This is a genomic window from Pseudomonas rosaeacicularis (assembly GCF_057128745.1).
Genome location: NZ_JBSKHT010000017.1, coordinates 1 through 48,020, shown reverse-complemented (window position 1 = coordinate 48,020; position 48,020 = coordinate 1). Strand labels below are relative to the sequence as shown.

The following is a 48,020-nucleotide window of genomic DNA, read 5'->3' as shown; positions in this document are numbered from 1 at the left end:
GACGATAGAGATGTGGCGGATGTACCAGCCTATTCGCGGACAGGTCCGCTCCCACGGATGTTGCGTCAGACCAGAATCCAGCGGCGTGTGACATCCAGTGTGGGAGCGAACCTGTTCGCGAACGCGGTGATTCAGACGATAGAGATGTGGCGGATGTACCGGCCTATTCGCGGACAGGCTCGCTCCTGCGGGTCCGTATGAGTGATGGGGTTTTCGTCAGCGCCGCCGATCATAGGGTCCATTTGGCCATTAGGTCGGTGTATTCAAGCCATCTGCGTCAACAGATCGCGCAACCGGTCCAGCGCGGGGTCGATGTCGAGGGTTTCGATGGCGCCGAAGCCCATGATCAACCCTGGCCGTACGGGCTGCTGGTCGAAAAACCCTTCCAGCGAATACAGACCGATGTCTACCTTCCTCGCCATTTCGATCAGGAACCTCATGTCTACCGGGACCTTGCACACCAGCGCCATGTGAAATCCGGCGATACAGGGAATCGCCTCCAGCCACGGCGACAGGTCGGAAGCAACCCGCGCCAGAATTCGCTCTCGACGCCCGGCATAAATCCCGTGGCAGCGACGAATGTGCTTGTTCAAGGTGCCTTCGCTGATGAATTTGGCCAGCGCCCATTGCGCCAGGGAACTGGTGTGCCAGTCGGTCAGTTGCTTGGCTTTGATCACCGCACTCAACAACGCCTGGGGCAGGACCACGTAACCCAGGCGCAACTCGGGCAGCAGGGTTTTCGAGAACGTCCCGACATACGCCACCACCCCATGCTGATCCATGCTTTGCAGCGAATCGGTGGGCCGGCCTTCGTAGCGAAACTCACCGTCGTAATCGTCCTCGATGATGATCGCGCCGATGGACCGGGCCTTTTCCAGCAACGCCTCGCGCCGTGCCATGCTCATGGGCATGCCCAGCGGAAACTGGTGGGATGGTGTGACATAAATAAAGCGCACACCGTCGGGGATCGAATCGACACGGATACCTTCTTCGTCCACCGGAATGCCGATCACCTGGGCCCCTTGCGCGGCAAACAGCAAGCGCGCGGGCGAATAGCCGGGGTCTTCCATCGCCACGCTGCACCCGGGCTCGATCATCACCCGTGCCAGCAGATCAAGCGCCTGCTGCGCACCGTTGCATACCACCACATCGTTGGGCCCGCATTTGACTCCGCGAGAAAACGCCACATGCCCGGCAATCGCTGAACGCAGCGCCGCCACGCCCTCCGGTTGGCTGTAGAAACCGCGCTCCTTGGCCATCTGCCGCAGCGCGTAGTGGGTGCAGCGGCGCCAGTCTTCGTGGGGGAAGGTGGCTCTATGAGTGGCGCCGCCAATGAAATCGCTGCGCAAGGTGCCCGCGAGGCTCGGATGGCGCAACGGCAGCTCAATCGCCTCCCACTTTTTCAACACCTGGCGGCTGGTCAGTTCGACGTCAGCCTGACGCGGGGTCGAGTGCGTGCGCAGGGTATTGACGAAGGTGCCGCTGCCGATCTTGCCGATCAGGTAATTTTCGTAGGTCAGGCGGGCGTAGGTGTCGGAGATGGTCTTGCGTGACAGGCCAAGCTGCTCCGCCAGCAGACGGCTGGGCGGCAACTGGGTGCCGGCGGCCAGGCGTCCGGATTCGATGCCTTCGCGCAGTTGATCGTAAAGTTGCTGCGCCAGGTCTTTGCGGCCCTGAATGACGATGTGAAGTTCCAACGCATGATTCTCGGCTGGGTAAATCACCCATTTTAGCCGCTGCCCGCACCTGTAGGAGCGAACTTGTTCGCGAGGCGATGTGCCTGACACGCCGGCGGCGCTGGTCTCGCCAACAAGTTGGCTCCTACAGGTTTTGGGTCGGAAGGCTAAATCACTTCGTCATGCAACGTTTCCGGTCCACTGCGCTCATACCCTTAAGCACTCGAGCGCACAGGACGACTGAAATCTATGACGACCCCGGACAAGCAGTACGTGGACTGGCTGGTTGAGCAATCGATGCTCAACGCCGCACAACAGCGCGCAAAACTCTATGGCGGCCAGGGCCGTCTGTGGCAGAGACCCTACGCTCAAGCCCGCCCTCGCGACGCTTCGGCCATCGCCTCGGTGTGGTTCACCGCTTACCCTGCATCGATCATCACCCGCGAAGGCGGTTCGGTGCTCGAAGCCCTTGGAGACGAAACCCTGTGGCACGCCTTGTCCGATATCGGTATCCAGGGCATCCACAACGGTCCGCTGAAAACTTCCGGCGGCCTCAAAGGCAAGCAACGCACCCCAAGTATCGACGGCAATTTCGACCGCATCAGCTTCGAAGTTGACCCGGAACTGGGCACCGACGCGCAGTTCCTGGGCCTTAGCCGCATCGCTGCCGCGCACAACGCGATCATTGTCGATGACGTGATCCCGTCCCACACCGGCAAGGGTGCGGACTTTCGACTGGCCGAAATGGCTTACGAGGAATACCCCGGCCTTTACCACATGGTAGAAATCCGAGAAGAAGACTGGTCGCTGTTGCCCGACGTCGCTCACGGTCGCGACGCCGTCAACCTGCCGCCAGCCACCGTGGACATTCTGCGGGACAAGCACTACATCGTCGGCCAGTTGCAACGGGTGATTTTCTTCGAACCTGGCGTCAAGGAAACCGACTGGAGCGCAACGCCGGTGGTGGTGGGTGTCGACGGCAAGCCGCGGCGCTGGGTCTATTTGCACTACTTCAAGGAAGGCCAGCCGTCGTTGAACTGGCTGGACCCAAGTTTCGCTGCACAACAGATGATCATTGGCGATGCTCTGCACGCTATTGACGTGATGGGCGCGCGGGTGTTGCGCCTGGATGCCAACGGCTTCCTCGGCGTCGAGCGCAAGGCCGATGGCACGGCGTGGTCCGAGAGCCATCCGCTGTCGATCACCGGCAACCAGTTGTTGGCCGGTGCCATCCGCAAGGCCGGTGGTTTCAGCTTTCAGGAACTGAACCTGACCATCGACGACATCGCCGCGATGTCCCACGGCGGCGCGGATTTGTCCTACGACTTCATCACCCGTCCGGCCTACCAGCACGCGCTGCTGACCGGGCGCACCGAGTTTCTGCGCCTGATGCTGCGTCAGGTGCATGAGTTCGGCATCGATCCAGCGTCGTTGATCCACGCGCTGCAAAACCACGATGAGCTGACCCTGGAGCTGGTGCATTTCTGGACGCTGCACGCCCACGATCAATACCTGTACATGGGCCAGACCTTCCCCGGCAACATTCTGCGCGAGCACATCCGCGAAGAGATGTACGAGCATCTGGCGGGTGAGCACGCGCCCTATAACCTCAAGTTCGTGACCAACGGCGTGTCCTGCACCACGGCGAGCATCATCACTGCCGCGCTGGGCATTCGTGATCTGGACACCATCACTGCCGAAGACGTGCTGAAAATTCAGCACATCCATTTGCTGCTGGTGATGTTCAACGCCATGCAGCCGGGTGTGTTTGCGTTGTCCGGTTGGGACTTGGTGGGCGCCTTGCCGCTGCCGGCCGAACAGGTGGCGCACCTGATGGAAGACGGCGACACCCGCTGGATCCATCGCGGCGCTTACGATCTGGTGGGGATTGACCCGGATGCAGAGTTCTCGGCCGGTGGCATGCCGCGTCCGAAGACCCTGTACGGGAGCTTGCCGGAGCAGTTGCAGCGCCCGGATTCGTTCGCCTCGCAGCTGAAGAAAATCCTTTCGGTACGCCGCGCCTACGACATCGCCGCCAGCCGCCAGATTCTGATTCCGGACGTCGAACATCCGGGCCTGCTGATCATGGTCCACGAGCTGCCAGCCGGCAAAGGCATCCAGATCACGGCGCTTAATTTCAGCTCCGAATCCATCGTCGAGACCCTGCACTTGCCAGGCATCGCGCCGGGCCCGGTGGTGGACATCATCAACGAGCGGGTGGAAGGCGATCTGACCGAAGAGGGCGAGTTCACCATTACGCTGGATGCTTACGAAGGCCTGGCCTTGCGCGTGGTGAGCATGGTCTCGCCGATGATGTAGGCCATCAGTGGTCGCGGGCTACTATCGCTGTGCTCGATAACGACCATTGATAATCGGAAATTCTGCTTTGCGCCGCGAAGGCTCAGGATGACGCCACGTCAACCCGAGCCTCTGCGGAGCACCCCGATGAATTTTCGAATCCTAGCCCTCATTACCCTTGTCGCCACGTTGGCAGGCTGTTCCGTGCCTGGCGCTCCGCAGTATTCCGGTGCGCAGATGGGCACCTTTCACGCCTCGGCCGCAACTTCCAGTGTCGCCCTGAAACACACCCAGACCGTTGGCGTGATCTTTACCGAGAACACCGTTGCCAACCTCAAGTACATGGAAAGCTACAACGCCAGCGCACAAACCGGCCTGGCTGCGAAGCTGACGGACAGCCGCATCACCGAAGCCTACGTGAATAGCTCCGATCCGGAGCTGGCGATCAACTGGTTTGCCGCCTCATTGGAAAAGCAGTTCGCGACCGTGAATTTTTACGAAAACCTGGATTCGGTATTGGCCGCGCGGCCTGACGTGATCGTGCTGCTCGACACCCGCAGCAAACTGGTGACCGAGCGCAGTTCGGACATGCAGGCAAGCATCACCGCCGAATTCTTCGACGGCGATTTCAACTACATCGGCAAGGCCCAAGGCAGAGATGCCAAATCCCTGTCGCCAATGTGGGCCCACACCAAACGTGCCCCAGAGATCGCAGCCGACATCGACCAGCAACGCGCCGTGCAGATCAACGCGTTGCAGCAGTTCGATGCTTCGCTGGAGTCGTTGATCAAGTCGGAGTCGTGATTCACCAGATGTCTCGGTGGTTCGCCCTACACAAACCCGTGGGAGCGGACCTGTCCGCGAAAGGGCCGCCTGATCCGACACACGTGTTGCGCCTGATACATCGTCTTCGCGGACAGGTTCGCTCCCTCATGGCTACCTGCTCTGTCCCGCAATCTGGGCCGAACAGAAAACCTGTAGGAGCGAACTTGTTCGCGAGAAGGTTTGCCTGACACACCGCATCGCCGGTCTCGCCAACAAGTTGGCTCCTACAGACATACTTCACCCAAATCGCACATGCTCTCGGCTCTGTTAGACTTCTGCGCCTTGATACTCAGGGGCTCCCTATGAACGATCCGGTTCGTCTTACCCAGTACAGTCACGGCGCCGGTTGTGGCTGCAAGATTTCTCCAAAAACCCTCGAAACTATCCTCGCCGGCAGCGGCGCGCAGAATCTGGACCCGCGTCTGTGGGTCGGCAATGCCTCCCGCGACGACGCTGCGGTCTACGCCATTGACGAAGAGCGCGGCGTGGTCTCTACCACCGATTTCTTCATGCCCATCGTCGACGACCCATTCGACTTCGGTCGCATCGCCGCCACCAACGCCATCAGTGACATCTACGCCATGGGCGGCGACCCGCTTATGGCCATCGCCATTCTCGGCTGGCCGGTCAACGTACTGGCCCCGGAAATCGCTCGTGAAGTGATTCGCGGCGGGCGTTCGGTGTGCGACGAAGCCGGCATCCCGCTGGCCGGTGGGCACTCCATCGACGCGCCCGAGCCAATCTTTGGGCTCGCGGTCACGGGCCTGGTGGAAAAACGCTTCATGAAGCGCAACGACACCGCCACCGTTGGCTGCAAGCTGTACCTGACCAAACCGCTGGGCATCGGCATCCTCACCACCGCCGAGAAAAAGGGCCTGTTGCGCGACGAAGACGTCGGCCTGGCTCGTGATGTGATGTGCCAGCTGAATAAGCCCGGCAGCAAGTTTTCCAGACTGGCCGGCGTCACCGCCATGACCGACGTCACCGGTTTCGGGCTGTTGGGGCATCTGGTGGAAATGGCCGATGGCAGCGGGCTTAGCGCGCGCCTGAATGCTGCGGCGGTTCCGCGGCTGGGCAGCGTTGATTTCTACATCGAGCAGGACTGCATTCCCGGCGGCACTCATCGCAATTACGACAGCTACGGCGAGCGCATCGGTGCGCTGACCGAAACGCAAAAACTGCTGCTGTGCGACCCGCAGACCAGCGGTGGTTTGCTGATCGCCGTCGAGCCCGCCGAGGACGGCGCGTTCCTGGCGATGGCTGCTGATTTGGGCTTGAACCTCTCGCCCATCGGCGAATTGATCGAGCGACAGCGACACGCGGTCGAGGTGTTCTGATGCGCGATAACAGCGCTCACTTTCGCGAGATGTTCCTTCACGACGTCCCAATGATGGACGTGCGCGCCCCGGTTGAATTCGACAAGGGCGCCTTTCCTGGCGTAGTCAATCTGCCACTGATGAACGACAGTGAGCGGCAGAAGGTCGGCACCAGCTACAAGCAGGAAGGCCAGCAGGCGGCCATCGAGCTGGGTCATCGTCTTGTGTCCGGCGAGGTCAAGCAGGCGCGCATCGAAGCTTGGGCGGATTTTGCACGTCAGCACCCGGAGGGCTTTCTGTACTGCTTCCGCGGCGGCCTGCGCTCGCAGATCACCCAGCAGTGGCTGCAGAGCGAGGCGGGCATTCAATATCCCCGCGTGATCGGCGGCTACAAGGCGCTGCGTACCTACCTGTTGGGCGTTACCGAGCAGGCGATCGCCGAGTGCGATCTGGTGCTGGTGGGCGGCATGACCGGCACCGGCAAGACCGAGGTGCTGGCGCAGCTGAACAACGCGCTGGACCTGGAAGGCCACGCCAATCATCGCGGTTCGAGCTTCGGCAAACACGCGACGCCGCAGCCGAGCCAGATCGATTTCGAAAACCGTCTGGCGGTCGACATTCTCAAAAAGCGCGCCGCGCATGTGCAGCAGTTCGTGATCGAGGACGAAGGGCGCATCGTCGGCAGTCGCGCCGTGCCCGTCGAGTTTTACCGGGCCATGCAGGAAGCGCCATTGGTGTGGCTGGAGGACAGCTTCGACAGTCGCGTCGAGCGGATTCTCAAGGATTACGTGATCGATCTGTGCGCCGAATTTATTGCCGTGCAGGGTCTGGAAACCGGCTTCAACGGTTTTGCCGAGCGCTTGCGGCAGAGTCTGTCGAGCATCGTCCGGCGTCTGGGTGGCGAGCGCTATCAACGGCTGTCGGCGATCATGGATGCCGCGCTGCAAGACCAGGAACGCAGCGGCGATGTCGATCTGCATCGCGGCTGGATCAGCGGCATGCTCAGCGAATATTACGACCCGATGTACGTGTATCAGCGCGACAGCAAGGATCCGCGTATCGAGTATTCCGGGGATCAGGCCGAGGTCGTCGAGTACTTGAAGCAACGAAGCCGCCGGGAGGTTTAGCCCGCGGCGGCTTCGTTGTGTTGGGGTGAAGGGGACTGATTTATTTATCGCGCTGTTCGATAAATAAATCTGTCCCCTTTATTTTACCTTTATTGCCGACGGTCAGAGCAGAGCAGCCCCCACGAGCCCGCTGACGATGCCGATCAGCATGGTCAGCACGCCGACCGTTACCAGCACTTTGGCGTCGAAGGATTTACGCAGCATCAGCAGTGACGGCAGGCTCACGCTCGGCAAAGTCATCAACAGCGCGATGGCGGGCGCGGTGCCTAAGCCCAAGGCCATCAGCGTCTGCACGATGGGGATTTCTGCAGCAGTGGGGATCACGAACAGCGTGCCGACGATGGCCAGCGGAATCAGCCACAACAGGCTGTTGCCCATGGCGCCGTCGACGTGGGGGAACAGCCAGACGCGAGCAGCGCCGAGGATCAACACCGCGACGATGTAAATCGGGATGGTGGTCCAGAACAGGCTCCACAGGGTCTTGCCCCAGCGAGTCAGCAGATTGCCTTCTTGCGGTGTTTCCGCATTGACCACCGCCTCAATGGCGCCCTCGGGCAACGGTTCGGCTTTGGAGATACGTTGCGCGATCAACGACACGCCGATCACCAGCACCAACCCTGCCACCAGACGCAAAGCGGTGAAGCCCCAGCCCAGCACGAAGCCCATGAACACCAGCGTCGCGGGGTTCAGCACCGGGTTGGCGATCCAGAATGCCAGCGCGGCGCCGACCGAAACGTTTTGCTTGCGCAGACCCGCGGCGACCGGCGCGGCGCAGCAGCTGCACATCATCCCGGGCAAGGCGAACAGCCCGCCGCGTACGGTTGAGCCAAGTCCTGCGCGACCGAACATGCGCAGCAGCCAGTCGCGGGGGATCAAGACCTGCAACAGCGAACCGAGGATCACCGCCAGCACGGCTGCTTTCCAAATCGCCAGGAAATACACCTGGGCGTAAGCCAGGGCGGCGGCCCATGGGTTGGCCGGATTGTCGTTGATGATCGAGGCGCCGATGCTGTGCGTATCAGCGGCGATGAACGACTTGAGGTAGTAAGGGGACCATTTGACGTAATACAGACCGATGGCGGCGATCAGCAGAAATACGACAGGTTTCCACCAGAACGACAAGCCACGGGACGGCGTGGCAAGTGGGAGACTGGACATGAGAGCGTTTCCGGGTAAGAGGCGTTAAAGCGCAATCATAGCTGCCACGAGACATGGATGCTTACAAATCAGCGGGTGCCACTCACAGCGTATTGCTGGGGCAGGCGCAAAACCCGTGGGAGCGGACCTGTCCGCGAAGGGGCCGGTGCGGGCAATGAATCTCCAGCGCCTGACGCTCAGTCTTCGCGGACAGGTCCGCTCCCACGGGTTCATATGTCACCGTTTGATGCCGCTCTTGATTCTGGCCGACGTCATCTTTTGATCGATCAGTGAAGGTCCGCCTTTGATTTCTGGCCGAAGGCCGGAGGAGTCCGGCTTGCCGACGATCTGCCGGGCACCGGCAGCAAACGCTGCGCACTCTGTGCATCAGGTATGACGGCGGCGCCTGGTTTCAGGACGGCTACGGTCGGACGCGACCCCGGACCAATCGCCTGCAAGCAAGGCTCCTACGCCTTCGGCAGAAGCGGGCCTCATCCACCCTTTGATCGTCGCCCCAGCGTGGAAGGGCTACCCCGCGCAGTGAGCGATCATATTCCTGAGATCAGGCGCAAAACCCGTGGGAGCGGACCTGTCCGCGAAGGGGCCGGTGCGGGCAATGAATCTCCAGCGCCTGACGCTCAGTCTTCGCGGACAGGTCCGCTCCCACGGGTTCATATGTCACCGTTTGATGCCGCTCTTGATTCTGGCCGACGTCATCTTTTGATCGATCAGTGAAGGTCCGCCTTTGATTTCTGGCCGAAGGCCGGAGGAGTCCGGCTTGCCGACGATCTGCCGGGCACCGGCAGCAAACGCTGCGCACTCTGTGCATCAGGTATGACGGCGGCGCCTGGTTTCAGGACGGCTACGGTCGGACGCGACCCCGGACCAATCGCCTGCAAGCAAGGCTCCTACGCCTTCGGCAGAAGCGGGCCTCATCCACCCTTTGATCGTCGCCCCAGCGTGGAAGGGCTACCCCGCGCAGTGAGCGATCATATTCCTGAGATCAGGCGCAAAACCCGTGGGAGCGGACCTGTCCGCGAAGGGGCCGGTGCAGGCAATGAATCTCCAGCGCCTGACGCTCAGTCTTCGCGGACAGGTCCGCTCTCACGGGTTACATACGTCTTCAGCTGATCGATTGATCGTCCCCACGCTCTGCGTGGGGATGCATCGTTTGACGCTCCGCGTCAGCTTTGCGCGACGCGGAGCGTCCGGGGCGGCATTACCACGCGGAGCGTGGGAACGATCAACACCCCATCATTCGATCGTAAACGATCAATGAAACGCCAACCCCGAGGACTTCAACAATTCCTGGGTGTACGCCTGCTGCGGGTTGGCGAAGATGTCGCGGGAGGCGCCTTGCTCGACCACTTTGCCGTCCTTGATCACGATCAGGTCGTGGGCCAGGGCGTGCACCACCGCCAGGTCATGGCTGATGAACAGATAGGTCAATCCATGGCGGATTTGCAGGTCACGCAGCAACGCGACGATCTGTTTCTGCACCGTGCGGTCCAGGGCCGAGGTGGGTTCGTCGAGCAGGATCAGTTCCGGCTCCAGCACCAACGCACGGGCGATGGAGATGCGTTGGCGCTGCCCGCCGGAAAACTCATGGGGATACCGATGCCGCCACTCCGGATCAAGCCCCACTTCCCCCATTACCCGAATCACCATCTGCTCACGCTCTTTCGGCGTACCAACGCGGTGAGTGAGCAAACCCTCGGCGATGATCTGCTCCACGGTCATCCTCGGGCTCAAACTGCCAAACGGGTCCTGAAACACGATCTGCATCTGCCGGCGCAGCGGGCGCATCAAATTCTGGCTGCGCAGACTCAATTCCTTGTTGCCGAAGCGGATACTGCCCTCGGAATCGATCAGCCGCAAAATGGCCTGGCCCAGGGTCGATTTTCCCGAGCCCGACTCTCCGACAATCCCCAGCGTCTTGCCCTTCATCAGCTCGAAGCTGACGCCATCCACCGCTTTCACATAGCGCTTCTCACGACTGAAGAGAGCCTTGGGCAGGGGAAACCAGACCTTGAGCGCATCCACCGACAGCAGCGTTTGCGGGTGCAGACTCGGCACCGGTTCGCCATCGGGTTCGGCGTTGATCAGCAGCCGGCTGTATTCATGCTGCGGGTTGGCGAACAGCGCTTGGCACTCCGCCTGTTCGACGATTTCCCCGGCGCGCATCACGCACACCCGCTGGGCAATTCGCCGCACCAGATTCAGGTCGTGGCTGATCAACAGCAAGGACATGCCCAGCCGTGCTTGCAACGATTTGAGCAGCTCAAGAATCTTCACCTGCACGGTCACGTCCAGCGCTGTGGTGGGTTCGTCGGCGATCAGCAAATCCGGCTCGTTGGCCAGCGCCATGGCGATCATCACCCGTTGCCTTTGACCGCCCGACAGCTGATGCGGGTAGGCATTCAAGCGCAGCAGCGGGTTGTGAATTCCCACCAGCTCCAGCAGCTCAAGCGTTCGGGCCCGTGCGGCGCGGCCCTTCAGGCCCTTGTGCATGGCGAGGATTTCGCTGATCTGCTTTTCCACGGTGTGCAGCGGATTGAGCGAGGTCATCGGTTCCTGAAAGATCATCGCGATGCGGTTGCCGCGCAAGCTGCGCAATTGCTTGTCGCTGGCATGCACCAGGTCCAGGCCGTTGTAGCAAATGCTGCCGGTGGTGCTCACCGATTTGCCGGGCAGCAGGCGCAGGATCGAATGCGCAGTCACCGATTTGCCAGAGCCGGACTCGCCCACCAGCGCCAGGCATTCGCCGCGTTGAATGTTCAGGTTGATGCCGTGCACCACTTCCGCGCCGTTGAACGCGACGCGCAGGTCGCGAATTTCGATGAGGGTGTCAGTCTTGTCAGCATGTGGCATGTCAGCTCCTTGGATCGAACGCGTCGCGGCAGGCTTCGCCGATGAACACCAGCAGCGAGAGAATCAACGCCAGCGCAAAGAACGCCGTCAACCCCAGCCACGGCGCCTGCAGATTGCGTTTGGCCTGGCCGATCAATTCGCCCAGGGACGCGCTGCCCGCCGGCATGCCGAAGCCAAGAAAATCCAGCGCGGTCAGGGTCGAAATCGCCCCGGTGACAATGAACGGCAGGTAGGTGAGGGTGCTGGTCATGGCGTTGGGCAGAATGTGCCGGATCATCAGCGCGCCATCGGTCAGGCCCAAAGCGCGGGCGGCTTTGACGTACTCCAGATTGCGCCCCCGCAGAAACTCCGCGCGCACCACGTCCACCAGGGCCAGCCACGAGAACAGCGCCATGATCCCCAGCAACCACCAGAAACTTGGTGCGACAAACCCCGACAGAATGATCAGCAGATACAGCACCGGCAGCCCGGACCAGATTTCCAGCACGCGCTGCCCGATCAAGTCCGCCATACCTCCATAAAAGCCCTGAATCGCCCCGGCGAATACGCCGATCACCGTGCTGATAACGGTCAGCAACAGCGCGAACAGAATCGATATCCGTGCACCGAACAACACCCGCGCCGTCACGTCACGCGCCTGATCGTCGGTGCCCAGCCAATTCTGGGCGCTGGGCGGGCTGGGGGAGGGCTGCTTGAGTTCGTAGTTGATGGTCTCGGCCGAAAAAGGGATCGGCGGGAACAGCATCCAGCCGCCCTTGTCGGCGATCAGCTTGCGCACGTAATCGCTGGAATAGTCCGGCTCGAACGGCAGTTCGCCGCCGAAATCAGTCTCCAGGTATTGATGCAGCGTCGGGTAATACAACTTGCCGTCCAGACGGATGAGCAGAGGTTTGTCGTTGGCGATCAGCTCGCCGCATAGGCACACCGCAAGCAGCGCAATGAACAGCCACAAGGACCACCAGCCACGTCGATTAGCCTTGAAGCGCGCCAGACGTTGTCTGCTTTGGGGAGAGAACTCAAACATCAGGCGCTCCTCGCCGAAAAGTCGATGCGCGGGTCGATCAGCGTGTAGGTCAGATCGCCCACCAGCTTGATCAGCAAGCCGAACAGGGTGAACAGGAAGAGGGCGCCGAACACAACCGGGTAATCCCGAGATACAGCGGCTTCGTAGCTCATGCGCCCGAGGCCATCGAGGCCGAAGATGGTTTCGATCAACAGCGAGCCGGCGAAGAACACATCGATCAGCGCCTGGGGGATGCCCGCGACCACCAGCAGCATGGCGTTGCGAAACACGTGGCCGTACAACACGCGGGTTTCGCTCAAGCCCTTGGCCCGCGCGGTGACCACGTACTGGCGGCTGATCTCGTTGAGAAAGCTGTTTTTGGTGAGGATGGTCAGGGTGGCGAAACCGCCGATCACCAACGCGCTGACCGGCAGCACCAGATGCCATAGATAGTCACGCACCTTGCCGAACGCGGAGAGGGTTTCGTAGTTATCCGACACCAGTCCCTGGGCCGGGAACCAGCTCAGGTAGCTGCCGCCGGAGAACACCACGATCAGCAAAATCGCGAACAAAAACGCCGGCGTGGCGTAGCCGATGATCACCAGCGTGCTGGTCCACACATCGAACGCGCTGCCGTGGCGAATGGCTTTGCGAATGCCCAGCGGGATCGAGATCAGGTAAGTGATCAGCGTCGCCCACAGGCCCAATGACAACGAGGTGGGCAGCTTTTGCAGGATCAGGTCAGTGACCGAAGCGCCGCGAAAGAAGCTGTTGCCGAAGTCCAGCTGCGCATAGTTTTTCAGCATCAGCCAAAGACGTTCATGCAGCGGTTTGTCGAAGCCGTAGTGCTTTTTGATTTCTTCGACCAGCGCCGGGTCCAGGCCACGGCTGCTGCGGCTGCTGGTTCCGGTAGACGCGACTTCGCCGCCACCACCGCCCACGCCGGTAGGGCTGAAGCCTTGAATGCGGGCGATGGCTTGCTCCACCGGACCGCCGGGCGCGGCCTGCACGATGAGGAAGTTGACCACCAGAATGCACAGCAGCGTCGGAATGATCAGCAACAAACGACGGATCAGATAGGCCAGCATTCAGTGAGCCTCCGACGCGGGTTTGGGGTTTTTCTGTTGCGCGGCCAGCAGCGCGGCCATTTGCTCGTTGGTCAGCGCGGTCGGGCTGACTTCCCACCAGCTTTCCAGACCCACGTCGTAGGTCGGGCCGACTGTCGGCATGCCGAAGCGGTTGGCGTACACCAGCGGTGTGCCTTGGGAGAAGTAGTGCGGAATCATGTAGAAATTCCACAGCAGCACCCGGTCCAGAGCGCGGGCATAGCGGACCATTTCATCGCGGCTGTTGGTGGCCACCAAGCCGTCGATCAACCGATCCACCACCGGATTGCGCAGAACCAGGGTGTTGGAGCTGCCGATCTGGGTGGCGCTTTGCGAGCCATACAGGTTGTACAGTTCGCGGCCCGGAGAAATGATCGGGTTACCGTTGTTGGGGAACTGGGTGACGATCATGTCGTAGTCCCGGGCGTTGAGCCGGTTCTGGTATTGCGCCGAATCCACACGCCGGTAATCCAGGGTGATGCCGATCTGTGCCAGCACCCGTTTGTAGGGCAATACCAGCCGATCAAAACCGCCCTGACCGTCGAGAAACGAGAATTCCATCGGTTCGCCTGCAGCGTTCACCAGCCGGTTGTTTTTCGGGTGCCAGCCGGCTTCGGCGAACAGCTTCAGCGCCTGTTTCTGCTTGTCACGGATGTAACCACTGCCATCGGTTGTCGGCGCTTTCCATACCTGAGTGAACACCTCGTCCGGCACCTGTCCGCGCAGGGGCTCGAGGATTTTCAGTTCTTCAGCGTCAGGCGGCTCAGTGGCAGCCATGTCGCTTTTTGGCCAGTAGCTTTGCTCGCGCACGTAGAAGTTGCGCATGATCTGGTTATTGATCCATTCGAAATCCCAGAGCATCGCCAGCGCTTCGCGCACCTTACGGTCCTTGAACACCGGTTTGTCGAGATTGAATCCAAAGCCCTGAGCAGCTACCGGACGGTTCTTCGCCACGATGTGCTTTTGCAAACGCCCGTCGTCGATGGCCGGGCCCGAATAGCCCACCACATAACCGGACGACGAGAACTCGCGGTTGTAATCGAATGAACCGGACTGGATCAGCTGCCGTGCCACTTCAACATCGCCATAGAAGTTCACGGTCAGTGTGTCGAAGTTATAAAGCCCGCGACTGACCGGCAGATCCTTGGCCCACCAGTCCTTGACCCGCTCGAAAGACACGCTGCGTCCGGCATCGACTTTCGACACGCGATAAGGCCCGCTGCCAAGGGGTGGCTCGAAACCGCCGCCGTTGGACAGGTCGCGGGTCTTCCACCAGTGCTCTGGCAGGATGCGCATGCTGGCGATGTCCAGTGCCAGCGTGCGGTTGAGGTTGTTCTTGAAGTTGAAGCGAATCTGCCCCGGCCCCTCGACCACCACGTCTTGCACGTCGGCATACAGCGGTCGGTAGCTGAAGCTGGCTTTGGTGGTCATCAGCTCGAAGGTGTAACGCACGTCTTCGGCGGTGATGGGGCTGCCGTCATCGAAACGCGCCTTGGGGTTCAGATAAAAACGCACCCACAGATTGTCGGGGTCGCGCTCGATCTTTTCCGCCACCAGGCCGTAGACCGTATACGGCTCGTCCAGCGAGCGGTAGGCCAGTGGCGAGTAAACCCAAGTGTCGATCTGGGACACATTGATGCCCTGATCCGCGTAGGGCATCAGGTAATTGAACTGGCCGATTTCCTCGGAGGAACGGCTCAACGACCCGCCCTTGGGCGCGTCGGGATTGACGTAGTCAAAATGCTTGAAGCCATCGGGATACTTCGGTGCTTCGCCATAAACGGTCAACGCATGACCGGGCGCCGCAAGACAAAACTGAGAGACACACGCCACCACAGTGCCCAGCAACAGGCGCCGCAGTGATAGGGAAAAACGACACATGATCGGACCATCCTCGGTTTGCAGTTCGACACACTTGAAGCCTTCAAAACCCTGCGATGAAAAAAGCCCCCCGGCCGGGGAAAGGTGGACGAGACCTTGTGCCGGGGGCGCGAATTCGCAGAAAGACCGAGGCGCGCCGGAGTGGTGCGCGCCTCGGGTACGGCTTAGAAGTGGTAAGTGGCGCGTGCGAACAACGTGCGACCCATGGCTTCGGCGTAACGCGGGTCATAACCGGTCTGGAAGTTGTCGGTCTGGATGCTGAACGGTGGGTTGCGGTCGAACATGTTTTTCACGCCCGCATCCAGGTCCAGGGTCTTGTCGAAGGTGTAGCCCGCCGACATGTCCCACAGTGCATAGGACGCGACGCGACGAGTGCTGCCGTCGTCATAGGAGGTGTCGTTGTAACCGGTGGTGAACCGGTTGGTCAGCGACGCACGATAAGCCCCCAGGTTCCAGGTGCCGACCAGGTTGTGCTTCCAGCGCGCGGCAACCCCAAGGCTGCTTTGCAGGTCGCCGACCTTGTCGATGTACACGCCATCGATGGCTTCCTGATAGTCATAACGATCGGTGTAAGTGCCCTGCAGGTTCAGACCGAACTGGCCGATCGGCGTGTTCGGGAAGCGATAGTCCAGCGTGACGTCGACACCGTTGGTTTTGACTTTGCCCAGGTTGGCAAGGCCGGTGTTGATGTGGTCGATGGAGCCGTCTGCGCCACGCACGATGCGGTCGGCGTACAGATCCGGGTTAGCGAAGATAGAGGCTTCCGGGAATTCGGCGATCTGATCGGAGATCTTGATCCACCAGAAATCCAGACCTACCGACAAATCACGGATGGGCTGAAACACGAAACCAATCGTCTTGTTGCGTGCCTGCTCCGGCGACAGATCATGGTTGCCGCCCGTGCGGTTGTTGAACTGCAGACCGCAGTCGCGCGCAGCGTTGCCGCCCGGTTGAGCAGTGCCGCCAGTACACAGAGTTGGGTCGTTGTAGCTGCCGGTGGTGAACGTGGTGTAGTTGGGGTTGTTCAGCTCATACAAGGACGGTGCACGGAACCCTTCGCTGTAAGAACCACGCACCACCAACTCTTTGATGGGCTGGTAGCGGAACGAGTATTTCGGGTTGGTGGTACTGCCGAAGTCGCTGAATTTGTCGTGACGCACAGCGGCCGACAGCTCCAGGTTGTCCAGTACCGGCACGGTCAATTCGGCGTATTCGGCGCGAATGCTGCGATCACCGGCCACGGTTGCACTCGGGTCGACGCCCAGGCTTTGCAGGTCGCCGGCGAAGTCTTCGATGGTCTGGTGGAATTTCTCCTTACGGTACTCGCCGCCGATGGCCAGGCCCGATTGACCGCCGCCGAACCAGTCGCCGATTTCCCGGCTGACACGACCGTCCAGTGCAGTGACGCGACCCACGGCGGTGGAGTAGATGCCGTGGTAGAGGTTGTCGTTGATGTACTGCTGGCCGGCGGCGCTTTGCGGGCCGAACGGGTTGAGCAGTCCACTGGCAATGCCCGCGCCCAATGCACGGTCACTGGCATAACCGCCGGTGGCGGCGTTGGTGACTTTGCTCTGGTTATAGGATGCGCCAACGTCGTAATCCCAGCCCACTGCAGTGCCGGTGAAATTCAGCAACAGACGTTGCGCGGTGTTGGCGTCCTTGGAAGAACGGTCGCCCGCGGCGGTTTCACGCCAGCTGGTGTCCACCGGTTGGTTCGGGTCCAGGGTGAAGTTTTCCGGCAGCGGGGTGATGCCGTTGCCCGGGAAGTAAGGCGAATCGGGATTGACTTGAATACCGGTGTAAGGCGCCGGTGCCACGGTGGTGGCGTTGTTGTTGCGGGCCCAGAAGTATTCGAGGCTGACGTTATGGTCCTCGGCGATCTTGCCGGTGGCCTTGCCGAAGAATGAGGTCTTTTCGGTCTGCGGGATCAGGTCGATGGAGTTGCGGGTATCGTACCGGCAGTTGGCCTGTCCAGCGGAGTTAGGGTGCAGGTTGGCGCCGGCGCAGGCAGCGCCCAGCGGGTTGGTGCTGGGGCTGTCGCCCTGGGTGTAGTTGGATGGGAAAGCCGTACCCGAAGTGGCATCCAGCCCGCGGTTGGGTTGGTAGCTCTTGGCGAAGGTGCGGTCGTTGGCATCCAGGTTTTGCTGTTTGGCGTAGTTGAAAACGCCCATGACATTGAAGCGGTCTTCTTCCAGGTCACCGAAGCCCCAGCTGCCGCTCATGTCTTTGCTGCCGCCACCGCCGCTGGCGTCGGGCATTTCGCCGCCCAGGGACAACGAGCCGTCGGTGAGGGATTTTTTGGTGATGAAGTTGATCACGCCGCCGATCGCGTCAGTACCGTACAGGGCCGAGGCGCCGTCGCGCAGGATTTCCACGCGGTCAATGGCCGCGAACGGGATGGTGTTCAGATCGACCGCGCCGCCCTGCGAGTGGGTGCCCGACATCGAGTTGTTGGCCAGTCGACGGCCGTTGAGCAGGATCAGCGTCTTGTTGGCGCCGATGCCGCGCAAGTCGGCGAACGAGGCACCACCGGTGGCGCTGCCGACCGAGCCCGACGCGTTATCCAGCGAGTTACTGGCGGTGATCCGCGAAATGATTTCTGCGGTGGTGCTCACACCCTGTTTGCGCAGGTCATCGGCGCGCAGCACGGTGATAGGCACGGCAGTTTCCGCATCGACCCGGCGAATCGCCGAACCGGTCACTTCCACCCGTTTGAGTTGGGTAGTGGCCGGGGCCGCAGCGGCAGCTGGCACAGCGACTTCATTGGCGGGTGCCGCATCACTGCCCGAGCTATCGGTGCTTTCGGCGGCGTGGGCGGAGCTCATGCCCACAGCCAGCGCACAGATCAATGCGCGTGGATGACGGGCTACGGCCAGAACGAGTGGCTTGAGGGTAGATCCAGGAAAACTCATCAGCATGGTAATTTCCGACTTATTCCAGATGTTATTGAAATGGCCTTGTGAGCCGTCGTTGCTCCGACGCGGGTGTGGCGGTCGGGAAATCCACATTTTTCAAGCAAGCCGCTCCCCTCCGAGGTAAAAACCACGGTCGGCTGGTACATCAGGAGTTGCGTATCAGGGCCGACGAAAGTGCGGCCCTTATTTCAAGGCGGCGACATCACTTGGAGGTCATCACTGAAATTTTGGTAATGCCCGAGCGCTCGATGGACGCCATGGCCTTGGCCACCTGGCCATAGTTCACGTTGGTGTCGGCCTGCAGTTGCACGCGCACCTCCGGGTCCTTGGCCTTGACGTCCTTGAGGCTGATCTCCAGCGACTCGGGTGCGACTTCGCTTTTGGCCAGATAGAACTTGCCGTCCTGATCAACGCTGACCACTACCGGGTCTTTCTTGTCGGCAGCAGCGACGGCGTCGGTCTTGGGCAGGTTGACCTTGATCGCGTTGGTCATCAGCGGCGCGGTGACGATGAACACCACCAGCAGCACGAGCATCACGTCTACCAGCGGCGTGACGTTCATTTCACTCATCACCTCATCGCTGTCTTGTGTGGAAAAGGACATTAGCTGGCCTCCCGCACGGCCTGGGCGTGCTTGCTGGCAATCGGCTGGCGATTGACTGAGAAGGCGCTGCGCTGGGCGAGGGCGTCGAAGTCGTGGGCGAAATCATCCATGTCGGCCACGGCCAGTTTCAGACGGCGCAGGAAGAAGTTGTAAATCAGCACCGCAGGCACTGCGACGGCGATGCCGACACCGGTGGCGATCAGCGCGTGACCGATAGGCCCTGCGACAGTTTCAAGGCTGGCTGAACCGCTCTCGCCGATGCTGCGCAATGCTTCCATGATCCCCCAGACGGTCCCGAACAACCCAATGAACGGCGCGGTGCTGCCGATACTGGCGAGGATGGCTTGGCCGGCTTCCAACGAGCGACGCTCTTTCTGGATCTGCTGGCGCAAGTTGCGCTCTAGGCGGTCGGAGCGGTTGATGGTGTGGGCCAGTTGCTGGGTGGTGCGCGGGCTGTCATCGACGGTCATGGCTTCAAAGCCGCTGTTGGCGATGCGTGCCAGGGAACCTGGATATTGCGTGGAGTGCTCGGCAGCAGTGAGCAAGTCCGGCGCGGCCCAGAAGGCTTTGGTGAACTGCCGGTTCTGGGTTTTGAGTTTCAGGTATTGCGCGGACTTGATCAGCAACAGGCCCCAGCTCAACACTGAGAACAGCACCAGTGCCCACAGCACGCCAGGGACAATCATGGAAGAGAGCGATTCGTTCATGGTTTACACCTCACCAGCTATATAAAGGTTGTCGTTTGCTTGCTGCCGTTATTCCGGCAACTTGAAATCAATGGTTTGTGTCGCGAAGCCTTCAATCGGGGTGTCGCCACGCTTGGCCGGAATAAACTTCCAGTTGCGCACTGTTTCCACGGCGGCATCGTCCAGCACTTGCTTGCCGCTGGATTTGGTCACCTCGACAGTGCCGGCGCGGCCATTGGGCAGCACCTTGATGCGCAGGATCACGCGGCCTTCCAGTCCTTTGCGCAACGCCGCACCGGGGTATTCCGGTGGCGGGTTGCCCAGGCTGGCCAGTCCCGAGATTGCCGCTGATTCCTTGACCGGTGCGGCAGGCGCTGGCGGTGCCGCAGGGGCGGGCGTCGGCGCGGGTGCAGGCGGAGCAGGATTAGGCGGGGCCGGTGGAGTCGGCGGCGCGGGCGGCGTCGGCTTTTTCACTGGCTTGGGCTTCTCGACAGGCTTGGGTTTCTCAACCTTGGGCTTTTCGATCGGCTTGTCCGGTGGCTTGATCGCGTCCGGATCTTCCACGGGCGTCTCGGGCTCAGGTGGCGGTGGCGGCGGAGGAGGCGGCGGAGGAGGAGGTGGCGGTGGTTCCGGGGCTGGCGGCGTCGGGCTGGTCAGCTCGACCGTCATTTCCGGCACTTGCGGGGCAACTTCCGGTATTTCGGCTTTTGCAGTTTGCATGTACCACCAGATCGCGCCGTGAATAAGTACGGAAGCGGCAATCAGTATCAACACCTGCGGCTTGTTAAGTCCGCCGGGTCGAGAGGTGTTCTCTTTGAAAGGAATGCCCTGCCACGCCCTGGAAAGTTCCTCAGGCGATGGGTCGGGTATGGCTTTCATCTTTACCGCATCATTCATTAAAGCTCCCTCGGGTAGTTGAAGGGCAATAAGGTTCCGTTCAAACATTTCGTGAATGTTCGATTGCGTGGGGCTTGCACTTTCATAAGGCGCAAAACACCCGTGAGCGGACAGCGAAGTGTCAGCCCTTTATCGGAAGTTAACTCACAGTTATGGCTATGGAGACGACATCACTATTCCCTGATTCTTGTTATGTACATTGATGTACAGCTTTGTTCCTGTATCGGTACATAGCAACCGGTGTGCCAGCAACGCTTGTGTTAGAGCCTTCATCGCTATGGCGACTGGCAAATGTCGCATTCCTGTACCTTTTTTTCGAATCGGTCCTAAAACCCGCTCTGGACGTATGTGAACCATTGAAACCAATGCAAAATATCGGGTCGAGCTAATCCATTAAGCCTGTTTGCGAACTTCGCAATTGCCCATTAATTATGGTCTTACACTGCCTCGCACCAAACTTGGCATGGCAGTGTTGAATTGGTGCGTGTGTCTTTTAACTGTGCATGATTGGAGCGCTCTCTATATGTATCTGCCGTGACTGGTAAGTCAGAGTTCAATCGGATCATTTTTTCAAGGCGAGCAACTTCGTTAGCCCTCAAATGAGGGCCATTGGATGCTAGTGCAACTTCTGTATGGATATGTCGCGCTTTTAGAAGTGCGCTTTAATAGTTCGTGAGTGACTTCCACTGTTTATGCAAGAGCAGTCAACCGCCCAAATGCGCGGCACCGAAATAAAAATATGAGTAAACGACGGACGTGAGTTCGCGTTTGATCAATGGCTGTCGACCTTCAAAAAATCAAAAAAACAAAAATCAGGCAGTGCTGCCTGGGGAGGGTGACGACGGTTGTCGGCTGAAGGCGGTGTTGGCGTAATCAGACGCCGATGCATACGAGCGGAGCGAGGCGGGGATGGAGCGGGACAACGGGGCGCTGTGGTTTTGGGCTAATTGATGCACGTAACGAATTCCTTATCGTTGGACGCTGGCTTATGGTCGCGTCCTGCACTGTTATGGACAGTGTGCTGTCCGTTTGTTTACACGTTGGTGCAGGGTGAGCACTCAAGTGCGTAGTACTACGCGGTTTCACTGGGGTTGCCGTGTTCACCTTGTGGTACTCACGTTCCATAAGAAAGAAATGTGCCAAAAACATGTCTTTTTGTAACAAATTTTATATGCCTTTCATTTGACGCTGTCTGACCCGGCCTACAATGCCCCCATCAGCCCGCACCCAAGAGAGCTTTCCATGACAACGCTTTTCCCCGATAGCCCCGGTTATCGTGCCCTGCGTGAAGGTTTCCAGTCTGCGGCTCGGACGGCCGGCGCTCAGATGACCGAATACCTGCATCCACTCACTGGCCCGTTTGGCGAGGCGTTGTACACCGACGTCGCCTGGCTCGGTGCGCCCAACGCCAAACGTGTATTGGTTGCCCTGAGTGGCACGCATGGCGTCGAGGGCTATTACGGATCGGATTGCCAGACCCGCTGGCTACAGACGTTCAACGACCGCTCTTTGCCAGACGATGTGGCGATCCTGATGATTCATCTGATCAACCCGTGGGGCACGGCGTGGATGCGTCGGGTGAATGAGGACAACCTGGACCAGAACCGCAACTACCTGGACTTCAGCAAGCCGCTGCCAAACAACGCTGCTTATCGATCAGTCCACGACATCTATAGCTGCACGCAATTACAGGGCCCTGAACGCGAGCGAGCCGATGCACGGTTCAATCAGCAGATCGCGCAGCAGGGCTGGGCCGGGCTGATGTCGGTGGTGGAAGCGGGGCAGTATGAGTACCCCGACGGCCTGTTCTACGGTGGCAACGCGCCGAGCTGGTCGAACCTGACCCTGCGCCGGATCATCGCCACCCATTTGAAAGATGCTGATGTGGTGACCTGTTTCGACCTGCACACAGGGGCCGGTGATTACGGGCATCCGATGCTGATGAGCATCGTCGAATCGGCCTATCCGGCGCTGGGCGATGCTCAGGCTCTGTTCGGGCCCTGGCTATTCACACTGGTGACCGGGGCCAACCAGATCAGTGAAACCGGCGTGTCGGCGACCTCCACCGGCTATACCTCGCAGATGCTGGTGGACGCTTTGCCACAGGTGCACTTGATGCCGTTCGTGATCGAGTGCGGCACCTATCCAGGCGCCGCCGTGCATGGCCACTTGCGCGACGATCATTGGCTGCACCTGCATGGCGATCCGCTCGATGCGGTGGGTCAGCGCATCAAGCGCGGACTGTTGGAGCAGTTCTACCCCGCAGATCCGGATTGGCAGGAAATCGTCTGGGTACGGACTCGGCAGATCTGGGAGCGCGCACTGGTAGCGTTGCCGGGAATCAATCGGCGTTGATACCTAGCGAATCAGTTGCCCGGTCAGGTGTGGCAGCAACTGTTCGCAAGGGGTTTCAAGCTTCATCGTCAGCAGATCATCGGCGCGGGTCTTGCCGATGTTGATGGCGATGATCGGCTTGCCCTGATCCACCGTGGTGCGGCACAAGCGGAAGGCCGAGTACGCCATCAATGACGAGCCAATCACCAGCAAGCCATCGGCCTGTTCAACGCGCGCCATGGCCTTGGCAGCAGTGGGTGGCGCGACGTTTTCACCGAAAAACACCACGTCGGGTTTCATCCGCTCGCCGCCACAGTGGGGGCAGTGCGGGACTTGAAAGCGCGCCTCGAAGGACTCGTCCAGCAACGTGTCGCCGTCCGGTGCCTGGGTAGCATCGACGCCTGCCAGATAGGGGTTCTGCGCTTCGAGGCTCAGTTGAATAACGTCGCGTTCGGTGCGTTGACGGCAATCCAGGCACACCACCCAATGCAGGCTGCCGTGCAGTTCTACGACATCATGACTGCCTGCCTGATCGTGCAAGGTGTCGACGTTCTGGGTGATGACGCCAGTGATGATGCCGTGGGTTTGCAGCGTGGCCAGGGCTTGGTGAGCGGCATTGGGGCGCGCGATGCGAACCCGCGGCCAGCCGAGCATCGCCCGCGCCCAGTAACGGCGGCGCGCTTCGGGCGCGTTGAGGAATTCCTGAAACATCATTGGCTGGCGTCCCCGCCTGACACCCTCGCTGTCGCGATAATCCGGGATGCCAGACGACGTACTGATGCCCGCGCCGGTGAGCACCACCAGGGATTTGCTGTGCATCAGGTTTAGCAGCGTGTCGAAGTGGGCGTCGGCGGGCATGTGTGGGGTTCCCCTGATGATCGGGTGGTGGAGCAGACGGATGTATTCGATTCAAAGACCGCTCGCGAATGAATTCGCTCCTACAGAATTTCGGTAACCGCTCCCATGCGGGGCATGACGATTAATCAAAACCGCGCCAGATACCCGTCCACCAACTCAATCAACCGCTCACGCCCGAAACTCTTGCCGTGACCGCCATGCACCACGCTGACCGGCAGTTGGCGCAGGCGCTGCATCGTGCGCACGTAGTCGTCAAGACTGGAGTGGGCGAAGTTGTCGATCAGCTCGCCGTCATAAATCGCGTCCCCCGAGAACAGCGTTTGTGTCGACGCTTCCCACAAGCCAATGCTGCCAGGTGAGTGGCCGGGCAGATGCAGCACTTCAAAGTGGCGATTGCCCAAGTCAACCACATCGCCTTCTTCCAGCGTCCGAGTCACGGTGGCGGCCTTGATGCGCCAGGTGTCCAGGTCGTAATCGGGCGAGGGCAGGGCGCTGATGATCGGGCCGAAATGTTGATCGCTCAGGGCGGGCAGGGTGTAGTCGTTGGGATCAAAACCGGGTTCCACCAGCGTGAAGTAACCGTCGGCGCTACGCAGCCCGTCGGCTTCAGCGCTATGCACCAGGCATTCGTCGAACTCGTGATGACAGCCGATATGGTCCAGGTGCACATGGGTCGCCAACGCACTGACCCGCTGCCCAAATAGATTTTTTGCCGCATCGCGCAGGCTGCAGATGCCCATGCCGGTGTCCACCACAAGGTCCTGATCGCGCCCGCGAATGTGCCAGATGTTGCAGCGCAGCCATGGCGTCACGTGGGGTTCGTCGATCAGCGTGATGGCGTCATCGATCTTGTGCAGCGAATACCACTGGTCGGCGACTTTTCTGAGCATGAGGACGAACCTGGGGCGAGGAGGGCGTTGCCCAGACTGTCACGAAGCACGCCGATTTGAAAAGGGAGTCGGTCGGCCGAAAAATCAGTAATATGGCGAAACATCGGGACAGGCCAACGCCTGAATCGAGCCTTCAAGACCATATTGTTGATATGTCAGCCGCCGCTCACGCCGGTCGCGCTAGCCAAGAATTAGAGGGTGTCATGGGTAACGAGAGCATCAATTGGGACAAGCTGGGTTTCGACTACATCAAAACCGACAAGCGCTATGTGTCGCACTGGATTGATGGCGACTGGCAAAAAGGCGAGCTGACCGAAGACAACGTGCTGCACATCAGCGAAGGCTCCACGGCGCTGCATTACGGTCAGCAGTGTTTCGAAGGCATGAAGGCCTATCGCTGCAAGGACGGCTCGATCAACCTGTTCCGCCCGGACCAGAACGCCGCCCGCATGCAACGCAGCTGCAACCGCCTGTTGATGCCCAACGTGCCGACCGAGATGTTCATCGAAGCCTGCAAGGACGTGGTCCGCGCCAACGAGCGCTTCATCCCGCCGTACGGCACCGGCGGCGCGCTCTATCTGCGTCCGTTCGTGATCGGCGTCGGCGACAATATCGGCGTGCGCACCGCGCCTGAGTTCATCTTCTCGGTGTTCTGCATCCCAGTCGGTCCTTACTTCAAGGGCGGCCTGACCCCGCACAACTTCCTGATCTCCAGCTACGACCGCGCAGCCCCGCAGGGCACCGGCGCGGCCAAGGTCGGTGGCAACTACGCCGCCAGCCTGATGCCGGGCGTCGATGCCAAGAAGCGCGGGTTCGCCGATTGCATCTACCTCGATCCGCTGACCCATTCGAAAATCGAAGAAGTCGGTTCGGCCAACTTCTTCGGCATCACCCATGACGACGAATTCATCACCCCGAAATCGCCGTCCGTGCTGCCGGGCATCACGCGCCTGTCGTTGATCGAACTGGCCTCCAGCCGACTGGGCCTGAAAGTCACCGAAGGCGATGTGCTGATCGATGAGCTGGACAAGTTCAAGGAAGCCGGCGCCTGTGGCACCGCTGCCGTGATCACGCCAATCGGCGGCATCAGCTACAAAGACAAGCTGCATGTATTCCACAGCGAAACCGACGTGGGTCCTGTGACCAAGCGTTTGTACGCTGAACTCACCGGCGTGCAGACCGGTGATCTGGAAGGGCCGGCCGGCTGGATCGTCAAGGTCTGAATCTGATCTGATCCCATCGCCGCGCAATAAAAAACCACCGCCTTTAGGGCGGTGGTTTTGTTTGTGGGTCAGGGAAAAGGTGCTGGGCGCCATCTTGGACTAAGGTTGAAGCGGGCGCCGCAAACCGAACACGGCACCGGCCACCTTCCCGCCGTCAGAAGAATAAGGATGCGTTATGTGGGCAGCACACCTTCCCGACACCGATCCGCTTGAGCGTTCTCCCCTGCGTCATTCACCCATCGCCCTGGCCCTGAGCCTGATCGCCGGCGGCCTGTCGTTGCCCTCCTGGGCCGCCGAGCCCGCTTACCCTCACGCCAATGAAGCCATCGGCACTGTCGAGCAAATCTACGATGGCGCGATGCTGCCGGACCTGGCCGTGAGTACTTATCGCAACATCGACCGGCTGTTTCCGACACACACCATCAAGGCCGGAGGGCATCCGTACCCGCTGCCCAAAAGTGACACACAGCTGGGTAACGTCAAGTTCACCCAGGACGGCAAAAAGTACGACCTCTACGATTTCGTCGCACTGGACGGCATCACCGCGATGCTGGTGATCAAGGACGGCAAGATCGTTTACGAAACCTATCAGCGCGGCAACACCGAGAAGACCCGCTGGATGTCGATGTCCATGGCCAAATCGATCACCTCGACGCTGGCGGCAGTGGCGATCAAGGACGGCCTGATCAAAGGGCTGGATGCGCAAGTGGTCGATTATGTGCCCAAGCTCAAGGGCAGCGCCTACGACGGCGTGACCCTGCGCAACGTGCTGATGATGTCGTCCGGGGTGAAGTGGAACGAGACCTACACCGACCCGAAATCGGATCGCCGTGCATTGCTCAACGCGCAGATTTCGCAGAAACCGGGGTCAGCGGTCGAGCTGATGAGCAAGCTGCCCAAGGCCGCAGAACCGGGCACTGTCAATAATTACAGCACCGGCGAAACCCAGATTCTCGGTGAAGTGGTGCGTGGCGCGGTGAAGATGCCGCTGGCCGATTATCTGTCGCAAAAAATCTGGGCGCCCTTTGGCATGGAAAGCGACGCCAACTGGTGGCTGGACTCACCCGACGGCGTGGAGATTGGCGGCAGTGGTATCAGTGCGACGCTTCGGGATTATGGCCGGTTCGGGCTGTTTTTCCTGAACAACGGCGCCATCAACGGCCAGTCGATTTTGCCTGAGGGCTGGGTCAAGCAAGCCACCACGCCCAAAGAACTCAAGGGCGGCAAGCCGCTGGATTACGGCTACATGTGGTGGACCGCTTGGACCGAAGCGTCGGTCAAGGATGGCGCGTTCGCAGCGGTGGGGATTCAGGGACAGAATATCTACGTCAATCCGGCCAACAACGTGGTGATCGTCACCTTCGGCGCGCAGCCCAAACCGGTGGAGAAAGAACCGGTGGACCCGATGGTGTTTTTCGATGCGGTGGTGGCGGCGTTGAAGTAGGACCGCGCGATTGGTCTATGCGGGATCCCCGAATCTACGCCTGACCCGTGGGAGCGGACCCGTCCGCGAAGAGGCCCGTTCTGCGCATGAATATTTGTCGCCTGTGACGATGCCTTCGCGGACAGGTCCGCTCCCACGGTAACGGTGTTTACGTTTGCAGCGGCGCTTGCCCGCGGTTGTAGGAGGGAGCGCTACTGCCCCAAATCGCCCAACAAATCCGCCTGCACGATCTCGATCCAGTACTCGTCCGGATCGCTGATGAACGCTACGTGCTTCATGCCTTTGTCCAGCCGTTTGACGAATGGCACGTTCAGCGATTCAAAGCGCGCGCAGGCCGCTTCGATATCCGGCACTGAAAAGCAGATATGGCCGAACCCGCGTGGATCTTTGTTGCCGTTGTGGTAGTGCGAATCATCGTTTTCGGTGCCCCAGTTGTGGGTCAGTTCCAGCACCGATTCGCGGCTGAACGTGTAGCTCATACGTGCGGATTGATCGTCCGGCACCGATTCGCCTTTGGTGGTCGCCAGAAACAACAGGGAGAACTTGCCCTCGGGGAAATCCACCTGTCGCAGCAGTCGCATGCCTAGCACGCGGGTGTAGAAATCCAGTGACTTTTCGGGGTCTTTGACGCGCAGCATGGTGTGGTTGAACACATAATCCTGGGTCACGGCATCCGGCGTCAGGCAGACACCGGGCTTTGTTTCGCTGACGAACGACATGGCAGGTTTCCTTGTTTGGCAATTTCACAAGTGTAGAAACCTGCTGCCGGGGGCGGGTAGTACTGGACTACTACCGCCGCAATTGCCTTGCTTGACCCCGACTTCCGCGGCACTGACGGAGTCTGCCGAAGGCCGTTGGAGCGAGGCTTGCCCGCGAAGCTATCAATGCGCCGTGTCAGGGAAAACCGTGGTCTGAGCTTCGCGAGCAAGCTCGGCTCCAACAGGATCCGGGGAGCTTACTCAATCAGATGAAAGTCATTGCGCTGCCGCGGATCAAGCGTAGCCCCCGGGCAGCCGTTGCTTTTGAAGGGCGCGTGACCTGGAAAGAAAAGCAGGCCTTGTGCTTCGAGTGCGTATGCCAGCGCCTGTCTTGTGACGCACAGCAGTTCTCGTGAACCCGATTCAAACTCCTCGATGGCCTTGACCGAAGCCCCCGACCTGAATGCCAGCGCCTCGCGAGACCACGCCAGCAATTTTCTGGCCTGGATGCATTGATGCGGGGTCAGCTTCGAAGGGAGATAAAGGTAATAGTCGAGGATCTGCGCGTCGGTTTCAGCGCGTTGGTGATCCTGTGCCAGCTGAAAGTCGATGACCGTGCCAGTGGTCGCCGGCAGAGCGGCTCGGCCGATGTAGCTGACGGCGGAGGCGGCGCCACTGAGGGGTGAGGAGGGAAGGAAGGCGAGGGCACGGTTTTTCATCGGATGATGTCTTGCAGTGATGTTGATCGCTCAAGAGTAGCGCCCGTAGCTGAACCGAAACTTAACGACTGTCCGTCTCCACAAACGCCACTCAACCCATTGAAAACAAAGGCTTACCACGTGTCGCCTACCGTATTTGGTCGCGGCAATTTCGTGTACTAACCTGCTGATTGCTAAAAGGAATAACGATATTCCCTTGTAGTAGCTCGCTATTACCTGTCCTGCCAAACCCCAACTAGTATCAAAGCAGCAGACGTACCTACAAAAAAAATAACAAGGACAAAAGCCATGACTGACCTGAAGCTTGATCGACGTCGTTTTCTCCAGGGAAGCGGCGGCTTGCTGCTGGGCACCCTGTTATTCGGTTCCGGCCCCATCGCGTTATTGGCCCCGAGCCGCACTTGGGCGCTGGAAATGAGCACGCTGGACAGCGACACCGGCAGTCGCCTGCTGCTGGTGATCCGCCGCATTTTCCCTCACGACACCATGGAAGACGCGGTCTACGCGTTCTCCGTCAAAGCCCTCGATGAGCGCGCCTCACAAGACCCCAGCGTCGCCACCCTGCTCAAACAGGGCATCGCCGACCTCGACCAACGCGCAGGCGGGGAGTGGGCCAAGCTGCCCGAAGACAAGCAGGTGGACATCCTCAAGGACATCCAGACCGGCGACTTTTTCAGCCTGGTGCGCGGCGTCTCGGTCAACACCCTCTATAGCAACGAACTGGCTTACAACCACTTTGGTTACGAAGGCGCTTCCTTCCCGAAAGGCGGCTATCTGATGCGCGGTTTCAATGACCTGAAGTGGTTACCGAACCCGCCGCTGGACGCCAGCCCGAACCCATTCGCCTAAGGAGCGCAGTCATGACCAATTACACGTTCGACGACGATTCGGTTGTCGTGATCATCGGCTCCGGTGCTGGCGGCGGCACCCTGGCCAATGAGTTGTGCCAGAAAGGTGTGTCAGTTGTATTGCTCGAAGCGGGCGCCCGGCAATCGACGGCCACGTTCATCAACGATGAATGGCCGTCGTTTTCTCAGCTGTCCTGGGGCGATACGCGCACCACTTCAGGCTCCTGGCGCGTGGCCAAGGACTTTCCCAACTTGCCGGCCTGGATCTGCAAAACCGTTGGCGGCACCACCACTCACTGGGCCGGTGCGAGCCTGCGGTTTCAGGAACATGAGTTCCGCGCGCTGCAAACCTATGGCGAAGTCAAAGGTGCCAACCTGTTGGACTGGCCGGTAACCCTGGCGGAAATGGAGCCGTATTACGCGCGCGCCGAAGACAAAATGGGCGTGACGCGCACCAACAATGTGGCCGGCTTGCCGGGAAACAACAACTTCAAAGTGATGTATAACGGCGCGCAAAAGATCGGCTACAAAGAGTGCTCCACCGGGCATATGGCGATCAACAGCGCACCTCGTGCGGGCCGCGCGTCCTGCCAGCAACTGGGCTTTTGCTTTCAGGGCTGCAAGATGGGCGCGAAGTGGTCGACGCTGTACACCGAAATCCCGGCTGCAGAGGCCACTGGCAAACTGGATCTGCGGCCTGGCTCCCAGGCGATCCGCATCGAGCACGACGAAAAGGGCCGGGTTAATGCGGTGGTCTACGCCGATTCGGCGGGCGTGATGCAACGCCAGAAAGCCCGGGTTGTTGCGGTGGCGGGCAACTCCATCGAAACCCCGCGCTTACTGCTCAATTCTTCCAGCACGCTGTTCCCTCAGGGCCTGGGCAACGGCGCAGGCATGGTCGGCAAGCACTACATGCGCCACACCACCGGCAGCGTATTTGCCGAGTTCAAGGAACCCGTGCATTTCTATCGCGGCACGATCATGGCCGGGATCATCAGCGACGAAATCCACCACAAGCCTGAGCGGGGTTTTGTCGGCGGCTACGAGCTGGAAACCGTGTCCCTCGGGCCCTCGTTCATGGCAGCGTTCTTCAATCCGGGGGCGTGGGGTCGGGAGTTCACCAGCGTGATGGACCAGTACGTCAACATGGCCGGGATGTGGATCGTCGGTGAAGACATGCCGCAAGAAAGCAATCGCATCACCCTCAACGATGGGGTCAAGGACCGTTTCGGCATGCCGGTGGCGAACGTCCATTACGATGATCACCCCAATGATCTGGCGATGCGTGAGCACGCGTTCGTCCAAGGCGAGAAGCTGTACAACGCGGTGGATGCGGTGAAAGTGCATCGCGTGCCGCCGTACCCCTCGACCCACAACCTTGGCACGTGCCGCATGAGTGCCAAAGCGCAGGACGGGGTGTGCAACGGTCACGGGCAGAGCCACGAGATCCCCAATCTGTTCATTTCCGACGGCAGCCAGTTCACCACCAGCGCCGGCGAAAACCCAACACTGACCATCGTGACGCTGGCGATCCGGCAGGCGGAGTTCATCGCGGATGCGTTGAAGACCAGAGCGGTTTGACGGCTGATTCCGCTGGGTCTGTCGCGCAATGACGGTTGCACCCGAACCCTGTAGGAGCGAACTTGTTCGCGAGAGGCTTTTAAGTATTCCCTGCCAAGCCGCCTCGCGAACAAGTTCGCTCCTACAGGGCAGGGCGTGACTTCAACCCACCGCCCCCTGCTCACGCAGCAACGCTTCCATCCACTGCATGAACGCTCGGCATCGAGCGGGCAAATGCCGGCGGTGGGCGTACAGCAAGGAAACCGGCATCGGTGAGGGCAGGTAAGCGGGGAGGATTTCTACCAGTTCGCCGCGATCAACCGCTTCACGCTTTGCCATGCGTGGCGCCTGAATGATGCCCAGCCCGCCCAGGCACGCCGCCTCGTAAGTCTCGATGTTGTTGACCGTCACGCTGCAGGGCATGGGGAGACGGATGTCTTTGCCGTCCTGGTGATACTCGAACGCCCCTTGGCTGGCGCCGAAGTTTGAGACGTAATTGACCAGCCGATGCTGCTGAAGATCATCCAGCGTCAGCGGCACTCCACGCAGCCGCGCATAGCCGGCGCTGACTACGTTGATCATGGGAAAGTCGCCCACGTGCCGCGCCACCAGTGTGGTGTCGGGCAATTCGCCAACGCGCATCACGCAATCGAAGCCCTCGCGCACCAGATCGACACGGCGGTCTGTGCTGCTGATTTCCAGCTCGATCAAGGGATGACGGGCAATGAACTCGCCGATCTTCGGCATGACGATCTTGCGCGCAATCGCCGTGGGCATGTCGACCCGCAAGCGCCCGCTGAGGGCGGCATCGTCGCTGCGAAACAGGCTTTCCAGCTCGTCCATTTGCGCCAGCACGTCTTTGCTGCGCTCATACAAGACCTGACCGTCCGGGGTGGTCTGCACCTTGCGCGTGGTGCGTTGCAGCAAACGTGTGTCGAGCAGTTCTTCCAGCAAACGCACCTGTTCGGAGACGGTGGAGCGCGGCAGGCCCAAGGCGTCGCTGGCCTGGGTAAAGCTCGACAGCTCGGCGACGCGGACGAAGGTTTTCAGAAGCTCCAGCTTGTTCATGCGCAGGTTACCGTTGATTGTTCGGACAGGGCGATCAGTGATTTCGATTGTGGCGTGTTTATCGGATGACCGTCGAACAATAAGCTCTGGTTCATTCACTGACCAGCTACTTGAGGAATCAGCCATGAGCAACAAGATCGCAATCATCACGGGCGCCAGCCGCGGACTGGGCAAAAGCGCCGCGCTGCACCTGGCGGCACAAGGCGTCGACATCATCGGCACTTACCACAGCAATGTCGCAGAAGCGCAAAACGTCCTCGCTCAGATCGAGGCACTGGGAGGGCGCGCAAAGATGCTGCAACTGGATGTCGGCGACAGCGGGAGTTTTGAGGGATTCGCCGGGCAAGTTGAGGCGTTGCTCAGCGCTTACTTCAAGGCTGAGCGCTTTGATTTTCTGGTGAACAACGCCGGCGTCGCTGCACACGCCAGTTTTGCCGACACCACTGAGGCGCAGTTCGACCAATTGGTGAACGTGCACTTGAAGGGCTCTTTCTTCCTGACCCAGAAGCTGATGCCGCTGATTGCCGACGGCGGACGGATCATCAACATCACCACCGGGCTGACGCGATTCTCGCCAGTGGGTTACGCCGCTTATGCAGCCATGAAAGGCGCAGTGGAAGTCTGGACGCGTTACCTGGCCAACGAATTGGGGCCGCGCGGCATCAACGTCAACAGCCTGGCACCCGGCGCAATCGCGACCGATTTCGGCGGCGGCGCTGTGCGCGACAACTCGGACGTCAACGCCTGGGTTGCGTCCAACACCGCCATGGGCCGGGCGGGGCAGCCGGACGACATCGGTGCAGCCGTCGCGATGTTGTTGGGTGACGGCGGCCGATGGATCACGGCGCAGCGCATTGAGGCGTCGGGCGGGATGTTTGTTTAAACGCGGGCCCTGTAGGAGCGAACTTGTTCGCGAGGCGGCGTACCTGAAAACCCTCGCCGGATGTCTCGCCAACAAGTTGGCTCCTACAAGAGCGTGCCGCTATTCAGCCCTTGATGTAGTAAATACACAGCGACAACGTCACCAGCGACCCCAGCGTCGAGATCAATATCGTGCTCGACACCACCGACGCTTCCCGTTTGTAGTACTCGGCGAGCATGAACGGGCCGGTGCCGGTGGGCAGGGCGCTGAGCAGCAATGCCGAATTGGCCCACAACGGCGGCAAATGGAACACGCGGTATGCCAGGAACCAGGTCAACAGGGGATGGGCGATCAGCTTGATCAACACCAAAAGGCTCGTGCCCTGGCGCGGGCCTTGTTGTTTGTGGGCCAGAAACAGCCCCAAGGAAATCAGCGCGCAGGGTGTGGTCGCAGCGCCCAGCAGGTGCAGAAATTTGTCCAGAGCGCCCGGCAGCGGTACACCGGTTGAGGCCCAGCAGGCGCCAAGGATAGGCGACACCACCAGCGGATTCTTTGCCAGCGCGGTGAGGACCTTGAGCACGATGCGGTGCACGCGGGCTTCACTTTGCAGGCCGATTTCGATGCACACCAGCGCGATACCAAACAGCACGCAGACCACCAGCAATGAAGCGATCAGCGCCGGCTCCAGACCACCATCGCCCAGCACCATGACGCACAGCGGAATGCCGATGTAACCGGTGTTGGCGTATGACGCGCTGAGGGCATCAATACTAGCGTCGGCAAAATGCCCGGCTTTTTTGCGGCGCAGCAGCAGGGTAATGACAAACATCGCCATGGTGCTGAGTGTGAACACCGCGACGAAGCCAGGGTGCCAGATCTGTTCCCATGTCGCTGTGGCCGTGGCGGTAAACAGCAACGCCGGCAGGCACAGCCAGACCACCATTCGGTTGATTTCCGAAGCGGCGGTTTCACCCAGGCGGTTGGTGCGGCGACACAGATAACCGACCAGAATCAAGGCGAAGATCGGTAACAACACGTTCAAAACAGACGACATCGGACCCAGGCCTTCAACACGGTAAACAGCGGGCAAGGTTAAGGGGGGGAATCGTTAGCGTCCAACCTTTATTGCCCTTCAGACCGGGGTTTCATGATCGAGCTTTACGCGCCAGGTGGTAAGCAGGAGTGTCTGGTGCATCCCAAACGTGGAAATGCCCGGAAGAAGTCCGGGCATTTCAGCGAAAGCTGCAGGATCAGACGGGTGAAGTGCGTTGCAGGATCAATGCGTCATCGGGGCGATGGCGAGGATCTTGCCGGTTTCCATTTCCACCATCACGTATTTGTTGCTGATCGTGACCCACTGGCTGCCTTCTTGAGGCGCCTTGAGGTTTTTGTCTTTCCAGTCCTTGATGCCAAGGCGCTCGTCTTGATAGAGCTTGTGGGCGGTGTCGCCGACCTTGTACTGCTTGTTGGTGTGCTCGGCTTGAACGCTTTGCGTCGCCGGGGTCTGCGCTTGAGCCACTAGAGTGGTGCCGCTCAGGCAGGTCATGACAACCATGCTGCTCAACAGAGATTTCAACGTCATGGGGTCTTCCTTTTTTATTCCTTTGGCAACGGGTCGGCAGTGTGAATGCCGTCATGCGTGCTTACTTCTTGACCGGATGATTGTTTTTCAGGGGCACGATGTCCGTGATCTGGCCATTGGTAGTCTGGACCTGAACGTATTTGTTGTGGATCTGCACCCACTGGCTTTGCTCGGCGGGCTCGTGCAGACCTTTGGCCTTCCAGTTCTGGATGGCGGCGCCAGGGCGCTGGAATTTTTCAGGGGCGCGGTCGCCTTTTTCCAGCTCGCGCATATTGTCTTTGGATTGCTGGACTTTCTGTTCGGGCGCATCCGCCGCTTGCACCGTGAGACTTGTGACAGAAACGCAGCCCAAGAGTGCGATACAGGCCATGAGCGATTTGCTGTTCATACGAAGCTCCTTATCCAGTGCGTAATGCGCTGTACCTAAGCTCCGACCGTTGTTGGGGCAAATCATTCATTTGGGTTGAAGTCCTGCAGTGGCGTCAATCTGTTGAAGATCCCCAGCGTCCAGGACGCAGCACTGTAGCGCAGCCATTAAAGGTTGTAGGAGGGGGCTTGCTCGCGAAGGCCCTGGTTCAGGCGATAGAGATGTATCGAATGTCCTGGCTTATTCGCGGACAGGTCCGCTCCCACATTGACTCCATTGACTCCATTGACCGCGGTCCGACACAGTTATTTGGCAAGCGCCTCAGCAATCGTTTCGGCCAGCGGCGTTGTCGGGTGGCCGATCAACTGGCTCAACACGCGGTTGTCGTCGAACAACGCACCTTGCCCGGCAGCGGTATCGGAATTGGCCAGCAATTGAGCGAACTCCTCGGGTAACCCGGCCTGCAATAATGCCGCTTTGTAGCCCGCTTCGGGCAGGTTGGTGTAGACCACCGGCTTGCCCGATTGCCGCGCCAGTTCAGCCGCGAATTCGCTGAGGGTGAACGCCTCATCACCTGCGAGTTCGTAAATCCTGCCGCTTTGGGCTTCGGTGGAGGTCAGCACCGCGACGGCGGCGGCAGCGTAATCCGCGCGGGCTGCTGAGCTGAAACGACCATCACCGGCACAGCCAAAATGCGCGCCATGGGCGAGGGCATTGGTAACGCCTGCGGTAGTATTTTCGGTGTACCAGCCGTTGCGCAGAATCACCGCTGGCAGGCCTGATTCCTTGATTGCCGTTTCGGTCTGGCGATGTTCTTCGGCCAGTTCCAGCGCTGATGTAGCGGCGTGCAACACGCTGGTGTAGGCCAGCAGTTCAACGCCAGCGCGTTTCGCCGCGTCGATCACGGCTTTGTGCTGCACGGCACGCTGACCGATCTCGTTGGAGGAAATCAGCAGGATTTTGGTCGCACCCCTGAACGCCGTATCCAGCGTTGTCGGCTGCGAATAATCGGCGTGACGAACCTGAAGGCCTTTATTGGCCAGGTCCACAGCCTTTTCCGGACTGCGCACAGCGGCAATGATCTGATCGGCAGGGACTTCGGTGAGCAGCAGGTCGACAACAAGACGGCCCAATTGGCCATTAGCACCGGTGATGACGTACATGATGTTTGCCCTTGGCAGTGAAATGAGTCACCAGCATAGACACCGTGCTAACCTTTCGTAAGTACGTACGAAAAGGTAAGTGTCATGAATGACAAATTGAGCGTGGGTCCGGAAAATACCGCTTCACTGATGCGGCTCAGAATGGGCGAAGTGCTGGACCGCAACTGTCCGTCCCGCGAAGTGCTCAATCACGTGTGCAGCCGCTGGGGCGTTTTGGTGTTGGTGGTGCTGCGCGATGGCATGCACCGTTTTAGCGAACTGCGGCGCAAGATCGGCGGTATCAGCGAGAAGATGCTCTCGCAGACGCTGCAAAGTCTGGAGCATGATGGCTTCGTTGAACGCAAGGCGCTGCCGGTGGTGCCGCCCCACGTCGAATACCGGCTAACGCCGTTGGGCGAAGACGTGGCTGCGCAGGTTGACAGCCTGGCGAGCTGGATCGAGGCCAACCTGCCACGCATCATGCAGGCGCGGCAGGAACGAGCCGTTGAAGTGACTGAAGATTGATCAGAGCGTCGCGGCCAGTTCGATGGCCGCAGCTGTCGAGGTCTTGCGCGACTCGGCGTCCACGTCCGGGCCGAGCAGGGTCTTCTCGATCACGATGTTGTACTGGTCAGTGATGCCGACCATTTCGCTCCAGGTCGTCATATAGGAAATCTGATGTTCGGCGCGGTCCAGCGGTGCGCCACGGGCGGCGATGACGACCACTTTGCGACCATCGAGCAAACCGTTCAGGCCGCGGTCATCGAAGGTAAACAGCAGGTCTTTCTGACTGACCACATCAATCAGGTGCTTGAGCTTGTAGGGAATGCCGAAGTTCCACATCGGCACGCCGAACACGATGATGTCGGCCTTGATGAAGCGCCCGGCCAGTTCGACGATCTGCGCCCAGGCTTCCTTCTGCTCAGGGGTGCGTTCGGTGCCCTGGATGCCAGCGTATTTGGCGTCCAGCACCGCGCCATCGAACTCGGGGAGCGGGGTGTTCCAGACGTCCAGCGTGTCCACCGTAGCAATCGCATGCTGAGCTTTCCAGGCATCGATTAGCGCATGGGCGACTTCGATAGACGCCGAGCGTTGCTTACGCGGTGAGCTTTCGATGTAGAGCAGGTGCGGCATGGCGAAGTCCTTCTGCGGGTGATGACGGATGCATCAGTGATAGCAGAAAGTCTTGTCGCAGGCAGTCTTTCTTCGGGGCGACTCGACAGGCTGCCTTGGCCTGTCGAGTCTGTCAGATCAGGCGAAGGTGGCGCCGCGCGTATTGACGAACAGCGAGTACACCGAGTGACTGCTGGCCATGAACACCCGGTTGCCTTCGCGCCCGCCGAAGCACAGATTCGGGCAGCGCTCTGGCAGCGAGATGTGGCCGATGGCCTTGCCCTGAGGGTTGAACACGCGCACGCCGTCGAGCTTTTCCAGGTCCGCTTTCGGGTCGCCGTTGCCGCCCCAGCCGCACCACAGATTACCCGCTTCGTCGCACTTGATGCCGTCGAGTGCGGCGTATTCCAGCCCTTCGATATGCTTGCGCCGCGCGCCGAGGCTGCCATCGTCATTCACACTGATGGCCCAGACCAGACGGTTGGGCTTGGCCCGACCTTCCACCACATACAGGGTTTTTTCGTCGGGAGAGAAACACAAACCGTTGGGGCCATTGAGGTCGTCGATTACCCGCGTGACCTTGCCGCTGTCGCCGTCGATGCGGTACACGGCGTGAGGTTGGGTTGGGGTGATCTTGTGGCCTTCATAATTGTTGCCGGTCTGGAAGGGCGGATCGCTGAACCAAATCGAACCATCACGCTTGCAGATCACATCGTTCGGCGAATTGAAGGGTTTGCCGTCGTAGCTGTCCGCCAATACGGTGATCGTGCCATTGGGCTCGGTGCGGGTGATGCGACGGCCTTCGGAGGTGGTGGTCGAACCTTCGCAGGCGATCAGCCGACCCTGGCGGTCGCGGCACAGACCGTTGGAAAAATTGGAGTTTTCGCGGTACACCGAAAACGCGCCGGTGATTTCGTCCCAGCGCATGATGCGGTTGTTGGGGATGTCGCTGAGCAGCAGGTAGCGCCCGTCGCCGACCCACACCGGACCTTCCGCCCAACGCATGCCGGTGGCGAGTTTTTCTACGCTGGCGTTGAAGATGCGAAGGTCAAGGAAGCTGTCGTCGAGAATCTGGATCAGCGGATCGGGATAACGCTGGCTCAACGGCTCGGCGGCGGTGACCAAACGGGGCAGGGACAGCCCGCCCACAGTGGCAAGCGTTGCTGAAACGGCGAGGGAGGTTTTCAGAAAGCTGCGGCGACTGGTGCCCGCGAGAGGCTCGGGTTGCAAGGAATCCATCGAGGGATCTCCGGTGATTATTGTTGTGATCGCGCAACAGTAATACCTTCTGATAAGACATCGTACAAGTTCAATTGCACCGTTCCCTGTAGGAGCGAACTTGTTCGCGAGGCATTCGACCCGCGGACCTTTCGCTTTCGGCTCGCCAACAAGTTGGCTCCTACAGAACGAGGGACGCAGACAAAAAAATGCCCGATTCCATTGCTGGAACCGGGCATTCTCGTACCACCGAAACGCTACGGCTTATTTTGGCCGCAACTCCTCGCGCACATCTTTCACATCACTGCTCGATACCGCAGGCGCAGCATTGCCCCAGGTATTGCGCACGTAGGTCAGGACGTTGGCGACGTTGTCATCCGACAGGTTCCAGCCAAACGCAGGCATCGCAGGTGCCGTCGGTGCGGCGTCGGTTGCACCGGCACGGCTGCCGGCCACGACTACACGAATCAGCGACGACGGATCGGCGCTGTTGATCAGTGGACCCATGGCCAGTTTCGGGAACAGACCATCCACACCTTCGCCATTCGGCGTATGGCACGCCGAGCAACGGTCCGCGTAGATCGCCTTGCCCGCGACCATGGCCGCATCGTTGGCCGCGATCGGTTTTGGCGCTTCGGCCGGCTTGGCGCCGTCCTTCAGATACACCGCGACCGCTTTGAGGTCGTCATCCTTCCAGTGCTGGGACGAATGCTCGACTTCTTCGGCCATCGGGCCTGACGCTACGTCAAAACGGTTGGCGCCGGTCTTCAGGTACTTGACGATGTCCTCTTCGGTCCACGCGCCAATGCCGTCGTGGGCTTTGGACGTGATGTTCGGCGCAACCCAACCTTGCAGATTGGCACCGCCCAGGAAGTTATCGTTCTTGTCGCCGCCAATCAGGTTTTTTGGCGTGTGGCAGGTGCCGCAGTGCCCAAGGCCTTCAACCAGATACGCGCCGCGATTCCACTGCTCGGACTTGTCCGGATGCGGCTTGAATTCGCCCTGGGTGAAGTTCACCAGGTTCCAGCCAATCAAGCTGGTGCGGATGTTGAAGGGGAAGGGCAGCTGGTTGGTTTCAACCTTGTTGTCCACCGCTTCAACCGTTTGCAGGTACGCAAAAATCGCTTGATTGTCTTCACGCTTGACCTTGGTGTAAGCCGTGTAAGGCATGGCGCCGTACAACAACTTGCCATCCAGGCCGTGGCCCTTGGACATTGCATTCTGGAAGTCATCGAAGGTCCAGCGACCGATCCCGGTGCCAGGATCAGGCGTGATGTTGGCCCCCGCCAGCTTGCCGAACGGCGTGTCGAGAATCACACCACCGGAGAACAGCGGTTTGCCCGGCAGCGTATGGCACGCCGTGCAGTCGCCCAAGGTCGTCAGATAACGGCCTTTTTCCACCAGGTTGTAGGAATCGGCGCCGGTTGCGGCATGCGCCATGTTCAGCGACAGGCCGATAACGCCTGCGCACACAGTCAGAAGAGTCTTCATACGCTGATCATCTCCCCTGGACGCTTGAGGTAGCGGGTGCGAATCGCATCGGCCGCCTTGAAAGCCAATGCCGCCACGGTACCGGTGGGGTTGTAGCCAGGGTTCTGCGGAAAGGCCGATGAGCCGACCACGAACAGGTTCGGCACGCCCCACACTTGCAGGTGCTTGTTCACCGAACTGGTCTTCGGGTCGGCGCCCATGATGAAGCCGCCGACGATGTGCGAAGACTGATACGGCGCGCTGTTCCAGTGCCCGGTTTGTGCGGCGGGAACCATCTGGCGCGGATTCATGCTCTTGGCGATTTCAGTGACCTTGGACGTCACGTAGGCGGCCATTTTGCGGTCGTTTTCCGGGAAGTCGAACGTGATGCGCAACAATGGACGGCCTAGCGGATCCTTGTAAGTCGGATCCAGCGACAGGTAGTTGGTGCGCGTCGAGTAACTGCTGGCCTCGCAACCGATGGACATGGTGCTGGCGTAGTTGTCGACCGTGGCTTTTTTCCACGCCGAACCCCATGCAGGGGTGCCCGGCGGCACAGGCCGCGAGTCGATCGGTGCTGCGCCAATCGGCGTCACACGGGTACTGCCGCCGCCGACGAAACCCAGACCTGAGTGGTCGAAGTTGTCGTTGTTGAATTCGTCGATGCCCATGCCGATGGCGCCGCCACCGATGAACGGGTTGAAGTTCTTGTCATCGAAGAACATCTTCACGCTGTTGGCGGTCTGGTAGGCGTAGTTGCGGCCCGTGGTGCCGGTGTTGGTTACCGGGTCGTACGGTTTGCCGACGCCGGACAGCAGCATCAGGCGCACGTTTTCGAAAATGAACGCACTGATCACCACCAGATCGGCGGGCTGCTCGTATTCATCGCCGTTGCCGTCCATGTAGACGATGCCGGTGGCCTTGGTGCCAGTGTTATCCATCACCACGCGAATCACTTCGCAGTTGGTCTTGGCGGTGAAGTTCGGCTTGCGAATCAGTACCGGCAGAACGGTGGTGATCGCGCTCGCCTTGGAGTAGTTGGCGCAGCCGTAGTTGGTGCAGAAACCACAGAAGGTGCAGGCGCCCATCTTCACGCCCAGGGAGTTGGTGTAAGCGCGAGACACCAGCGCCGATGGCACCGGGAACGGCTTGTAGCCAAGGTTCTTCGCAGCTTCGGCGAACAGCGTCGGCGCGTAGGTCTGGGCGGTCGGCGGGTTCGGGTATTCCTCGGAGCGCGCGCCTTCGAAGGTGTTGCCGCCTTCCTGGATCACACCCTTGATGTTGCCGGCCTTGCCCGAGACACCTGCCAGTTTGTCGAATTTGGTGTAATGCGGCTCCATCTCTTCCCAGGTCGTGCCCCAGTCTTGCAGGGTCAACTCGGGGGACAGTTCCTTGCCATAGCGTTCGCTCAGGTAGCTGTGCAGACGAAACTCATGGGGCTGGAAACGAAACGAAATCCCGGCCCAGTGATTGCCTGCGCCGCCGGTACCGTTGCCGGGGTGAAACGAGCCCCAGGTGCGCATCGGCAGCGCGGTTTCGGTCACGCTGTTGCGCATGGTGGTGGTGTTTTGCTTGGTGCGCAGCATCAATTCCTGACGGCGCGAGTAGCGCAGCTCGTCGGTGGCCGATGCCAGATTGAAGTCGGTGGCGGTGTCGCGCCACGGGCCGCGTTCAAAACCGATGATCTTCAAGCCTTCGTCGGCGAGCTCATTGGCGATGATGGATCCGGCCCAGCCGAGCCCGACAACCACGACGTCCGTGGAAGGTAATTTTTTAGCCATGTGAAATTAACCCTTCTTGTTCCAGGCGGAGCTGCCGATGATGGAAAGCGGCACGAGGTCGAGCTTCTGGTTATGCAGCGCGATGTAGTCGCGATAGTCATAACGAGCGCCGGGGAAGCCAATCATCTTCCACGCCACCATGTCGCGATTGCCGCCATAGATAGGGTCGGCGAAGAAGCCTTCCATGGTGTTGGAAAGCACTTGCTGGAAGAACAATTTGCCGTCGATGCCGTCCAGCGCGATGTCGCCCTTTTCGATACCGGTCAGCACTTTGTCCTGCTCTTCAGGGGGCAGAGCACTGAAAGCCTTCTGGAATGTTTTCTGGGTGTACGCGGCAAGGCCAGCCAGGCCCAGGCGATAGCGCTCGCGCGGCACCAGTGACGACTGGTCGCCCTGCATCGGCGTGCCTGCTGCGAAAGGGCCCTGCATATAAAGACGATCGAACGTGCCGTACTCGCCAGCCAGTTGTCGGTCGATGAACACCGCGCAACCCGCGTCTTTACCGCTAATGCTCAAGTCATCAGCAGGGATCAACCGCGCAACGATAGCCTCCACGGCGGCCGCTTCGTCAGCGCTGAAGAACTGCCAGCCTGGCGTTTCGTAATGCATCGGGCCGTTGTGGTCGAACGGCACCCACTGCGGAACGTTGGTGAGGGTCGCGGCTTTGGCCGTCGCGGCACCGACCACGGCCAGGGAGGTCGCGGAGGACACCAGCAACTGCCTGCGGGTGAGGCCTTTGGGTTTATCGGTCATTCAGGGCTCCTGCGAACGCGCTGTCCCCGGGGCGTAGTCATACGAACCCGGGTATTAGCGGCGTTATCGCGGTTATTTCACGGTTTTTGCTCCAGATACGGCTGGGTCACGGCTGTAGGAGGAGCGAGCGAATCCAAAACTGTGCGGGGGTGTGACATTGGGTCTCTGGCGAGCCAGTGGGGCAATAGCGCACGCTGAGCGGGAGCTAACCTTAACCGTGATCATTTTTTCCACGCGCAAGGCAATGATAGATGTGTTACGAACAGTTGCATCCCACGGATTTGGTAAATCACTGTTACATAAATCGCAACAGTCAGCGACGCCACCGTATCGCAGATGAATTGTGGTGTTGAGGACATACATGGCGCAAAGGCCCACAGTTAGCACCTCGCGAGAGAGCTGGCAAAGTGCTAGAACCACGACTTATCACTGCGCCGTATAATTCGCCATCAACTGTATTGAGAACCGTTCTAAAATTGTGCTGATTTTTTGCAATAAAAATTTCTATGGGATTTGACGCCGTCGAGCGGTTTTCGGGTTCGCTGACAGCATTTTCATGAAGTTGGCGTCATGAACGACCCCCGTTCTTGGTATCTTGCACGCCATTTATCCCCGTTCAATCGCTACCGGCGGCAGTCTGCGCCGTTCAAATGTTCACCGAGAAGCTGTAGAAATGCCTGATCCGATCCCGTTAAAGGACCACGAGAAAGAAACCCGGCTGGTCAACAAGCGGTTGATCGCTTGCGCCGTGTTTGTGGCCCTGCTGAGCGCTGCACTGGTCTGCCGCATGTACGTGTTGCAGGTCACCGAGTTTGCTTACCACTCGACCATTTCCGAAAACAACCGCGTACATGTACTGCCGATCCCTCCCGAGCGCGGGCTGATCTACGACCGCAATGGCGTGGTCCTCGCTGATAACCGTCCCAGCTTCAACCTGACCATGACCCGCGAACGCGCAGGCGACTGGCATGAAGTCATCGAGACGCTGATGGGCCTGCTCAACTTGCCAGACGAAGACCGCATCGTCTTCGACAAAGCGATGAAGAACTCCCCGCATCGCTTTGTCCCGGTCACGCTCCTTTATGAGCTGACCGAAGAGCAGATCGCCGTGCTGGCAGTCAATCAGTTCCGCTTGCCGGGCCTGGATGTTGAAGCGCAGTTCGTGCGGCACTATCCGTTGGGGGCGCACTTTGCCCACTCCATTGGCTACGTCGGGCGGATCAACGAGAAAGAATCCACCCAGCTCGATCAGGTCGAATATCGCGGCACACAGTCCATCGGCAAAACCGGTATCGAGCGCTTTTACGAGAGCGAACTGCACGGTCATGTCGGTTACGAAGAAGTCGAAACCAACGCCCAGGGCCGAGTGCTCCGAGTGCTCAATCACACCGACCCGGTGGCAGGCAAAAACATTGTCCTGAGCCTGGACATCAAGTTGCAGGAAGCCGCCGAAGAGGCGTTGGGCGATCGTCGCGGTTCCGTGGTAGCGCTGGACCCGGAGACCGGCGAAGTGCTGGCGATGGTCAGCAAGCCGAGTTTTGACCCGAACCTGTTCGTCACCGGCATCAGCTTCAAGGAGTACTCGGCGCTGCGTGATTCGGTGGACCGACCGCTGTTCAATCGGGTGCTTCGCGGCCTGTATGCGCCGGGCTCGACGATCAAGCCGGAAGTGGCGATCGCGGGGCTCGACAGTGGGGTAGTCACGCCGTCCACGCGGGTGTTTGATCCGGGTTATTTCCAGCTGCCAGATTTCGATCACAAGTACCGCAATTGGAACCACAGCGGCGATGGCTGGGTGGACTTGAACGCGGCCATCATGCGCTCCAACGACACCTATTTTTACGACTTGGCGCACAAGCTCGGCATCGACCGCATGCACGATTACCTGACCATGTTCGGCATCGGCCAGAAGGTCTCGCTGGACATGTTCGAAGAGTCCGCAGGCTTGATGCCGTCCAAGGAATGGAAACGCGCGACGCGACGTCAGGCGTGGTTCCCCGGAGAAACCGTCATTCTCGGCATCGGCCAGGGCTACATGCAGGTCACACCGCTGCAACTGGCCCAAGCCACTTCGCTGATTGCCAGCAAAGGCGTGTGGAATCGCCCCCATCTGGCCAAAACGGTTGGCGGTGTTGCGCCGCTGGACGAGCACCCGATGCCCAATATCGTGCTTCACGATCCGCGTGAGTGGGATCAGGTCAACAACGGCATGCAGTCGGTGATGCACGACCCACGCGGGATCGCTCGCGCCGCCGCCCAAGGCGCGCAATACCGCATCGCCGGCAAAAGCGGCACCGCCCAGGTGGTCGCGATCAAGCAGGGCGAACGCTACAACCGCAACAAAACCCTCGAACGCCATCGCGACAACGCGCTTTTCGTAGGCTTCGCCCCGGCAGCGCACCCCAAAATCGTGGTCTCGGTCATGATCGAAAATGGCGAGGCGGGCGGTCGTGTAGCAGGGCCGGTAGTGCGGCAGATTCTCGATGCGTGGTTGCTGGATGGGGAAGGGCATTTGAAGCAGCAATATGCCAACCCTGACAGCCCGCAGGTTAATCCGAAGCAACAGTTGGCGACGCCGGTGAAGGCAGCGGGTGATCCGCATGTTTGACGCAAGGATGCGCAGACCCTGTGGGAGCGGACCGGTCCGCGAATGCTATTGATCAGACGCTAGAAATGTATTGGATGGACCGTAATTTCACGCTTGTAGTGTTGTCGGTCAGCAAGCCCCACTAATCCCGTACCAATTGGTCGCGTCAGCATTGATCATTTCCCAGCACTCCCGATCTCATTAGCTTTCACCGGCACTCATCAACAGCAAGTTTGATCAAATCACCATGACTCATCCTTTTTAGTGTCATTGGTTCCTGCGATTCAAGCAGATCAAGAAATTTCAGCTCTGGGGCGTCCTTGTTCAAAAACACCAGAAACCCCACTGCGGTGCCAAAATCAAAGCACCCATCTGGACCTTTAATGTATTTTTTCGGAGAAGCATTTGCCAGGGTCGTTACTGATGCGTACCTGTCAAATATCTCAATATTCTCAATATTTCCAAGCAAAAAACTGCCCGGTGTCAAGCCGTCAACTACGGGTCGAGTATCGAAAGAAAATACCGACTGCTGTATATGATTTGAATATTGCCAGGCGACATCACTATATGTTTCGTCCAATGGCGAGTGCAGGCCACAAATACCAGCAGTCATCTTGGCGCCATTGTAATTGTTTCTCGTATCGAAATATGCGCAATCAATGACGATTTGATCACGCTCAGCCGCCAGCGTTAGGTACTGAAAATCCCTGCCCAGAACAACTATTGCGGGAGCTCCATTTATAGTTGACAGGCGTCGAAGAACATCGTAATCGTCGCCGACAATATTTTCATACACTTTCCGGTGGCCTGCTTCATCAAGCACAATACTTCCGTTTTTAGGTCCGGTAAAAATGTCGAACGCATTTGCCGCAGAGCACGCCATACAAAACAACAATGAGAAGCAATATTTAATCATGTCTAGATCAGGCGTCCAATGGTAGTTGGGGAGTCTTTCTAAGTATGGCTTCGATTTTTTCAGCATAAGACGCGATAAGTTCACGCTGATCAAAGCAATTTACAACTCGCCTTGATGACAAATAGTCGATTCCACTAGAGTTTAAATAGTAAGGCATTCTCTTGCCTGTAAATATTCTTTTTTCCATTCCAATAATCATAATCGGTATAGCGTGCCCGAAATTTTTTGGCAGCATCAGGATTAGAAACAAGATTGTGAGCGATCAGTTCCGAAAACCTTTGATAGTTATTCCTCCAAGTCAGGTATGCATCACCACGGCCTCTATACTTGAAACCATTCCCTCCCCAACTGAACTCCTTGATCCGGTCTTTCTCCGAGAACCAGTTAACGTGCGGGGTAGAACTTGTGTGGCCAGACGGTTTGCCCAGGCTGTCCCACTTGTCCTGGGTGTAGCACCATTCGCTTTCCGCGAAATTGATTTTTCCCGCAACAGATTCGGATGTGTCGCAGGACGTAAAACTCCGCTTTAAACCTCACCGGCCACAGGCCAGGTACCATCCTAGACAGCTAAAATTTCGCCCTCACATAACAGTCATGCTCCGGCAAATAATTTAACTTTAATCATTATTATTTTATCTAAAAACTAATAGCATCACATATCAACCACATTCTGATTGACGCAATCTCCGCTGTGTATGAGACTTTGCACCATCCAGCCATTGAGTCCTCTAGAGTGACCCGATCGTTTTTGGATGCATATCTTTGGCTTACGTCCCATGTCGCCGGTTCTAAATCCCCGCCGTACAGAGCTGTCTTTTCACGAACTATCGCGCTTATCGGTGTAGACGTCTCTACAGATTCGAATATGGGGGAGCGAATCGCGTTTTCGACTGACGCCTTGTCTTTGTATGGATAAATGTATTTAATTTTTCCTTGATCATCCATGGAATCGCCACCCAAATCGAAAAACCGCGATAGTCTCAAGTCAACAACGAAGTTCTCACCGTCGAAATTTATCACGCTAACACTATAAACATCATTGACAATATCCCAAGAGCTGGGAGCTTCCATAGACTGGATCACAAAGAGCCTTTTACCACCGTCTACCGAGCTAAGAAATGCGTCCTTTATTTCGTTTTTGGTTCCTGCATAGGTAAGCTCATAAAGAAGTTCTGCTTGCCCGTTTGTAGTAGATGAATATAACGATATGCCGTCAGGATCTGAGGATAAACTATTGCCGCTATCCTCCGAGGTGTTAGGGGTATATAAAAAACACACCAGCGAGCCATCAATTTTTAGGGGGTTGTAAGCTGTACGGAAGCCCATGTTATTACATGAGTCACTCCCCAGTGCGGCGTTTTCGACGCAGATTAGCAGTGCGATGAAAAATAGACGTTTAATCATTTTATGGGCATCCGCCGAAGTAGAGCCTTTTGAAAATCTCGGTAATTTCACGCTTGTAGCGTTGTCGGTCGGCAAGGCCAGCTAATCCCGTATTAATTGGCCGAGTTACCTGGGTGACTGCAGCATCACCCATGTATGTGGGATTATCAGCAATTTTTCCAATCTTTCTGCTGCTCCAGAACCATAGTGCTGTCTCTATAGCCACTGAAAAATTAGTTTCTAACAACTCGGGATTTGATGTAATCTCCAGGCCCGTACCAAGGGCACATTTCCTATAAGTTTCATAGTGGGTAAGATGTATCAGCCCCCGACCACGATAGTCCCTACCTGGTTGCTCATTACTACCAAAACAGTGTTCACCATACCCTGGATCATTGCCTATCAAATTATCCTCAATCCATCTTAATTTCTGTTCATCGCTTTCGAAGGTTTTCGCAATTCTTGCGAAACCGGCATTGATCGCCGTAGGAGCCAGCCTGTAAAGTTTTGCGGCAGTGTAGGTTCGTCGGGAGTAATTTAACGATTCTCGGAAACTCAGAAAGCCACCGGTTTCTTTTTTCGCTTGAGCCAGCAGATGAGTTATTTGGCTGCAGCTATCTACCCCATATTTTTTAAATATGCCTTCAGAGGCCTCTACCATCGCTTGAATAAAAGCTGGACTTACGTTTTTGTTGCATATTTCGCTCAGAAACTCGCGGGTCAAATTGATCAGCGTCCCACAGTTTTTGCAGAACAATTCCTTACCGATGTCCGATCTGAAACTCCCCACCAACCCCACCGGATGAAAGTGGTACACCTTCCCATCCGCCCTTAACCCTAGCTTTTCTGCCACATCCCCCCA

Annotated in this window: 39 protein-coding genes; 12 read left to right on the top strand and 27 right to left on the bottom strand. The window is 59.0% G+C overall.

All coding sequences use genetic code 11. From position 1 onward, the window contains the following. Positions 1-263: 263 nt before the first annotated feature. The gene (pdxR, locus tag ACWKWM_RS21535) at positions 264-1,697 is read right to left on the bottom strand and encodes a MocR-like pyridoxine biosynthesis transcription factor PdxR (protein ID WP_483848085.1); all 1,434 of its coding nucleotides are present in this window, start codon (positions 1,695-1,697) and stop codon (positions 264-266) included. A gap of 228 nt (positions 1,698-1,925) precedes the next feature. Between pdxR and treS the strand changes: the two genes are divergently transcribed. The 4 genes from treS to mnmH all read left to right on the top strand — a co-directional run bounded on the left by treS (position 1,926) and on the right by mnmH (position 7,242). Next, complete coding sequence (gene treS / locus ACWKWM_RS21530; protein ID WP_483848084.1) at positions 1,926-3,995, top strand: maltose alpha-D-glucosyltransferase; 2,070 nt, start codon at positions 1,926-1,928, stop codon at positions 3,993-3,995. A 126-nt stretch (positions 3,996-4,121) separates the two neighbouring features. After that, entirely contained in the window at positions 4,122-4,778 is a 657-nt protein-coding gene (locus tag ACWKWM_RS21525) for an ATPase (protein ID WP_483848083.1), read from the top strand. 323 nt (positions 4,779-5,101) lie between these two features. Then, positions 5,102-6,136, top strand: a complete 1,035-nt coding sequence (selD, locus tag ACWKWM_RS21520) for a selenide, water dikinase SelD (RefSeq protein WP_483848082.1) — start codon at positions 5,102-5,104, stop codon at positions 6,134-6,136. Further along, positions 6,136-7,242: a tRNA 2-selenouridine(34) synthase MnmH gene (gene mnmH, locus ACWKWM_RS21515; RefSeq protein WP_483848081.1), complete on the top strand. Its 1,107-nt coding sequence runs from the start codon at positions 6,136-6,138 to the stop codon at positions 7,240-7,242. Before selD ends, mnmH begins: the two co-directional genes overlap by 1 nt. A 102-nt stretch (positions 7,243-7,344) precedes the next feature. On the opposite strand, the gene ACWKWM_RS21510 is transcribed toward mnmH, so the two are convergent. The 9 genes from ACWKWM_RS21510 to ACWKWM_RS21470 all read right to left on the bottom strand — a co-directional run bounded on the left by ACWKWM_RS21510 (position 7,345) and on the right by ACWKWM_RS21470 (position 20,342). Further along, the gene (locus tag ACWKWM_RS21510; protein ID WP_483848080.1) at positions 7,345-8,400 is read right to left on the bottom strand and encodes a permease; all 1,056 of its coding nucleotides are present in this window, start codon (positions 8,398-8,400) and stop codon (positions 7,345-7,347) included. Positions 8,401-9,651: 1,251 nt separating this feature from the next. Then, complete coding sequence (locus ACWKWM_RS21505; protein WP_483848079.1) at positions 9,652-11,250, bottom strand: ABC transporter ATP-binding protein; 1,599 nt, start codon at positions 11,248-11,250, stop codon at positions 9,652-9,654. 1 nt (position 11,251) lies between these two features. Further along, positions 11,252-12,274, bottom strand: coding sequence for an ABC transporter permease (locus tag ACWKWM_RS21500; protein WP_483848078.1), 1,023 nt, complete (start codon positions 12,272-12,274; stop codon positions 11,252-11,254). After that, positions 12,274-13,341, bottom strand: a complete 1,068-nt coding sequence (locus ACWKWM_RS21495; protein WP_483848077.1) for a microcin C ABC transporter permease YejB — start codon at positions 13,339-13,341, stop codon at positions 12,274-12,276. The genes ACWKWM_RS21500 and ACWKWM_RS21495 overlap by 1 nt, the downstream gene beginning before the upstream one ends. Then, positions 13,342-15,240, bottom strand: a complete 1,899-nt coding sequence (locus tag ACWKWM_RS21490) for an extracellular solute-binding protein (protein WP_483848076.1) — start codon at positions 15,238-15,240, stop codon at positions 13,342-13,344. Between the two features lie 164 nt (positions 15,241-15,404). Then, the gene (locus tag ACWKWM_RS21485; protein WP_483848075.1) at positions 15,405-18,158 is read right to left on the bottom strand and encodes a TonB-dependent receptor; all 2,754 of its coding nucleotides are present in this window, start codon (positions 18,156-18,158) and stop codon (positions 15,405-15,407) included. 199 nt (positions 18,159-18,357) lie between these two features. Beyond that, positions 18,358-18,759, bottom strand: coding sequence for an ExbD/TolR family protein (locus ACWKWM_RS21480; protein WP_483839184.1), 402 nt, complete (start codon positions 18,757-18,759; stop codon positions 18,358-18,360). Next, positions 18,759-19,466, bottom strand: coding sequence for a MotA/TolQ/ExbB proton channel family protein (locus tag ACWKWM_RS21475; RefSeq protein WP_483839185.1), 708 nt, complete (start codon positions 19,464-19,466; stop codon positions 18,759-18,761). Before ACWKWM_RS21475 ends, ACWKWM_RS21480 begins: the two co-directional genes overlap by 1 nt. Before the next feature lie 48 nt (positions 19,467-19,514). Further along, complete coding sequence (locus tag ACWKWM_RS21470; protein WP_483848074.1) at positions 19,515-20,342, bottom strand: energy transducer TonB; 828 nt, start codon at positions 20,340-20,342, stop codon at positions 19,515-19,517. Between the two features lie 1,242 nt (positions 20,343-21,584). Here ACWKWM_RS21470 and ACWKWM_RS21465 point away from each other — a divergent pair. Beyond that, positions 21,585-22,697 (top strand): DUF2817 domain-containing protein, encoded by a 1,113-nt coding sequence (locus ACWKWM_RS21465; RefSeq protein ID WP_483848073.1) that lies wholly within the window; start codon positions 21,585-21,587, stop codon positions 22,695-22,697. A 3-nt stretch (positions 22,698-22,700) separates the two neighbouring features. On the opposite strand, the gene ACWKWM_RS21460 is transcribed toward ACWKWM_RS21465, so the two are convergent. Together ACWKWM_RS21460 and ACWKWM_RS21455 are read right to left on the bottom strand one after the other, a co-directional pair. Next, complete coding sequence (locus tag ACWKWM_RS21460) at positions 22,701-23,534, bottom strand: NAD-dependent protein deacetylase (protein WP_483848072.1); 834 nt, start codon at positions 23,532-23,534, stop codon at positions 22,701-22,703. A gap of 125 nt (positions 23,535-23,659) precedes the next feature. Beyond that, positions 23,660-24,424: an MBL fold metallo-hydrolase gene (locus tag ACWKWM_RS21455; protein ID WP_483848071.1), complete on the bottom strand. Its 765-nt coding sequence runs from the start codon at positions 24,422-24,424 to the stop codon at positions 23,660-23,662. Positions 24,425-24,627: 203 nt separating this feature from the next. On the opposite strand from ACWKWM_RS21455, the gene ACWKWM_RS21450 reads away from it, so the two are divergent. Next, positions 24,628-25,647, top strand: a complete 1,020-nt coding sequence (locus ACWKWM_RS21450; protein WP_483848070.1) for a branched-chain amino acid aminotransferase — start codon at positions 24,628-24,630, stop codon at positions 25,645-25,647. A gap of 175 nt (positions 25,648-25,822) precedes the next feature. Next, the gene (locus ACWKWM_RS21445) at positions 25,823-27,091 is read left to right on the top strand and encodes a serine hydrolase domain-containing protein (RefSeq protein ID WP_483848069.1); all 1,269 of its coding nucleotides are present in this window, start codon (positions 25,823-25,825) and stop codon (positions 27,089-27,091) included. Positions 27,092-27,282: 191 nt separating this feature from the next. Here ACWKWM_RS21445 and gloA read toward each other — a convergent pair whose 3' ends face one another. Continuing rightward, a complete protein-coding gene (gloA, locus tag ACWKWM_RS21440) occupies positions 27,283-27,810 on the bottom strand; it encodes a lactoylglutathione lyase (RefSeq protein WP_483848068.1) in 528 nt (175 codons plus the stop codon). Between the two features lie 236 nt (positions 27,811-28,046). After that, positions 28,047-28,508 carry a helix-turn-helix domain-containing protein gene (locus ACWKWM_RS21435; RefSeq protein ID WP_483848067.1) on the bottom strand — a complete coding sequence of 154 codons (462 nt, stop codon included), beginning with the start codon at positions 28,506-28,508 and terminating at the stop codon, positions 28,047-28,049. Positions 28,509-28,796: 288 nt separating this feature from the next. Between ACWKWM_RS21435 and ACWKWM_RS21430 the strand changes: the two genes are divergently transcribed. Beyond that, entirely contained in the window at positions 28,797-29,357 is a 561-nt protein-coding gene (locus ACWKWM_RS21430) for a tat (twin-arginine translocation) pathway signal sequence (protein WP_483848066.1), read from the top strand. Positions 29,358-29,368: 11 nt separating this feature from the next. Continuing rightward, positions 29,369-30,937 carry a GMC family oxidoreductase gene (locus ACWKWM_RS21425; RefSeq protein WP_483848065.1) on the top strand — a complete coding sequence of 523 codons (1,569 nt, stop codon included), beginning with the start codon at positions 29,369-29,371 and terminating at the stop codon, positions 30,935-30,937. Between the two features lie 141 nt (positions 30,938-31,078). Here the strand turns inward: ACWKWM_RS21425 and ACWKWM_RS21420 are convergent, their stop codons facing one another. Further along, entirely contained in the window at positions 31,079-31,984 is a 906-nt protein-coding gene (locus ACWKWM_RS21420) for a LysR family transcriptional regulator (RefSeq protein ID WP_483848064.1), read from the bottom strand. A gap of 124 nt (positions 31,985-32,108) precedes the next feature. Here ACWKWM_RS21420 and ACWKWM_RS21415 point away from each other — a divergent pair, with 124 nt between their 5' ends. Then, positions 32,109-32,867, top strand: coding sequence for an SDR family NAD(P)-dependent oxidoreductase (locus ACWKWM_RS21415; protein WP_483848063.1), 759 nt, complete (start codon positions 32,109-32,111; stop codon positions 32,865-32,867). 103 nt (positions 32,868-32,970) lie between these two features. Here ACWKWM_RS21415 and ACWKWM_RS21410 read toward each other — a convergent pair whose 3' ends face one another. The 4 genes from ACWKWM_RS21410 to ACWKWM_RS21395 form a co-directional block, all read right to left on the bottom strand. Beyond that, a complete protein-coding gene (locus tag ACWKWM_RS21410) occupies positions 32,971-33,900 on the bottom strand; it encodes an AEC family transporter (protein WP_483848062.1) in 930 nt (309 codons plus the stop codon). A 222-nt stretch (positions 33,901-34,122) separates the two neighbouring features. Beyond that, positions 34,123-34,428 (bottom strand): RcnB family protein, encoded by a 306-nt coding sequence (locus ACWKWM_RS21405; RefSeq protein ID WP_483848061.1) that lies wholly within the window; start codon positions 34,426-34,428, stop codon positions 34,123-34,125. Positions 34,429-34,489: 61 nt separating this feature from the next. Next, complete coding sequence (locus ACWKWM_RS21400; protein ID WP_483848060.1) at positions 34,490-34,816, bottom strand: RcnB family protein; 327 nt, start codon at positions 34,814-34,816, stop codon at positions 34,490-34,492. A gap of 284 nt (positions 34,817-35,100) precedes the next feature. Continuing rightward, positions 35,101-35,958, bottom strand: coding sequence for an SDR family oxidoreductase (locus ACWKWM_RS21395; protein ID WP_483848059.1), 858 nt, complete (start codon positions 35,956-35,958; stop codon positions 35,101-35,103). 84 nt (positions 35,959-36,042) lie between these two features. Between ACWKWM_RS21395 and ACWKWM_RS21390 the strand changes: the two genes are divergently transcribed. After that, on the top strand, positions 36,043-36,462 hold the full coding sequence (locus tag ACWKWM_RS21390; RefSeq protein WP_483848058.1) for a winged helix-turn-helix transcriptional regulator: 420 nt from the start codon (positions 36,043-36,045) through the stop codon (positions 36,460-36,462). Here ACWKWM_RS21390 and ACWKWM_RS21385 read toward each other — a convergent pair whose 3' ends face one another. The 5 genes from ACWKWM_RS21385 to ACWKWM_RS21365 form a co-directional block, all read right to left on the bottom strand. After that, on the bottom strand, positions 36,463-37,071 hold the full coding sequence (locus tag ACWKWM_RS21385) for an FMN-dependent NADH-azoreductase (RefSeq protein ID WP_483848057.1): 609 nt from the start codon (positions 37,069-37,071) through the stop codon (positions 36,463-36,465). 117 nt (positions 37,072-37,188) lie between these two features. Continuing rightward, a complete protein-coding gene (locus tag ACWKWM_RS21380) occupies positions 37,189-38,289 on the bottom strand; it encodes an SMP-30/gluconolactonase/LRE family protein (protein WP_483848056.1) in 1,101 nt (366 codons plus the stop codon). A gap of 243 nt (positions 38,290-38,532) precedes the next feature. Continuing rightward, positions 38,533-39,759: a c-type cytochrome gene (locus ACWKWM_RS21375; RefSeq protein WP_483848055.1), complete on the bottom strand. Its 1,227-nt coding sequence runs from the start codon at positions 39,757-39,759 to the stop codon at positions 38,533-38,535. After that, on the bottom strand, positions 39,756-41,519 hold the full coding sequence (locus ACWKWM_RS21370) for a GMC family oxidoreductase (protein ID WP_483848054.1): 1,764 nt from the start codon (positions 41,517-41,519) through the stop codon (positions 39,756-39,758). The genes ACWKWM_RS21375 and ACWKWM_RS21370 overlap by 4 nt, the downstream gene beginning before the upstream one ends. Positions 41,520-41,525: 6 nt before the next feature. Next, complete coding sequence (locus ACWKWM_RS21365; protein ID WP_483848053.1) at positions 41,526-42,272, bottom strand: gluconate 2-dehydrogenase subunit 3 family protein; 747 nt, start codon at positions 42,270-42,272, stop codon at positions 41,526-41,528. Positions 42,273-42,945: 673 nt separating this feature from the next. Here ACWKWM_RS21365 and mrdA point away from each other — a divergent pair. Continuing rightward, positions 42,946-44,880 (top strand): penicillin-binding protein 2, encoded by a 1,935-nt coding sequence (gene mrdA, locus ACWKWM_RS21360; protein ID WP_483848052.1) that lies wholly within the window; start codon positions 42,946-42,948, stop codon positions 44,878-44,880. A 187-nt stretch (positions 44,881-45,067) separates the two neighbouring features. Here the strand turns inward: mrdA and ACWKWM_RS21355 are convergent, their stop codons facing one another. The 3 genes from ACWKWM_RS21355 to ACWKWM_RS21345 form a co-directional block, all read right to left on the bottom strand. After that, positions 45,068-45,775 (bottom strand): hypothetical protein, encoded by a 708-nt coding sequence (locus ACWKWM_RS21355; protein ID WP_483848051.1) that lies wholly within the window; start codon positions 45,773-45,775, stop codon positions 45,068-45,070. A gap of 636 nt (positions 45,776-46,411) precedes the next feature. Further along, a complete protein-coding gene (locus ACWKWM_RS21350) occupies positions 46,412-47,179 on the bottom strand; it encodes a hypothetical protein (RefSeq protein WP_483848050.1) in 768 nt (255 codons plus the stop codon). Position 47,180: 1 nt separating this feature from the next. Beyond that, positions 47,181-48,020 (bottom strand): glycoside hydrolase family 19 protein (locus tag ACWKWM_RS21345; RefSeq protein ID WP_483848049.1); only part of this gene is annotated, 840 nt, incomplete at its 5' end.

Bases quoted from the DNA above. Each gene is read 5' to 3' on its own strand.
- treS (WP_483848084.1), top strand. From the start codon at position 1,926: ATGACGACCCCGGACAAGCAGTACGTGGACTGGCTGGTTGAGCAATCG.
- ACWKWM_RS21395 (WP_483848059.1), bottom strand. From the start codon at position 35,958: ATGTACGTCATCACCGGTGCTAATGGCCAATTGGGCCGTCTTGTTGTC.
- ACWKWM_RS21495 (WP_483848077.1), bottom strand. From the start codon at position 13,341: ATGCTGGCCTATCTGATCCGTCGTTTGTTGCTGATCATTCCGACGCTG.
- ACWKWM_RS21380 (WP_483848056.1), bottom strand. From the start codon at position 38,289: ATGGATTCCTTGCAACCCGAGCCTCTCGCGGGCACCAGTCGCCGCAGC.
- ACWKWM_RS21430 (WP_483848066.1), top strand. From the start codon at position 28,797: ATGACTGACCTGAAGCTTGATCGACGTCGTTTTCTCCAGGGAAGCGGC.
- ACWKWM_RS21450 (WP_483848070.1), top strand. From the start codon at position 24,628: ATGGGTAACGAGAGCATCAATTGGGACAAGCTGGGTTTCGACTACATC.
- ACWKWM_RS21410 (WP_483848062.1), bottom strand. From the start codon at position 33,900: ATGTCGTCTGTTTTGAACGTGTTGTTACCGATCTTCGCCTTGATTCTG.
- selD (WP_483848082.1), top strand. From the start codon at position 5,102: ATGAACGATCCGGTTCGTCTTACCCAGTACAGTCACGGCGCCGGTTGT.
- ACWKWM_RS21460 (WP_483848072.1), bottom strand. From the start codon at position 23,534: ATGCCCGCCGACGCCCACTTCGACACGCTGCTAAACCTGATGCACAGC.
- ACWKWM_RS21485 (WP_483848075.1), bottom strand. From the start codon at position 18,158: ATGCTGATGAGTTTTCCTGGATCTACCCTCAAGCCACTCGTTCTGGCC.
- ACWKWM_RS21355 (WP_483848051.1), bottom strand. From the start codon at position 45,775: ATGATTAAATATTGCTTCTCATTGTTGTTTTGTATGGCGTGCTCTGCG.
- ACWKWM_RS21510 (WP_483848080.1), bottom strand. From the start codon at position 8,400: ATGTCCAGTCTCCCACTTGCCACGCCGTCCCGTGGCTTGTCGTTCTGG.
- mrdA (WP_483848052.1), top strand. From the start codon at position 42,946: ATGCCTGATCCGATCCCGTTAAAGGACCACGAGAAAGAAACCCGGCTG.
- ACWKWM_RS21455 (WP_483848071.1), bottom strand. From the start codon at position 24,424: ATGCTCAGAAAAGTCGCCGACCAGTGGTATTCGCTGCACAAGATCGAT.
- ACWKWM_RS21445 (WP_483848069.1), top strand. From the start codon at position 25,823: ATGTGGGCAGCACACCTTCCCGACACCGATCCGCTTGAGCGTTCTCCC.
- ACWKWM_RS21390 (WP_483848058.1), top strand. From the start codon at position 36,043: ATGAATGACAAATTGAGCGTGGGTCCGGAAAATACCGCTTCACTGATG.
- ACWKWM_RS21365 (WP_483848053.1), bottom strand. From the start codon at position 42,272: ATGACCGATAAACCCAAAGGCCTCACCCGCAGGCAGTTGCTGGTGTCC.
- ACWKWM_RS21385 (WP_483848057.1), bottom strand. From the start codon at position 37,071: ATGCCGCACCTGCTCTACATCGAAAGCTCACCGCGTAAGCAACGCTCG.
- ACWKWM_RS21505 (WP_483848079.1), bottom strand. From the start codon at position 11,250: ATGCCACATGCTGACAAGACTGACACCCTCATCGAAATTCGCGACCTG.
- ACWKWM_RS21370 (WP_483848054.1), bottom strand. From the start codon at position 41,519: ATGGCTAAAAAATTACCTTCCACGGACGTCGTGGTTGTCGGGCTCGGC.
- ACWKWM_RS21480 (WP_483839184.1), bottom strand. From the start codon at position 18,759: ATGTCCTTTTCCACACAAGACAGCGATGAGGTGATGAGTGAAATGAAC.
- ACWKWM_RS21435 (WP_483848067.1), bottom strand. From the start codon at position 28,508: ATGAAAAACCGTGCCCTCGCCTTCCTTCCCTCCTCACCCCTCAGTGGC.
- ACWKWM_RS21475 (WP_483839185.1), bottom strand. From the start codon at position 19,466: ATGAACGAATCGCTCTCTTCCATGATTGTCCCTGGCGTGCTGTGGGCA.
- gloA (WP_483848068.1), bottom strand. From the start codon at position 27,810: ATGTCGTTCGTCAGCGAAACAAAGCCCGGTGTCTGCCTGACGCCGGAT.
- ACWKWM_RS21420 (WP_483848064.1), bottom strand. From the start codon at position 31,984: ATGAACAAGCTGGAGCTTCTGAAAACCTTCGTCCGCGTCGCCGAGCTG.
- ACWKWM_RS21525 (WP_483848083.1), top strand. From the start codon at position 4,122: ATGAATTTTCGAATCCTAGCCCTCATTACCCTTGTCGCCACGTTGGCA.
- ACWKWM_RS21465 (WP_483848073.1), top strand. From the start codon at position 21,585: ATGACAACGCTTTTCCCCGATAGCCCCGGTTATCGTGCCCTGCGTGAA.
- ACWKWM_RS21490 (WP_483848076.1), bottom strand. From the start codon at position 15,240: ATGTGTCGTTTTTCCCTATCACTGCGGCGCCTGTTGCTGGGCACTGTG.
- ACWKWM_RS21470 (WP_483848074.1), bottom strand. From the start codon at position 20,342: ATGAATGATGCGGTAAAGATGAAAGCCATACCCGACCCATCGCCTGAG.
- ACWKWM_RS21425 (WP_483848065.1), top strand. From the start codon at position 29,369: ATGACCAATTACACGTTCGACGACGATTCGGTTGTCGTGATCATCGGC.
- ACWKWM_RS21415 (WP_483848063.1), top strand. From the start codon at position 32,109: ATGAGCAACAAGATCGCAATCATCACGGGCGCCAGCCGCGGACTGGGC.
- ACWKWM_RS21405 (WP_483848061.1), bottom strand. From the start codon at position 34,428: ATGACGTTGAAATCTCTGTTGAGCAGCATGGTTGTCATGACCTGCCTG.
- mnmH (WP_483848081.1), top strand. From the start codon at position 6,136: ATGCGCGATAACAGCGCTCACTTTCGCGAGATGTTCCTTCACGACGTC.
- ACWKWM_RS21375 (WP_483848055.1), bottom strand. From the start codon at position 39,759: ATGAAGACTCTTCTGACTGTGTGCGCAGGCGTTATCGGCCTGTCGCTG.
- ACWKWM_RS21400 (WP_483848060.1), bottom strand. From the start codon at position 34,816: ATGAACAGCAAATCGCTCATGGCCTGTATCGCACTCTTGGGCTGCGTT.
- ACWKWM_RS21350 (WP_483848050.1), bottom strand. From the start codon at position 47,179: ATGATTAAACGTCTATTTTTCATCGCACTGCTAATCTGCGTCGAAAAC.
- ACWKWM_RS21500 (WP_483848078.1), bottom strand. From the start codon at position 12,274: ATGTTTGAGTTCTCTCCCCAAAGCAGACAACGTCTGGCGCGCTTCAAG.